We start from the raw sequence: 41,371 nt of genomic DNA on the forward strand, positions 1-41,371 counted from the left end.
CCAGGCCGAGGCGGCGCTGGTCGGCCAGGGCGAGCAGGGCGTCGAGTATCCGGAACCCGACCTGCAGGGCGACCAGGCCGCAGATGATCACCATGCAGGCGGCGGCGCCCCAGGCGCCGAAGCGATAGAGCGGGGCGAGCTTGAAGGTCATGGGCGTCTCCTCGAGACGCGACGCCGTGGCGCCGCGCCTTGCCGGTCACTCCGCGGTATCGACCTCCTCGCGGTAGCGGTCGAGCAGGTCGAGGGCCGTCTCGCTGGCGCGTGACTGCCAGTCGGCGAACAGCTGGTCGCCGGCCTCCTGCAGCGCCGCCGCCACCTCCTCGTTGGGTGTGGAGACGCTGATGCCGTTGTCGCGCAGGGCCTGCAGGCTCTCCTCGTTGTCTTCCCGGCTCATCTGCCAGCCGCGCTCCTCGGCGCGGGCGGCGGCCTCCAGCAGGGTCTCCTGGGTGGCCTCGTCGAGGGCGTCGAAGGCGCGCCGGTTGACGAAGACGATATTCTTGGGCAGCCAGAGGTTGGCGTCGGTGAAGTGGGAGACATAGTCCCAGGCGGTCATGGCATTGCCGGTGGCGCTGGAGGTGATCATGGCGTCCACCCGGCCGGTGCTGAAGGCGGTGGGGATATCGGACTCCTCGGTCTCGGTGGGGTTGCCGCCGAGGTTCTCCACGAAGCGCTGGGTGTTGATGTTCGGCGCGCGCACGCGCAGGCCCTCGAACTGGGCGGGGTCCTCCAGCGCCTCGCCGGTGTAGATGCCCTGGGCGGGCCAGGCCACCGCATACAGCGGCATCAGCCCCTCGTCCGCGAACAGCTCGGTGATCATCGGGCGCGTGGTCTCCCACAGCGTCATGGCGTCCTCGTAGCTGCCCGCCACGCCGGGCAGGGTGTCGATCTCGTAGATGGGGTCCTCGTTGGAGAGGGTCGAGAGGAAGATCTCGCCGGCCTCGACGGTGCCGCGACGCACCGAGGGCTTGATCTCGGCGTGGGAGACCAGGGAGCCGCCGCTGTGGACATTGATGCGCAGCTCGCCATCGGTGGCCTCGGCCACGTCCTCGGCGAACTGGCGGTTGTTCTGGGTATGGAAGCTGGCGTCCCCGTAGGGAGTGGCCAGGTTCCACTCGGCGGCCTGGGCGCCGGTGGCCAGGCCGGCCAGCAGGATGGGCAGGACGACGCGCTTGTGCATGGGAGGACTCCTCTGTCGGGAATTCGCCTTGCGGCTACAGGAGAGTGTAGCGACCCCGAGCGTTGACGGGGCGAGGGCGTCGCGACCGGCTTGGCGCCCCGGCGGCCCTTCCCTATAGTCGGATGGCCGCTACCCTTACCTTTACAGCACAGTCACGGGAGTCGCCATGACCATTCCACTGTTGAACGCCGACATGGGCGAGAGCTTCGGCCCCTGGGTGATGGGGCTGGATGACCAGGTGATGCCCCACGTGGACCTGGCCAACGTGGCTTGCGGCTTCCACGCCTCGGACCCGCACGTCATGCGCCGCACCGTGCGCCTGGCCGTGGCGCATGGGGTGAGGGTGGGGGCGCACCCGGCCTATCCCGACCTGATGGGCTTCGGGCGTCGCTCGATGGCCTGCTCGCCCGCCGAGGTGGAGGACCTGGTGCTCTACCAGTTGGGGGCGCTGGCGGGCATCTGCGAGGCCGAGGGCACCCGGCTGCACTACGTCAAGCCCCATGGCGCCCTCTACAACGATATGGCTCGCGACCCCGAACTGCTCGCCGCGGTGATGCGCGCGGTGCGTGCCTACGACCCCGGACTTCCGGTGATGACCATGGCCACCCGCGACGATGCGCCGGTGCGCCGGCTGGCCGGCGAGCTGGGCGTGACCCCGTGGTTCGAGGCCTTCGCCGATCGTGCCTACGACGGGGCGGGGCGACTGGTGTCGCGCCGCGAGCCGGGGGCCGTGCACCACGACCCCGAGGCGATCGTCGACCAGGCCCGGCGCATCGCCAGCGGGTTGCCCCTGACCGCCAGCGACGGCAGCGAGCTGCGGCTCGAGGCCGACACCCTCTGCGTGCACGGCGACAATCCGGAGTCCATCGCCGCGGTGAAGGCCATCCGCCAGGCGCTGGCGGAGATCGACGGGGCACCGTCATGAGCCGAGGCCAGGCATTGCCCCGCATCGAGTCGGCGGGCCTGGACGGCTGGATGGTGCGCCTCTTCGCCACCATCGACGAGGCCAACCTGCCCTGGTTGACGGCCCTGACGCGGCGCTGCGAGGCGGCGCTGGGCGAGGCGCTGGTGGACCTGGTGCCGTCCTACACCACCCTGCTGGTGGTCTTCGACCCCCTGCGATTGCCCCCGGAGGCGACGCGCCGCCGCCTGGTCGAGCTGCTGCACGACCTGACGCCCGATGAGGAGAGCGACCGCGGCGAGGTGCGCGAGTTGCCCACCTGGTACGACCCCGGCGTGGGGCCGGACCTCGAACGCCTGGCGGAACGCGCCGGCATGGACATCGAGGCGGTGATCGACTGCCACAGCACCCGCGAGTACCGGGTCTTCGCCCTGGGCTTCGCCCCGGGCTTCGCCTTCATGGGCCTGCTGGACGAGCGCCTGGAGTGTCCGCGCCTGGAGACGCCGCGCCAGCGGGTGCCGGCGGGCAGCGTGGCGGTGGCGGGGCGCCAGACGGCGGCCTATCCCGTCGTGACCCCGGGTGGCTGGCACCTGATCGGGCGCACCTCGGCACGGCTCTTCGATCGCGACCGCGAGGGCTTCAGCCTGCTGCGCGTGGGCGACCGGGTGCGCTTCGTGGCCGTGGACCGCGCTACCTTCGCGCGCCAGGGCGGCGATACCCGGCCCATGGAGGCAAATGCATGACGGAATATACCGTTATCGGTCTTCGCGTGGAGCATACAGGCCCGCTGGCGCTGCTGCAGGATGCCGGACGGTTCGGCGTGCGACGCCTGGGGGTGACCCAGGGCGGTCCCGCCGACCTGCACGGCTGGGGCTGGGCCAACTGGCTGGTGGGCAACCCCTGGGGTGCCGCCGCCCTGGAGGTGACCCTGGGCGGGCTCGGCCTGGTCGCCGAACGCGACCTCTGCCTGGCGCTGGGCGGCGCCGATCTGGGGGCCAGCCTGGACGGCGAGCCGGTCGCCCCCTGGACGGCGTTCCGAATGCGCGAGGGCCAGCGCCTGGCGTTCGCCACCCCGGTCGCCGGTCTGCGCGCCTACCTGGCGGTGGCGGGGGGCTTCGCGGCGGAGCCGGTGCTGGGCAGCGTGGCCACGGTGGTGCGCGAGGGCCTGGGCGGGCTGGATGGCCGGGGCGGCAAGCTGGCCGCCGGCGATCGCCTGGCCGTCGTGGCCGAGGCGTGCCATCGCGAGGCGGGACGGCGCCTGCCCGAGGAGGAGCGCCGCGACTACCGGGAGCCGGCGCGGCTCACTTTGCTGCCCGGAGCCCAGGTGGCGGCCTTCGACGGCCGCAGCCTCTTTCAGGCGTTCCACGCCGAGTGGCGGGTCGACGATCGCGCCGACCGCATGGGGGTGAGGCTGCTGGGGCCGAGGCTGCGTTGTCGCATCGAGACCCTGATCTCGGAGGGCATCGGCCTGGGGGCGGTGCAGGTGCCCGCCGACGGCCAGCCCATCGCCCTGCTCAACGACCGCCAGACCATCGGCGGCTATCCGCGGCTGGGGGCGCTGACGCCGCTTGCGGCCTCGCGACTCGCCCAGTGCCTGCCGGGACAGGCCGTACGCCTGGCGCCGACCACGGCGGAGCGGGCGCTGGACGCGTACCGTCGCTTGCGTATCGCCCTGGGTGCCTGACTCAGGCGCCCAGGCCGCTCTCCCGCAGCAGCTGGTCGATGCTGCGATCGGCGCGAGGCACTGGGGTCTCCTCCAGCATCAACCGTGTCTCCAGGGCCTCGGCGCCTTCTTCCAGGCAGCGTTCGATGAGCGCCGCCTTGCCCAGGCCGGTGGTCCTGGCCAGCCGGTCGAGGCGGGCGTCGAGGTCGCGGTTCATTCTCAGCAGGTGGGGCATGGCGCTGTCTCCTCGGGATGGGAACACCGGTGGTGTGGCGTCACGGTACAGCCTGGCAGGGGCGCGTGACGGGATGATGACGGCTTGACCGCGCCGGGCGGCGACGTAGAATGCCACCCTTCATCTCGCCATCGGGACGACCCGGTGCGCGTCTCGATCGCCGGGGACGACCCCGACCGACCCGGATGTCCTTTCCCCATGAGTATGGCCTGGATTCTGCTCGTCGTCGCCGGCCTGCTGGAGGTGGCCTGGGCCCTGGGGCTCAAGGCCTCCGAGGGCTTCACCCGGCCGTTGGCCAGCCTGTTGACCCTGGTCACCATGCTGGCCAGCTTCTATCTGCTCGGCCTGGCCATGCGGGCCCTGCCGGTGGGCACCGCCTATGCGGTCTGGGTGGGCATCGGCGCCGTGGGTACGGTGCTGTTCGGCATCCTGGTCTACGGCGATGGCGCCTCGCCGCTGCGGTTGGCGAGCCTGGCGCTGATCATGGCCGGGCTGGTGGGTCTCAAGCTGGCGGGCTGATCACGCCAGGCCCTGGCGCTTCATGGCCTCGGTGATGATCGGTACCGGCGTCATCAGGTGGTCGCGCATCATGCGGGTGGCGCGCGGGGCGTCGCGCGCCAGGATCACCTCCACCAGGGCGGCATGCTCCTGGCGCTTGCGCTCCAGGGCCTCCTCGGAGAGCACCGTCTCGCGCAGCCAGAGGTGGCGATAGCGCTCCACCTGGTCGAACAGCTTGTCGCGGACCTGCAGCAGGTGGGGAGAGCGGCAGCCGCCGACGATGGCGGTGTGGAAGGCCTTGTGGCGGGCGTCCCAGACGTCCAGCAACTCCTCGGGGGTGTTGACCTCCATGACCTTGGCCAGGGTGTGGGCGCGGGCCAGGATCTCGGCCTCCCAGGCGTCGTCGCCGCGCTCGATGGCCAGCCCCAGCAGCAGTCCCTCCAGCTGGGCCCGGGCGTCGTAGAGGTCGGCGAGCTCGGCCAGTGACATCGGCGCGACCCGGTAGCCGCGCTGGCTGATGGCCACCACCAGGCGCTCGGCCACCAGCTGGGAGAGCGCCTCGCGCAGCGGGCCCACGCCCAGGTCGTAGCGCTCCTTGAGGCGGCTCATCAGCAGCTTCTCGCCGGGCCTGAAGACGTTGCGGATGATGTCGCGCTTCAGCCAGTGGTAGGCGCTGATGCCGAGGTTCTGTCGAGGCGTGGTGTCCATAGTGACGTCATTCTTTCAATATATTCGTCATGGTAGCCGAATATCGTCACTCGATATATACATAGTCATTCTGATGGAGTCGGGTCATTCCCGGGGCTGGCTCAGCGCCTGCCAGGCGGCATAGGTGCTGAGGAACACCCGCCCGGTGAGGTCGTCGAGGAAGTCGCTGCGCTTGAGGCGATCCATCACCGGCCCCTTGACCTCGGCCAGGTGCAGGGTCACCCCGGCCTCCTTGAGGCGGGCGTTGATGGCGTCGAGGCTCTCCAGCGCCGAGGCATCGATCAGGTTCACCGCCGAGCAGATCAGCACCAGGTGCTCCAGCTCGGGGCGGCGGGCGACGAGATCGAGCACGGTATCCTCCAGGTAGCGGGCGTTGGCGAAGTAGAGGCTCTCGTCGATGCGCAGCAGGGCCAGGTGGCCGACGGTTTCGGTGTCGTGGCGTTCGCAGTTGCGGAAGTGCTCGGTGCCGGGAATGCGGCCCACCAGGGCGCTGTGGGGGCGGCTGGTGCGGTAGAGGAAGAGCATCACCGAGAGCAGCACGCCGCTGATGATGCCGGCTTCCACCCCCTCGAGCAGGGTGAGCGCGATGGTCACGGCCATGGCCGAGAAGTCGCTGCGGGAGTAGCGCCAGGTCTGGCGGATCAGCGGGATGTCCACCAGGGTGAGGATGGCCACGGTGATGGTGGCGGCCAGGGTGGCGATGGGCAGGTGGTGGAGCAGGGGCGTGAAGAGCAGGGTCGCCAGGCCGATGCCCAGGGCGGCGAACAGCCCGGCCAGCGGGGTCTGGGCGCCGGCCTGGTCGTTGATCACCGTGCGCGACAGGCCGCCGGTGACCGGCATCCCCGCCGAGAAGGCGGCCGCCAGGTTGGCGCCGCCCAGCCCCAGCAGCTCCTGGTTGGGCGAGATGCGCTGGCGCCGCCGTGCCGCCAGCATCTGCGCCATGGAGATCGACTCGACGAAGCCCACCACGCTGATCAACAGCGCCGGGACCAGCAGGGCGCGCCACAGCTCGAGGTCCAGCGCCGGCAGGGTGAGCGGCGGCAGGCCGGCCGGCACGGCGCCGACCACGGCGACGCCCCGGGCCGCCAGGTCGAAGTGCCAGCTGGCCAGGGTGGTGGCGACCACCGCCAGCACCGGCCCGGCCCGGGCGATCAGCCCGGCCGTGGCGTCGGCCAGCCCCAGGCGCATCAGCCATGCCTTGCCGCGGCGACGCAGGGTCACCAGGAACAGCAGGGTGCCGGCGCCCACGGCCAGCGTCGGCCAGTGGGTGGCGCCGAGGTTGCCCAGCAGGCTGGTCAGCAGACCGGTGGCGGCATAGCCGCTGGCGGTCACGCCCAGCAGGTGGGCGGCCTGGCTGATGGCGATCAGCAGGGCCGAGGCGGAGAGGAAGCCGGCGATCACCGGGTGGCTGAGGAAGTTGGCGAAGAAGCCCAGGCGCAGCAGCCCCATGGCGGTGAGCATCAGCCCCGAGAGCAGCGAGAGGGCCAGGGCGGCCTGGAGGTAGGCCGGGGAGCCCGGGACGGCCACCTCGGAGAGGGCGGCCCCGGTCATCAGCGCGATGATCGCCACCGGTCCCACGGCCAGGGTGCGGCTGGTGCCCAGCAGGACGTAGAGCACCGCCGGCAACAGGCTGGCATAGAGGCCCACCACCGCGGGCAGCCCGGCCAGCAGGGCATAGGCCAGGGACTGGGGAATCACCATCACGGTGACGATCAGCCCGGCCAGCAGGTCGGCGCCGAACAGCCGGCGATTGTAGTGGGGCAGCCAGGTGAGGATCGGCAGATAGCGCTTGAGCATCCCTTCGTCCCATTCCGGTGGGGCGTGCGTGCCTATATCACCACAGACTAAACCGGATCCCGGCTCAGGTCCCGGTCGCGACCCTGCGGCGGCGCGATTGCCAGGCCGACCAGGAGTAGAGGGCCAGCCCCGTCCAGATCAGGGCGAAGGTCGCCAGCTCCACGCCGGACAGGGGTTCGCCGAACACCAGCAGGGCGATGGCGAACTGGATGCTGGGGTTGAGATACATGAGGAAGCCCAGGGTGGCCAGCCGCAGGCGGCGTGCGGCGCCGGCGAAGGCCAGCAGCGGCAGGGCGGTGATCACCCCGCTGGCGACCAGCAGCAGGGTGGTGCCGGTGTCCGCCGCGAAGTGGGAGAGGCCCATCCGGGTCAGGGCGCCCAGGGCCAGGAGGGCCAGCGGCAGCAGCAGCAGGGTCTCCACGAAGAGCCCCGAGAGGCCATCCAGGGGCACCTGCTTGCGCAGCAGGCCATAGGTGCCGAAGGAAAAGGCCAGCGCCAGGCTGATCCAGGGCAGCTCGCCCAGCAGCACCAGTTGGATCAGGATCGCCAGGGTGGCCAGCCCGACGGCCACGGCCTGGAGGCGGTGCATGGTCTCGCGCAGCACCAGCAGGCCCAGCGCCACGTTGACCAGTGGGGTCATGAAGTAGCCCAGGCTGGCCTGCAGCACGTGGCGGGTCTCCACCGAGTAGATGTAGAGCCCCCAGTTGAAGGCGATCAGCACGGCGCAGCCCAGCACTCGCCCCAGCCGCCGCGGCCGGCACAGCGCCTCGCGCACCGGCGTCCAGCGCCCCAGCAGGGTGACCAGGCCGACCAGGAAGGCGCAGGACCAGAGGATCCGGTGGATCAGTACCTCGTGGGCCGGGACGCCCTCGAAGAGCGCGAAGAACAGCGGGAAGCAGCCCCACATACCGTAGGCGGCCAGGCCGAAGGCGACGCCCTTGGCCGGTTCGCGGTCGGGAGCGGTGAGATGGGAAACGGTCATCGTGGCCTCGGGCAGCGGCAAAGCCCTAACTTAGCAGGCTATCGGACGTCCCGCCATGGGCCCCGGCTGACGCGAGGGGCGCCCTGGGTTAGGCTTGGGGGAGTCTTCACCCAGTGGCAACGGAGCCCCGACATGAGCGAGCTGAGAACCACCCTGGTGCAGTGCGATCTGCGTTGGGAAGATCCCGAGGCCAACCGCCGGATGCTCGAGGAGACGCTCGGCGACCTCGACGCTCGGGAGACCGACCTGATCGTGCTGCCGGAGATGTTCGCCACCGGCTTCACCATGAACTCCCGGGAGATGGCCGAGCCGATGACGGAGAGCGGAAGCGTCGCCTGGCTGCGGGACCAGGCGCGAGGCCGCGGCTGCGTGGTGACCGGCAGCGTGGCCGTGGAGGAGGAGGGCGATTGCTTCAATCGCCTGGTGTGGGCGCGCCCCGACGGCAGCCTGGTGACCTACGACAAGCGCCACCTGTTCCGCATGGCCGGCGAGCACGAGCGCTACGCCATGGGCCACGAGCGGGTGATCGTCGAGCTCAAGGGCTTCCGCATCCTGCTCAGCGTCTGCTATGACCTGCGCTTCCCGGTGTGGCTGCGTCAGCAGCCGGCCCCCGACGAGCACTTCGAGTACGATGCCCTGCTGTGCGTGGCCAACTGGCCGGCACCGCGTCGCCATCCCTGGCGGGTCCTGCTCCAGGCCCGGGCCATCGAGAACCTCTGCCCGGTGATCGGCGTCAACCGGGTCGGCGAGGATGCCAAGGGGCTGGCCTACGCCGGCGACTCCATGCTGGTGGACTTCAAGGGCGAGGCGTTGATCGACGAGCCACGCGATACGCCCTTCGTGAAGACCGCCAGCCTGTCGCTGGAGGAACTGCGCGCCTTCCGTGAGAAGTTTCCCGCCTGGCGCGACGCCGACCACTTCACTCTCGCCGACGGTGTCGGTTACTGATGCGCCTCGATCGTTTCCTGGCCGAAACCACCGACCTGACCCGCAGCCTGGCCAAGAAGGCCCTGCATCGTGGTGAGGTGAGCGTGGACGGCGAGGTGGTCAAGAATCCCGCCATCCAGCTGGGCGAGGCGAACCGGGTGCGCTGGCGGGGGCAGCCGCTCGCCCTGGTGGGGCTGCGCTACGTGATGCTGCACAAGCCGGCGGGTGTCGAGTGCACGTCGCGGCGTACCCTCTATCCCCGGGCCGTCGACCTGATCGACCTCCCCAAGGCGGAGCGGCTGCAACCGGTGGGCCGCCTCGACGTGGAGACCACCGGCCTGGTGCTGCTCAGCGACGATGGCCAATGGTCACACCGGGTCACCGCGCCACGCCGGCGCTGCGGCAAGGTCTATCGGGTCACCCTGGCCGAGCCCCTCGAGGGTCCGGCGCTGGCGGCGGCGCAGGCGTGCTTCGCGGAGGGCCTGCTGCTCGACGGTGAGGCCAAGCCGACCCGCCCGGCGGAGTTGGCCATGCGCGAGCCGCGGGTGGCCGCAGTGACGCTCCACGAAGGCAAGTACCACCAGGTCAGGCGGATGTTCGCGGCCATCGGCAATCATGTGGTGGCGCTACACCGCGAGGCGGTGGGCCCGCTGACCCTGGGCGACCTGCCCGAGGGGGAGTGGCGGGCGCTCAGCGAGGCCGAGGTCGCGGCCTTCTGAGGTTCACGCCTCGGACCAGGTGATGCTGCGGTCGCGACCATGGTGCTTGGCGTGGTACAGCGCCTTGTCGGCCAGGCCGAGCAGCGCCAGGGGGTTCCGGGAGTGGCAGGGGTAGGTGGCCACGCCGCAGGAGAAGGTGATGGGGCCCAGCGCCCGCCTCGCATGCTCGAGCCTCAGGGCCCGGACCGCCTCCAGCAGGGCTGCCGCGCGGGCCTCGGCCTGCCCGGTGGTGGCCCCGGGCAGGATGGCGACGAACTCCTCGCCGCCCAGCCGGCAGACCACGTCCGAGCCGCGGAAGTGTTCGCGAAGCAGCGCAGCGACCTCGACCAGCACGCCGTCGCCCGCCTCGTGGCCAAAGCGGTCGTTGATCTGCTTGAAGTGGTCCAGGTCGATCATCACCATCGACAGCGGTATCCCCTGGCGTTTCGCCCGGGCCGCCTCGTGCTGTAACAGCTCGTCGAAGTAGCGGCGGTTCTTGAGGCCGGTCAGCGGATCCTCGTAGGAGAAGCCCTCCAGCTTGCGCACCAGGCGGTCCAGCTCGGCCGTGCGGTGGGCGACCTGCTGTTCGAGGGAACGGTTCAGCCGGGCGAGTTCGCGCTGGGTCTGGCGATAGTGCCACAGCGAGATGCCCACGATGGCCAGCGAGAAGGTCAGGGTGCCCAGGCTCACCGGGATGCGCCGCCATGCCAGCAGGCCGTGGGCCACCGCCATGTCGGCCAGCAGCAGGGCCGCCAGCAAGGCGTAGCTGGCGATGATCAGGCGCTGCTCCATCCCCAGGCGGTGCACCCGCCACAGCGCCAGCAGCAACATCAGCGGCAGGGTGATCGCCAGCAGAAGGTCGAAGGGCGGAAAGGTGCTGGCCAGGCTCACCCCCCCGGTCCCGGCCAGGCCGATGGCACCCACCAGGTAGGCCAGGTGCAGCTGCCACAGGCGGCGCATCCAGCGCCCGGGCCTGCCCGCGAGCCAGTGGGCCAGCAGCAGGCCCATGGCCACCGGCAGGCTGTAGTAGCCGGCGGCGGCCAGGGTGTCCCACAGCAGCGGGCGACCGAGCAGCAGCTGGCTGGCCTGGGTCTCGGCGAGGACCATGGCGCCCGAGGCCAGCGAGAAGAGCGCCATGGCGCCGAAGCTCCAGCGCCGCGGCCCCAGCAGGGCGAAGCTGCCGGCCAGCCCCGCCAGCAGCAACGAGAAGGCGCTGACCACCAGGTCGCGGGAGGAGCTGCGGATGACCCGCGTCAGCAGGTCCACTCGCTCCATCAACATCACCTCCCCCCACAGGCCGATATCGGTGTAGTCCGAGAACACCCGGAAGTGCAGGGTGCGGCCGGCGAAGTCCTCGGGCAGTTCGATCATGTGCCAGGGCCAGCCGGCGAAGTCGCCGCGTCCCTGGGCGTCGAAGCGGCCGTACTGGTAGATGAGCTCGTCGTCGAGATAGGCCTGGCCGATCAGGTCGATGCTGTAGATGTAGACGACCGGGTCGCGCCATTCGCCTGTCGGGAGGGTCGTGCGGAACCAGGCGTGTTGATGGCCCGCCCGTCCCGGCGGGTTGGACGGGAAGGCGATGTCTCGCCAGGCTTCATCCTCGGCGTCGTGCACCCAGAGTGGTGTGCCCCCGGGGCCCAGGGGCGAGTCTCCCCAGCGGTATTCCCAGTCGACGAGGTCCCGGGGTTCGGCGGCCAGGCCGGCAGGCGTCAGGACGGTGACCAGAAGCAGCCCCGTCAGCAGGCGGAGAAGGAGGCGATGCATGCCGGACCATCCGTGGGTGCGATAGGCGCCAGTATAGGTCACCCCTGTCGGGGTGTCGCAGGCTCCGGTGACGATCGGTCGACCAGCCCCGCCGCCTCCACCAGAGCGCGGGTGTAGTCGGTGTGCGGATTCGCCAGCAGTTCCCGACACTCGCCCTGTTCCACCACCTCGCCGTCCCGCAGCACCATCACCCGATGGGCGAGGGCGCGCACCACGGCCAGGTCGTGGCTGATGAACAGGTAGCTCAGCCCGCGCCGTGCCTGGAGGTCGCGCAGCAGTTCGACGAGCTGTTTCTGCACGGTGCGGTCCAGGGCCGAGGTGGGCTCGTCGAGCACCACCAGCTCGGGTTCCAGGATGATCGCCCGGGCCACGGCGATGCGCTGGCGCTGGCCGCCGGAGAACTCGTGGGGATAGCGATCGGCGCAGTCGCGGGGCAGTCCCACCTCCTCGAGGGTGGCGGCCACCCGGCGCGACACCTCGGCCGCGTCCAGTTCGGGGTGGTGGAAGCGCAGGCCCTCGCTGACGATCTCCGAAACCGGCAGGCGTGGCGACAGCGAGCCGTAGGGGTCCTGGAAGACGATCTGGAAGCGGCTGCGCATGCGGCGCAGGGCGCCGCCGGTCAGGGTGTCCAGGCGCGTCTCGGCGAAGCGGATCTCGCCGCGGCTCTCCATCAGGCGCAGCAGTGCCATGGCCAGCGTCGTCTTGCCGGAGCCGGATTCGCCGACGATGCCCAGGGTCTCCCCCGGCGCCAGCGTCAGTGCGAGCGGCCTCACCGCCTCGAAGGCCGGTGGCCGGGGCATGAACAGCCGCCTGGGGCGCTGGAAACTGACGGCGATCCCCGTGGCCTGGAGCAGTGGTTCCGAGTGACGGGGAGGCAGCGGCTGCCCCTCGGGCTCGGCGTCGAGCAGCGAGCGGGTGTAGGCGCTGCGCGGCGCGGCGAACACCTCGGCCACCGGGCCGGTCTCCTGCTCGCGGCCTTGGAAGAGCACGCACACCCGGTCGGCGTGGCGGCGTACCAGGTTGAGGTCGTGGGTGATGAACAGCATGCCCATGCCGTGGCGGTCGCGCAGCTCGGCGAGCAGGGCGAGGATCTCCTGCTGCACGGTGACGTCCAGCGCCGTGGTGGGCTCGTCGGCGATCAACAGTGCCGGGTCGTTGGCGATGGCCATGGCGATCATCACCCGCTGCCGCTGGCCGCCGGAGAGCTGGTGGGGCCAGGCGTCGAGCAGCTCGTCGGGACGCGGCAGTCGTACCTGGGTGAGCAGCTCCCGGGCCCGCGCCCGGGCGGCGCGACCGGCGAGGCCCTGGTGCAGGCGCAGGGCCTCGCCGATCTGCTTGCCCACGGTGTGCAAGGGGTTGAGCGAGGTCATGGGCTCCTGGAAGACGAAGCCCACGCGGCCGCCGCGCAGGCCCTGCCAGTCGCGGGAGCGCAGCCGGTCGAGGTCGGTGTCGCCCAGGTGGCGGCCGCCCTCGACCCGGGCGTTGGCCGGCAGCAGGTTCATGGCGCCGAGTGCCGAGACCGACTTGCCGGAACCGGATTCGCCCACCAGGGCCAGGGTCTCGCCGCGCCCGACGCTCAGCGAGAGGCGATCGACCACGTTGACGCCGTCGAAGGCGATGGACAGGTTCTCCAGGCGTAGCAGGTCAGGCATCGGTGGCGCTCCTCTCGGCGGAAGGGGCGGGGGCGGCATGCTGGATGTGGCGCGGGTCGAAGGCGTCGCGCAGCCCCTCGCCGATGAACACCAGCAGCGACAGCATCAGCGACAGGCTGACGAAGGCGGTGATGCCCAGCCAGGGGGCGTGGAGGTTGTTCTTGCCCTGGGCCACCAGCTCACCCAGCGATGGCGACCCGGGGGGCAGGCCGAAGCCCAGGAAGTCCAGGGCGGTCAGGGTGGTGATGGCGCCGGTGAACAGGAAGGGGATGAAGGTCAGGGTGGCCACCATGGCGTTGGGCAGCACGTGGCGCCACATGATCAGCCGTGGCGTCAGGCCCATGGCCTTGGCGGCGCGCACGTACTCCAGGTTGCGGGCGCGCAGGAACTCGGCACGCACCACGTCCACCAGCCCCAGCCAGGAGAACAGCAGCATGATGCCGAGCAGCCACCAGAAGCCGGGCTGCACGAAGCTGGCCAGGATGATCAGCAGGAAGAGCACCGGCAGCCCCGACCAGATCTCGGTGAGGCGCTGGCCGATCAGGTCGGTCTTGCCGCCGAAGTAGCCCTGGATGCCGCCGATGACCACCCCCATCACCAGCGACCCCGCGGTGAGCACCAGGGCGAAGGCCACCGACAGGCGGAAGCCGTAGATCACCCGGGCCAGGACGTCGCGGCCCTGGTCGTCGGTGCCCAGCCAGTGGCGAGCGTCCGGGGGCGCCGGCGAGGGGCGCATCATCTGGGTGTCCAGGGTCTGGTAGGAGAAGGGGATCGGCGGCCACAGGGCCCAGCCGTGCGCCTCGATCTGCTCGCGCACGAAGGGATCGTGGTAGTCGGTGGTGGTGGGCAGGAAACCGCCGAATTCGGTCTCCGGGTAGTCCACCAGCAGGGGGACGTACCACTGGCCGTCGTACTGCATGACCAGTGGCTTGTCGTTGGCGATCAGCTCGGCGACCAGGCTCACGGCGAACAGGGCCGCGAACAGCCACAGCGAGAGCCAGGCGCGACGGTTGCCGCGGAACACGCCGATGCGGCGTCGGGTGATGGGCGAGAGGCGGTCGGTGAAGGCCATCGGCTCAGGACTCCCGTGTCTCGAAGTCGATGCGGGGATCGACCCACACATAGGTGAGGTCGGAGATCAGCTTGAGGATCAGCCCGATCAGGGTGTAGAGGTAGAGCGTGCCGAAGATCACCGGGTAGTCGCGCTGCATCACCGCCTCGAAGCCCAGCAGGCCGAGCCCCTCCAGCGAGAAGATCACCTCGATCAGCAGCGAGCCGGTGAAGAAGATGGTGACCAGGGCGCCGGGCAGGCCGGCGATGATGATCAGCATGGCGTTGCGGAAGACGTGGCCGTAGAGTACCCGGCGGTCGCTGGCGCCCTTGGCCCGCGCGGTGAGCACGTACTGCTTGTGGATCTCGTCGAGGAAGCTGTTCTTGGTGAGCATGGTGAGGGTGGCGAAGCTGCCCACGGTCATGGCGATCACCGGCAGGGTGATGTGCCAGAAGTAGTCCTTGACCTTGCCCCAGGCGGAGAGCGACTCGAAGTCCGGCGAGGTCAGGCCGCGCAGCGGGAAGAGGTCCCAGTAGCTGCCGCCGGCGAACAGCACGATCAGCAGGATGGCGAACAGGAAGCCGGGGATGGCGTAGCCGAGGATCACCAGTCCCGAGGTCCAGACGTCGAAGCGCGTGCCGTGGTGGAGCGCCTTGCGGATGCCCAGCGGGATCGAGATCAGATAGACCAGCAGCGTCGTCCACAGACCCAGCGAGATCGACACCGGCAACCGCTCGACCATCAGCGCCACCACCGGGCGGTCGCGGAAGAAGCTGGTCCCGAAGTCGAAGGTGGCGAAGTCGGCGAGCATGCCCAGGAAACGCTCGTGGGCCGGCTGGTCGAAGCCGAACTGGGCCTCCAACTGCTCGATGAAACGCGGGTCTATCCCCCTTGCTCCGCGGGATTCATCCTGCACGACCACCTCGCCGCCGCCGGTATCCAGGCGGGTGCTGGCCATGCTGTCGATCCCCTCGAAGCGGGCCAGCATCTGGTCGATGGGCCCGCCCGGGGCGGCCTGCACGATGATGAAGTTGAGCAGCATGATGCCCAGCAGGGTGGGGATCATCAACAGCAGGCGTCGCAGGATGTAGCGGCTCACGGGGGCGGCGTCCTCGTCATCCGGAATGTCGTGGGTCAGCGGCCGTGCAGGCGCTGTTCGATCTCGGCCGCGCGCTCGCTATCCACCCACCAGGCCGCCAGGTCCATGCCGTATTCGGGGAAGGGCTCGGGCCAGGCGAACTTGTCCCACACGGCGATGCGCGTCTCGCCGGAATGGTAGTGGGGGATCACGATGAAGCTGTGCAGCAGCACCCGATCCAGGGCGCGGGTGAGGGTGTTGAGTTCCTCGCGACTCTCGGCGCGGATCAGCCGGTCGACCAGGTCGTCCACCGCCGGGTTGGCCAGCCCCATCAGGTTGCGGCTCTGGGGGGTGTCGGCGTAGTCGCTAGTCCAGAACTCGCGCTGCTCGTTGCCCGGGTTGTTGGACTGGGGAAACTGGCCGATCACCATGTCGAAGTCGAAGCTGCGCAGGCGGTTGAGGTACTGGTTGATGTCGACGATGCGGATGGTGCCCTGGATGCCGAGGCGCGCCATGTTGCGCAGCATGGGCTGGACGACGCGCTCGAGGCCGGTGTCGTAGAGCAGCACCTCCAGCTCCAGGGGGCGGCCGCTCTCGGCGTCCACCAGGCTGCCGTCGCGCACCTCGTAGCCCGCCTCGCGCAGCAGCTCCAGGGCCAGGCGCAGGCGTTCCCTGAGGTCGTCGGGATGCTCGATGGGCACCGGTTCGGTGAAGACGCGCTCCGGCAGGACGTCGCGCCAGGGCTCCAGCACCTCGAGTTCCGCCTCGCTGGGCAGCCCCTCGGCGGCCATCTCGGAGTTCTGGAAGAAGCTCTCGGTGCGCTGGTAGGCATCATAGAAGATATTGGCATTCAGCCAGGGGAAGTCGAAGGTCAGCGACAGGGCCTCGCGAACGCGCGGGTCGTCGAACTTGGCGCGACGCAGGTTGAACACGAAGGCCTGCATGCGCGCCGGCTGGCCGTCCGGGACGGTGAGCTTCTCGACCAGGCCGTCGTGGTAGGCGGGGAAGTCGTAGCCGATGGCCCAGGTGGCGGCGCGGGCGTCGATGCGATAGTCGAGCACCCCGGCCTTGAACGCTTCCCAGGCGATCTCGCGGTCGCGGTAGTAGTCGTAGACGAGCCGATCGATGTTGTGGCGACCGCGTTTCACCGGCAGGTCTCGCCCCCAGTAGTCCTCCACGCGTGCATAGACGATGCGCCGTCCCGGGTCCACCTCGGCGATGCGATAGGGGCCGGAGCCGGGGTGCTTCGCCAGGGTGGGCGACGTGAAGTCGCGCGACGCCCAGTAGTGCTCGGGCAGCACCGGCAACTGGCCGACGATCAGCGGCAGTTCACGGGAGTGGTTGGAGGCGAACTCGAAGCGCACGGTGTGGTCGTCGAGTGCGGTGGCGCTCTCCACCTCGGCGTAGTAGGCACCGTAGGAGGGATTGCCCTGCTCGGTCAGCAGCTCGAAGCTGAAGACCACGTCGTCGGCGGTGAGCGGTTCGCCGTCGTGGAAGCGCGCCTCGGGGCGCAGGTCGAACTCGATCCACAGGCGCTGCGGATCCAGGCGAATACCCGACGCCAGCAGGCCATAGGCCGAGAAGGGCTCGTCCGGGTTGCCCTCCAGCAGGGTGTCGTAGATCTGCGAGACGCCGGCCGCCGGGGTGCCGCGGATGATGAAGGGGTTGGTGGAGTCGAAGCTCGAGCCCACCGCGGCCTGGGTCAGGCTGCCGCCCTTGGGGGCCTCGGGCTCGACGTAGGGGAAGTGGGTGAAGTCCGCAGGCAGCTCGGGATCGCCGTAGAGCGCCAAGCCATGGACGGTGGGGACGCCTGCGTCGTCCCCGTCGGTAGCGGATGTCGCCACCGCGAACGGCGCAGCGAACAGGCAGAGCAGGGCGAGGAGACCACCGCCGGCACGGCGGCGCAGGGCGTTCGACATCGTGACATCCTGGGTCGGCTGGGATGCCGGCTGACGCCGGCGACTACCGACCCATAAGGTGTCAGGCCTGCGCGGTCTTGTAAACCTCTGATGCGCGGGCCGGTTTCAGCGCCGGCCCGGCGGGGTGGGAGCTCAGCGCGCCGCCAGGCTGCGCCGGGGCAGCTCGAGCCGCTGGCCGGGCTGGATGACGTTGCCGCTCAGCCCGTTGGCCTGGCGGATCTCGTCGACGCTGATCCCCTGGCCCGAGGCGATGGCCGAGAGGCTGTCGCCGCGCTGGACCACGTAATGATCGGCGGCTCCCGCCGGGGTGGTCGGTCCTGCCGGCGTATCGAGCCTCGCCACCAGGGTGTCGGCACTGTCGGCGGGCACCAGCAGGACCTCGGCCTGGCTGGGGTGGACACTGCCGCCGCTCAACGCCGGATTGAGTTCGGCCAGTTCGCCACGCGGGACGCCCGCCAGGCGCGCCGCCTCGGCCAACTGCAGGGGACGCTCCACGGGGACCTCGGCGAAGGCCGGGGCGTCCTCGATCTCGGGGAGGGCGACCTGGTACTCATCGGGGTTGTCGACGATGGCGGCGATGGCCTTCAGCTTGGGAACGTACTGCATGGTCTCCTGGGGCAGCTTCAGGCTCCAGTAGTCGCCGCTCTCGCCCCGCGAGATGGCGGCGTTGCGGGCCCGGTTCACCGTGCCGGCCCCGGCGTTGTAGGCCGCCAGCGAGAGCTGGATGTCCCCCTCGTACCACTGATCGGCCTGGTATTCGATGTAGTCCAGGGCGGCACGCGTCGAGGCCACCACGTCGAGTCGGCCATCGTAGCCACCCTGACGGTGCAGGCCCAGGGCGTCGCCGGTGCCGGGCATGAACTGCCACAGGCCGGCGGCGCCACGGTGGCTGCGGGCGGCGGGATCGAAGGAGCTCTCGATGAAGGGGATCAGGGCGATCTCGCCGGGCAGGCCACGTTCCTCCACTTGCTCGACGATCCAGGCCAGCCAGGGGCGTGCCCGCTCGGTGATCTCGACGATGTTGTGCGGGGCGCTGCGGTAATGGTCGATCCAGTGCTGGACCCGGGGATCCCGGAGGTCGTCCTGCCACTGGAAGCTGTCGCGGAGACGGCTCCAGGCGTCCCGAGGCTCGAGCGCCAGGGCGTCCCAGAAGTGACGCACCAGGCTGCTCGGTGACGGCTGGGCGACCTCACGGCTCGTGGCACCATCGTCGGGGGTTGCGGCTCGCGGTAGGGTGGCGGCCTGGCTCTGGGCGCCGGCGGCCATCAGGGAGCCGAACAGGGCGGCGGTGCTGGCAAGCGCATACAGCCTGCGGCGAGTCGTGTAGTAGGTCATCCGGTCGTGTTTCTCCTGGTCGCAGGCGAGCCGCCGCGTGGCGGCTCGCCGGGGCGTCCATCGGGTCGGGCTCAGAAGTTGTCTTTCCAGGCGCGCAGGGTGGTGAAGGTGGCCTCGTCGGTGTCGGTGTCGCCGTGGGCCGAGGCGGCCTCACGGACGCCGGCATCCGCCACGCGCAGGAAAGGATTGATGCGCTTCTCCCGGGCCAGGGTGCTGGGCAGCGTGGGGCGATCGAGCTCGCGGGCACGCTGGCACTCTTCCATGGCCTGAACCACGTCCGGATTGTGAGGGTCGGCGGCCAACGCGAAGCGCAGGTTGGCCAGGGTGTATTCGTGGGCGGCGAACACCAGGGTGTCCTCCGGCAGGGTCGCCAGCCGGGCCAGGGAGGCGTGCATCTGGGCCGGGGTGCCCTCGAAGAGCCGGCCGCAGCCGGCGCTGAAGATGGCATCGCCGCTGAACAGCAGCGGCGGTATGCCGGCGGTGAAGAAGGCGATATGGTCCAGGGTATGCCCCGGCACCTCGATCACCTCGAACAGCCGCCCCATGACCCGCAGCTCGTCGCCGTCGGCGACGCTCTCGTCGATGCCGGTGATATCGGGGTTGGCCGGCCCCACCACCCGCGGCGAGTAGCGCTCGATGAGCTCGCGCAGGCCGCCGGTATGATCCGGGTGGTGGTGCGTGATCAGCACCGTCGACAGCGTCAGGCCCTCACGCTCGAGGAGCTCGATCACCGGGGTGGCATCACCCGGGTCCACCACGCAGACTTCGGGGCTCGTGTCCTGGCGCAACAGCCATATATAGTTGTCGCTAAACGCAGGAATCGGTGTCACGCTCAACATGGGCAAGGCGTCCTGAATGGGCATGAACGGGTCGCAAAATCCGACCAATATGGAGGGGTTAGCGCACGATGTCAACATCGCCTGCCACCCATCGGCTCGCCGGCCTGGTGCGGGACGGCCGGCGTTTCTGGACCAGCCCCGCCGGCCGGGCCCTGTGGCAGGCCGAGCGTGCCTGCCTGGGGCCGGCCTGCGAGCGGCTGTGCGGCGCCCATAGCCTCGAGCTGGGCCTGGCCCGCCCGCTGGCCGACATGTGTCCGGTACGTCACCCGCTGTGCTGGGCGCCCAGTCGGGAGCTCGCCGAGCGGGCCTCCACGCTGGTCTGCCCCCCCGATGCACTGCCGCTGCCCGACGACTGCCTGAGCCTGGTGGTGATCCACCACCTGCTCGAGGTGGTGCCGGATCCCCACCACCTGCTCCAGGAGGCGGCGCGGGTGACCGCCGACGACGGCCGCCTGATCCTCTTCGGCTGGATGCCGCTCTCCGCGGGCGGGCTGCCGCGGCTGTGGCCCGCTCGGCGGCGGGCGTTGCCGTGGCGGGGGCAGTGGCGCACCCCGGCACGGCTGCGCGACTGGCTGGCATTTGTGGACTTCGAGACCGAGCGGGTAGACTACTGCGGTTTCCACCTGCCCGGCGGCCTGCCGCGCAACGCCCTGCTCGAGACCCTGGGGCGTCGCCACAACCTGCCGCTGGGCGACAGCTACATGATCCAGGCACGACGCCGGCCGCAGCTCGTGCAACCCCAGGGGACCCGGCTGAGCTTCTCCCGCCCGCTCGGCGGCTCCGCCCTCGGGGCCACCCGGCTGGGACAGCGCTTCGAGGCCGAACAGGAAAGGATGACCGAGGTTGAATGACACAGGCAGCGGCCCCAAGCCGGACGTGACCATCCATACCGACGGCGCTTGCCGCGGCAATCCCGGCCCCGGTGGCTGGGGGGCCGTGCTCGCCAGCGGCGAGCACGAGAAGACCCTCAAGGGCTTCGAGGCCCGGACCACCAACAATCGCATGGAGCTGATGGCCGCCATCATGGCCCTGCGCACCCTCAAGCGCCCCTGCCGGGTGGCGCTATGGACCGACTCCGAGTACCTGCGCCGCGGCATCACCGAGTGGATCCACGGCTGGATGAAACGGGGCTGGAAGACCGCCTCGCGCCAGCCGGTCAAGAATGCCGAACTCTGGCAGGAGCTGCTCGAGGAGACCCACCGCCACGACATCGAGTGGCACTGGGTCAAGGGGCACAGCGGCCACCCCGGCAACGAGCGCGCCGACCAGCTGGCCAACCAGGCCATCGACGAGCACCGCCAGCGGGCCTGACGGAAGAGCCATCAGCGGGCCTGACGGAGAAGAACCATGCGCCAGATCATCCTGGATACCGAGACCACCGGCATCGATCCCCGCGAGGGCCACCGCCTGATCGAGATCGGGGCGGTGGAGATGGTCAACCGTCGCCTCACCGGGCGTACCTACCACCAGTACATCAACCCCGAGCGGGACATCGAGGCCGAGGCCATGGCGGTCCACGGCATCACCAACGAGCGGGTCGCCGAGGAGCCGGTGTTCGCCCGGGTCGCCGACGACTTCTGGGCCTTCATCGCCGGGGCCGAGCTGGTGATCCACAACGCCCCCTTCGACGTGGGCTTCATGGATCACGAGTTCGAGATGCTCAATCGCCGGCGCGGCGAACCGCGGCTGGGCCCGGTGGCCGAGCATTGCCGCATCCTCGACACCCTGCAGCTGGCCCGCGACAAGCATCCCGGGCAGCGCAACAACCTCGATGCACTGTGCAAGCGCTACGAGATCGACAACGGCCACCGGGTGCTGCACGGGGCCCTGCTGGACGCCGAGATCCTCGCCGACGTCTACCTGGCCATGACCGGGGGCCAGACGGCGCTGTCGCTGGACCCTTCCGCGGCGAGCGAGGGCGACGGCCGGCAGCAGTCGGGCCTGGCGATCCGGCGCCTCGATCTCGAGCCCGGTCGGCTCAGGGTGGTGGCGCCGGACGAGCGGGAGCTGGCGGCCCATCGCGACAAGCTGTCCCGCATCCGCGAGGCGGCCGGTGAGTGTGCCTGGGATCGCCTCGACGAGGCGCCGTCCTGATGCTGCGGCGCGAGCTGCCCGTCGAGGCCGAGGCGGGGCGGGTGATCCGCCTCGCCCAGGGGCGCATCGCCCCGGGGCCGGACGGCGACCTGCTGCAGCCGGTCGTGACCTGGACGCCGGCCATGCAGCCGCTGTGCTACTGGGACGACGTGCCGGTGGCGCTCTCCGTGGAGGAGGCGCCGGGGGAAGGCTGGCCGGATGGCCGGGAATGGCTGACGCGCCTGCCCGAGTCGCGTTTCGCGCTGCTCTCCACGGCGCTGCAGGTGGGCGCCTGGTTGCGCAACCACCGCTTCTGCGGGCGCTGTGGCACGCCGGCCGAGCGCCTCGATGCCGAGTTCGCCATGCACTGCCGGGGGTGCGGCCATCGCAACTATCCGCGCATCTCGCCGTGCATCATCACCCTGGTGACCCACGGCGATGCCCTGCTGCTGGCGCGCAGCCCGCGCTTCCCGCCGGGGCGCTACTCGACGCTAGCCGGCTTCATCGAGCCCGGCGAGTCCGCCGAGGAGGCGGTGCGGCGCGAGATCTTCGAGGAGGTGGGCCTGCCGGTGGGGCGCATCCGCTACTATCGCAGCCAGGCCTGGCCCTTCCCCCACTCGCTGATGCTGGGTTTCTTCGCCGAGGCGGCCAGCCGGCGCATCCGCATCGACGGGGAGGAGATCGTCGATGCCGCCTGGTTCTCGCCGCGGCAACTGCCCCAGCTGCCGCCACCCTACTCGATCTCCCGGGCGTTGATCGAGACCCATCTGGGCGAGGTGGCGGCGCGCTGAAGGGGCCGCTCCGGGTCAGCCCGCGGGGAACAGGCTGGTCAGGCGGGTGGCCAGCATGACATCGCCGGTGGCCTTGACCTTGCCGGTCATGAAGGCGGTCATGCCGTTGACCTCGCCGTTCATCAGGCCCTTCAGGGTGGTGGTGCTCATGCTCAGGGTCACGGAGGGCGCGTCGTGCTCGCCCTCCTGGATGTCCAGGTCGCCGTCGCGGATCGCCAGGTAGTGGCTGCCGGCATCGTCGAAATGGAACTGGAAGATCTCATCCATGCCGCTGGCGGCCTGAGGATCGAAGCGGGAGTGCAGTTTGTCGAGGGTCGAGAGGCTCATGAGGGCTCCTGGGGCGTGGATGCGGGAAGACGCGATGCTATTTTAAACGATCGTTTTGATCAAGCGGCATCCGGTACGAGGAGGAGAGTGATGAGCGACTGGCTGGCGGATTTCGGCATGTTCCTGGCCCAACTGCTGAGCCTGGCGGTGATCGTCGGCCTGGTGGTGGCGATCATGGCGCGGCTGCGTGGCGAGGGCGGCGAGCGTTCGCGACTCAGGGTCGAGGAGCTCAACCGCACGCGCGATGAGCGGCGCCGTCGCCTGACCCTGGTGGCCAGCGAGCCGGGGGGACGCAAGCGGTTGCTCAAGGCCTTCCGTCGCGAGGACAAGGCGCGGGCCAGGGCCGGCAAGGGCGATGCCGGGGAGCGTCGCACGAGCGTCTGGGTCATCGATTTCCACGGCGACATCCGCGCCAGCGGTACCGGGCGGCTGGCCGAGGAGGTCTCGGCGGTGATCGACGCCGCCGAAGACGGCGACGAGGTGGTGATCCGCCTGGAGTCCGCCGGCGGCCTGGTGCACGCCTACGGACTGGCCGCGGCGGAGCTCGACCGCCTGCGCGAGGCGGGGCTGTCCACCACGGTGTGCATCGACAAGGTGGCGGCCAGCGGCGGCTACCTGATGGCCTGTGGCGCCGACCGGCTGCGTGCCGCCCCCCTGGCGGTGCTGGGGTCCATCGGCGTGGTGGCCCAGGTGCCCAACATCCATCGGCTGCTCAAGCGCCACGACATCGACGTGGAGGTGCTGACCGCCGGCCGCTACAAGCGCACCCTGACGGTGCTGGGCGAGAACACCGAGGAGGGCCGCGAGAAGTTTCTCGAGGAGCTCGACGCCACCCATGAGCTGTTCAAGCATCATGTGGCCGAGCGCCGGCCCGACCTCGACATCGAGACCCTGGCCACTGGCGAGACCTGGTACGGCCGCGAGGCACTGGAGAAGGGCCTGGTGGACGCCCTGGGCACCAGCGAGGCCTACCTGGTGGAGCGCATGCGTGAGGCGCGGGTGATCCGGGTCAAACTGGAGCCGCGTCGCCGGCTCGGCGAACGGCTGGGCACGGCGGTCGCCACCGGCGTCGAGCGCGCCCTGCTGCGCGGTGCCGCACTGCTGGAGAACAGCGGCTGGCAGCGCCGCTAGGCTCAGCCCCTGGCCAGGCCCAGGCCCACCAGCGTCTCGATGATGGCCCGTGCGCTGTCGCCGTGCAGCGAGTAGTAGATGGTCTGGGAGGAGCGTCGGGTGGTGACCAGGTTCTCGCGGCGCAGGATCGCCAGGTGCTGGGAGAGAGCCGACTGGCTGAGTGCCAGCTGGCGGTTGAGTTCGGTGACCGAGAGCTCCTGACCGTCCAGCAGGCAGAGGATGCGCAGCCGGTTGTCGTTGGCCATGGCCTTGAGGAGGGCGGTGGCCTGGTCGATGGCCGCATCGCCGCCACCGATGAGTCGAGATGCAACGCTGCTGGAGCTGCCCATGTCGATCCCCTGCGCTGGCCGATGATGACAGGCCGTCGCGCGTGGCGGAGCGTCCTGTCCCGGGCCATTCCCTGGTGAGCGTGCCTTTCCTGATTTAACTATTCCTCAAGTATAGTCCACCCGGGGCGTAGCGTGGCGCCGATTCGCCGGTGGCCCTGGTGCTCTCCGTTTCCGTTGTCGACAATTGTCGGGGGTTACGTGCGTCTTTCGTCGTAAATTAGCCTATCGTATGAGGGAGTCGGCGGCATTCTGGATTACAGTGTCAACAATCAATGCCGCCACACGACCGCATCAGGACGACCATGGACTCCTACGACGACGAATTCCGCCGCTCCGTCGAGCACCCCCAGGACTTCTGGGCCGAACAGGCCCGGCGCCTTCCCTGGTTCACCTTCCCCGACACCATTCTCGCCTACGACGAGGCCGGCCATGCCCGCTGGTACCCGGACGGCGAGCTCAACCTCTGCCACGCGGCCCTGGACCACCAGGTGGAGCAGGGCCGCGGCGACCAGCCGGCGATCCACTGGGATTCCCCGGTCACCCACAGCAAGCAGACCCTGAGCTATCGACAGCTGCGCGACCGGGTGGCGAGTTTCGCCGGTGCCCTGCGCGAGCTCGGCGTCGCGAAGGGTGACCGCGTGGTGATCTACATGCCCATGATCCCGGAGGCGCTGGTGGCCATGTACGCCTGCGCGCGCCTGGGCGCGGTGCATTCGGTGGTGTTCGGCGGCTTCGCCCCCCATGAGCTGGCGGTGCGCATCGAGGACGCCGCCCCCAGGGTGGTGGTGGCGGCCTCCTGCGGCGTCGAGGTCGACCGGGTACTGCCCTACCAGCCGATCGTCGACGCCGCCATCGAGCAGAGCGCCCACAAGCCCGACGCCTGCGTGATCTTCCAGCGCGAGCAGCAGCCCGCCGAGCTGGGCCCGCGGGATCACGACTGGGCCGCGCTGGTCGACAGGGCCGAGCCGGCCGAGTGCGTGCCGGTAAAGGCCACCGACCCGCTCTACGTGCTCTATACCTCCGGCACCACCGGCAAGCCCAAGGGCGTGGTGCGCGACACCGGCGGCTACGGCGTGGCGCTGCACTATTCCATGGAGGCCATCTACGATGTGGCCCCGGGCGACGTCTTCTTCTCCGCCTCCGACGTGGGCTGGGTGGTCGGCCACTCCTACATCGTCTATGCGCCGCTGCTGCGCGGTTGCACCAGCGTGGTCTACGAGGGCAAGCCGGTGAGGACCCCGGATGCCGGGGCCTTCTGGCGGCTGATCGAGGAGTACCGGGTCAAGAGCTTCTTCACCGCGCCCACCGCCTTCCGAGCCATCAAGAAGGAGGATCCGGATGGCGAGCGGCTGGCCGAGTACGATATCTCCAGCCTGAAGGCGCTGTTCCTGGCCGGCGAGCGCCTCGACCCACCCACCTTCCACTGGCTGGATGACCTGCTCGAGGTGCCGGTGATCGACCACTGGTGGCAGACCGAGACCGGCTGGCCCATTGCGGCGAACCTCCAGGGCCTGGAGCCAATGCCCACCAAGGCGGGCAGCGCCACCGTGCCGGTGCCGGGCTTCGACGTGCGGATCCTCGATCGCGACGGGGCGCCGGTGGGTCCCCTGGAGCAGGGCAGCGTGGTGATCAAGCAGCCCATGCCGCCCGGCTGCCTGATCGGGGTGTGGGGCGATCCGCAACGCTTCCACGCGGCCTACATGGCGGCCTTCCCGGGCTACTACCTGACCGGCGACGGCGGCTACTTCGACGAGGACGGCTACCTGTTCATCATGGGTCGCACCGACGACGTCATCAATGTGGCCGGCCATCGCCTCTCCACCGGCGAGATGGAGGAGGTCGTCGGCGCCCATCCGGCGGTGGCCGAGTGCGCGGTGATCGGCATCCACGACGCCCTCAAGGGGCAACTGCCGGTGGGCCTGGTGATCCCCAAGGACGGCTTCGACGGTCGCGAGGCGGAGCTCGAGGCGGAGTTGATCGCCCTGGTGCGCGAGAGGATCGGCCCGGTGGCCTGCTTCAAGCAGGTGCTGGTGGTCGACCGCCTGCCCAAGACCCGCTCCGGCAAGATCCTGCGCAAGCTGCTGCGCAACATTGCCGACGGCAAGGAGTACGGCATCCCCTCGACCATCGACGATCCGGCGAGCCTGGAGGAGATCCACGAGGCCATGAAGTCCCGCGACCTGGGCGCGGCCCAGGAGGCGCGGCAGGTCTAGGAGCCTGTCGGACTCGACGACACCCGCATCTCCCGCGACGATCGGTCGAATCCGACAGGCCACCAGGCGGCACTCCTTTGCCGACGTCGCGGCAGGGCGGGGACGAAGGCGAGACTGGCGGGCCATGGCCAGCATGGCCCGCGCCCCGTATAATGCGCCTCCGTCTTCATCCCCGAGGGTTCCCTCACCCCCTCACCAAAAAAAGGCTTCCCGCATGTTCGTACTGTCCGAGGCCCAGTACCGCCGTTGCCTCGTCCTGCTGGTGGGCTTCCACATCCTGGTGATCGCCGCCAGCAACTACCTGGTTCAGCTGCCCTTCACCCTGCTGGGCTACCACACCACCTGGGGCGCCTTCAGTTTCCCCTTCATCTTCCTGGCCACCGACCTGACCGTGCGGCTGTTCGGCAAGGAGCCTGCCAGGGCCATCGTCATGCGGGTGATGCTGCCGGCGCTGGTGATCTCCTATGTCGTCTCCGTGGTCTTCCCGCGCGGCGGCTTCGCCGGTTTCGCGGCGCTCGGCGAGTGGAACCTCTTCGTGGCGCGCATCGCCGTGGCCAGCTTCATGGCCTACGTGCTGGGCCAGCTGCTCGACGTGCACGTCTTCGACCGCCTGCGTCGGCTGCGCGCCTGGTGGGTGGCGCCGGCCATCTCCACCGTGCTGGGAAACCTGGCGGACACCTTCGCCTTCTTCTCCATCGCCTTCCACGCCAGTCCGGACGCCTTCATGGCCGCCCACTGGCTGGAGATCGCCTGGGTCGACTACGTGATCAAGCTCGGCATCAGCCTGCTGTTCTTCCTGCCCCTCTACGGGGTGCTGTTGGCCTGGCTGAGCCGTCGCCTGGTGGCCGTGACCGGCAGCGCCGACCTGCCGCCGGAGGCCGCCCGGGCCCGTTCCTGAATCCTGACCGAGGAGAGTGTCATGCCCATCGAGCTCAATTTCCTGGACAGTGGCGGCGAGGGCGTGCCGCTGGTGGTGATCCACGGCCTGTTCGGCAGCGCCGACAACTGGCGTTCCCACCTCAAGGCCTGGGAGTCCAGGCGCCGCGTGATCGCCTTGGACCTGCGCAACCATGGCCGTTCGCCCCACGTCGAGGGGATGGGGTACGACGCCATGGCCGCCGACGTCCTCGCCGTGCTGGATCGCCTCGATGTGTCCCAGGCCCACCTGCTGGGTCATTCCATGGGCGGCAAGGTGGCGATCAGCCTGGCACGCCTCGTCCCCCAGCGGGTGGCCTCGTTGATCGTGGCGGACATCGCCCCGGTGGCCTACGGTCACGACCACGACAGCGTCTTCGCCGCGCTGCGCCGGGTCGAGGCGGGGCAACCGGCCAATCGCCGCGAGGCCGATGCGCTGCTGGCCGAGCACGTCGCCGAGCGACCGGTCCGGCTCTTCCTGGCCACCAACCTGGTGCGCGGCGAGGCGGGCGGTCTCGTGCTGCGGCTGGGGCTGGACGAGATCCAGGGGGACTATCAATCGATCATGGGCGCACCGGCGGGGCAGGGGGCCTACCCGGGGCCTGCCCTGGTGGTGCGCGGCTCGCGCTCCCCCTATGTGGCCGACGAGCATCTGCCGGCGCTGCGCGATGTGCTGCCCGAGGCCGAGCTGGTCACCCTGGATGCCGGCCACTGGCTGCATGCGGAGCGGCCCGAGGCCTTCCGGGCGGAGGTCGACGCCTTTCTGGACGCCCGCTAGCGAGGCGTGGCCGCCCCCAGGTCCACGGCCAGCTTCTCGACGGGGGTCGCTTCCTCCACCAGGCCCCGCTCATGGAGGAAGGCCTCGAGGCGCACATAGCGGGCGGTATCCAGGGCGGCGGGTTGGGCGCTGAGACGCAGCAGGGTGGCCATCCAGCTGTCGCGGTTGGCGGGCGTGTCCAGGGTGGGCTCGAGCTCGGTGAGGCGCGACCAGGCCTCGTCCGGGTGTTCGAGGATCCAGGCGGTGGTCGCCTGAAGGGCGTCCAGCAACTCGCGGATGGGGTCCCGGAGCCGAGCCAGGCGATCCCGGTTGGCCACCAGGATCAGGCCGTCATGGAGGGGAATGCCGTGCTCCTCCACCCGTAGCAGGCGGGTGGGGACGCCCTGGTCGGCCAGTTGGCGTGGCAGGGTCAGGCGCAGCGGCGTGATCACTGCATCGAGCCGCTGTTCGACCAGGGTGGTGGCCAGGCCGAAGCCGGTATCGCTCAGCAACAGCTCCCGGGGCGCGATGCCGTGGGGCGCGGTCAGCGCCGGCAGCAGCAGGTCGCGGCCGTCCTCCTCGGCATAGCCGATCCTCAGGCCCGCCAGGCCGGCGGGGGAGTCGATGTCCAGGTCCTCGCGCAGCACCAGGCCGGCCATGGGCAGGTCGATCAGGGTGGCGACCCGTACCAGCGATTGGCCGCGATCCACCTGCAGGTGCAACTGCGGCTGGCGCGTCACCGCCAGGTCGATGCGCCCGGCGGCCAGCAGCCGGGTGGGGACCGTGGGATCGGCGGGCGTGCTCAGGGTCACGTCCAGGCCCTCGTGCTCCAGCAGGCCATTGGCCGTGGCCAGGATCAGGGCGGCGTGGTGCGGCCCCGGATACCAGTCGAGCATGATCTCCAGGGTTTCCAGCGGTGGCGGCGCCAGCGGTTCCGGCGGTGCCGAGGTGACACTGGGACCGGGCCGCGTGCCGGCGGCCGGCTCCGGGCCGGGGGTGTCGGCCATCGCGGGCGTTTCCCGGCGCGGCCGGTCGATGTCAGGCGGGGCGGTGAACGTCGGCACCCGGACCTCGGTATTCAGCGGCGGATAACGCACGGGCGCCGGCGGGGCCTCGAGAGCGTCCTCGGCCAGGGCGGCCGCCCCCGGCAGGAACAGCGTCACCAGTAGCAGCAGGCACGGCGCGAGTGGCGTGCGGGGTGGCGATCCGGCGAGGTTGGGCATGCAGGGGCTCCACGGCTAGGGCGTCGGCGCTGGGCCGACGGGCAAGTGTATCCGCCCCCGGGAAGGGCTGGCCAGTCGAGGCGGTTGCGTCGCGATGTCGCCGACCCCATGCGATAATGCCGGCTTGCAGTCGAGAGGATGCCATGGACGCCATCAACACGCTTTTCCTGCTCAGCGGTTTCCTGATCGCCCTGAGCGTGCTGGGTAGCCGCCTGTCCACCCTGGTCGGGGTGCCGCTGTTGCTGATCTTCCTGGCCCTGGGGATGCTGGCCGGGGAGGAGGGCGTGCTGGGGATCCAGTTCGACAACTATCCCCTGGCCTTCATCATCGGCCATTTGGCGCTGGCCTTGATCCTCCTCGACGGCGGCCTGCGCACCCGGCTCAAGACCTTCCGGGTGGGCTTCAAGCCGGCGCTGTCGCTGGCCACCCTGGGCGTGTTCATCACCAGTGGCCTGGTGGGGCTGTTCGCCATGTGGGTCTTCGGCCTGACGCCAGTGCAGGGGCTGCTGGTGGGGGCGATCGTCGGTTCCACCGACGCCGCGGCGGTGTTCTCGATGCTCAGCGGCCGCGGGGTGAACCTCAACGAGCGCGTCGGGGCGACGCTGGAGATCGAGTCCGGCACCAACGATCCCATGGCGATCTTCCTGACCCTGGTGCTGGTGGAGGTGCTGGTCGGCGAGATCGGCGGTCCGCTGGATACCGCCCTGTTCCTGGTCAAGCAGTTCGGGCTGGGCCTGGCGATCGGCCTGGGGGCGGGCTGGCTGAGTGCCAAGCTGCTGCGCTGGGTGGACCTGGCGCCGGGGCTCTACGCCATGCTGACGCTGTCGCTGGGACTGTGCGTCTTCGGCTTGACCAGCACCCTGGGGGGCAGCGGTTTCCTGGCCATCTACCTGGCGGGCCTGATGATCGGCAACCAGCCGGGACGCCACCTCAATTTCATCCTGCCGGTGCACGACGGCCTGGCCTGGCTCAGTCAGATCGGCCTGTTCCTGGTGCTGGGGCTGCTCGTCACCCCCAGCGAGATGCTTCACTACGCGGTGCCGGCGGCCCTGGTGGCGTTGATGCTGATCTTCGTCGCCCGCCCGCTGGCGGTGCTGATCGCCATCAAGCCGTTCTTCAAGTTCCGCTGGCGGGAGACCGGCTTCATCGCCTGGGTGGGGCTGCGTGGGGCGGTGCCCATCGTGCTGGCGATCTTCCCCGTGATCGGCGGCGTCGAGAATGCCTCGCTCTACTTCAACGTGGCCTTCGCGGTGGTGCTGCTGTCGCTGCTCATCCAGGGCGGGACCCTGTCGTGGATGGCTCGCTGGATGCGAGTGGAGGTGCCGGTCACCGTCACCCCCAATCATCGCGGTCCCCTGGGCATCCTGCCGGAGAACGACTACGAACTGTTCGTCTACCGGGTCGACAACGAGGACCTGGAGGACGTGCCGATCCGCCTGCTGCGCTTCCCCTCCGGGGCGCTGATCTCGGCGCTGTTCCGCGAGCACGCCATGCTGCACCCCAAGGGCAGCACCCGCCTGCAACTGGGCGACGTGTTGTGCGTGATCGGCCGCAGCGATGACCTGCCGGCGCTCAATCGGCTGTTCAACGGCGAGGCCAAGCTCAAGCGGGAGCGTGCCTTCTTCGGCACCTTCACCTTCGACGGCGAGGCGCGCATGCAGGACATCGCCGACGCCTACGGCCTGACCCTGAGCCCCGGCGAGCGCGACATGACGCTGGCCGAATTCGTCTCGCTGCGGGTGGGGGGGCATCCGGTGGTCGGCGACGACGTGGACTGGCACGGTATCCACTGGGTGGTCAGCGAGATGGACGGCAACACCGTCACCAAGGTGGGCCTGAGGCTGTATTGAGCGTCGTGGCTAACGTCTTGATCGGCCTTGGCTCTTGACCCCGACGGGAAAGCTGGTAATATCTGCCGCCGTGAGCCGGAGGGATGGCAGAGCGGTTGAATGCACCGGTCTTGAAAACCGGCGAAGGTGAGAGCCTTCCCAGGGTTCGAATCCCTGTCCCTCCGCCACTCGAATACTAGGCCCTGAGGAATCAGTAACATACTGTCCTCGGGGCTTTTTCTTGCTTGGCTGTCCCATTGAAGTGTTACATTGGGAGGCCATGAAGACCGTGAAAGTGACCGGACATCCTCGCCTGTATCGCCGTGGCGCTCGCTATTACCACCGGGCCGCCATCCCTCAGGACATCCAGGCCAGCTACCCCAAGGCTGAAGAGACCTTCTCCCTCAAGACCTCCGACTATCAGGAGGCGCTACGCTGTGTCCGCAAGGCAGCCGTCGAGGTGGATCGGAAGTTCGACCAGCACCGCCGCTGGATGGCAGCCCAAGCCCAGCCCCTCGACGCCCTCACCGATGAACAGATCGAGCACCTTGCGTCCCTCTATCATGCGTCCCTGTTGGATGCCGATGAGGAAATAAGGATGGAAGGCATCTTCGAGGAGGAACCCGGCGAGCCCGGTACGGACTGGGAACGCTGGGACTTCGATGAGTACGCCGAGGAGCTTGAAGATAGCGTAGGCCACACCCGTCACCTCTATGCCCGTGGTCGGGTGGATACCTTCTTCAGGGACGAGGCCGAGGATGTCCTGTCTTGGGATGGGGTAGAGCTTGCCCTGTCGCCAGACTCCCCAAGCTGGCGTCCGCTGGCTCGGGCACTACAAGCCGCCTACATCCGCGCTGGGAAGGACATGCAGTCGCGCAATGAGGGCGAGATTGTCCCGACACCCGCAGTGGACAAGCTGCCATCACAGGCCATCGCCTCAGCGTCTGACGATGGACAAGGCCCGCTGCTCTCTGCCGTGGCCAAGGAGTGGATAGCAGAGAAGTCCCTGAGCTGGGCACAGAAGACCTCCAACGATCACCGAACCACCCTCGACAACTTCATCACGGTCGTGGGAGACAAGCCGCTGGACGCCTACGCGAAGGCCGATGGGCGTGCCTTCAAGTCGGTCCTGATGAAGCTCCCCAGCAACTGGACGAAGCAGAAGCCGCTCCAGGGACTGGCCATCGACAAGGCTGCCGAGCGAGCCGATAAGCTGGGCATTGCGCCGATGTCGGGCAAGAACATGAACAAGCTAATCGGTTACGCCGCTGCCTTCTGGAACTGGGCAGCCAAGCACTATGACGAGTGTCCGCCCAACCCAATGAACGGCTTGAAGGTGGCCATCAAGAAGCGTGCTCGTGATGAGCGCGATCCCTTCACGCTGGAGGAGTTGCGGGCCATCTTCCGAGCCCCAGTCTTCACGGGCTGCAAGTCGCTCCACCACTGGCGTCAACCCGGCACACTGATTCCTCGGGACTCAGGCATGTACTGGGTTCCGCTGATCGCTCTGTTCACCGGGGCCAGGATGGGGGAAGTCTTACAGCTCTATGTCTCAGATGTGAAGCGCGAGCACGGTATCGACTTCATCGACATCAACAGTGACGGCGATGACAAGAGACTGAAGAACCCCAATAGCGAGCGTCTGACGCCCATCCACCCCGAGCTGAGGCGGCTGGGATTCATCGATCACGTCCAGAAGATGCGCCAGCGGGGGAGCCAACGGCTGTTCCCTGACATGCCCATGGGGAATGATGGCTACTACTCGTCCGTCTACTCCAAGCGGTTCAGGGCGCTCCTCGACTCTCTCAAGATCAAACACGATAAGAACGCCTTCCACTCCCTACGCCACAACTTCGAGGATGCCTGTCGGAACTCAGGTATCGACAAGGAAGTCATGGATGCTCTTCAGGGCCATACCGAGTCAGGCATGTCAGGACGGTATGGGAACGGGTACGAGCTGAGAACCTTGAACGATGCCATCTGTCGCCTTGAGCACCGGGGCCTCGTCCTGAACCACCTGTATCCCGATGCACATTAGCAACACGTGTTGAAATACCGACTAGCTGTGAGCTACGTTGAGGGTGAACGCACAGGGCAATGAGGTAGTAGCACAATGGGGATCATCTCTGAATTGAAGCTAGGAAGGACTCTTACGAAACTTACCAGCTTATTCGTCGAGGTTAATCGGTCTTCGAATATCACCCATGAAGAAGTCAGGTCGACAAGAAGTTACCACGATTTAACAGACAAGTTGAAATCCTACAATCCAGACAAAGTCGCACTTGAGCTAACAAACAATATGATGATCACTGTGAAAACTGGAAATCATGAAAGGCTTAAAGCACAAGAAGACCTACTAGATGCCCTATCCCAAGATGGCTTGGCTGTAAAAGGGATATAATGCTGTGGGCTTTTTCACTCGCAAAACAATAAGTCTTAAAGAAACATTAGCCGCCGTGGCAGTTTGGAATACGATAAAAAAACGAGGGTAAAATGACTCAAATATTGAAACTAGCGGCAATCATAGCAAATGTTGCTCTCGTGGGGACAGCTTTACACCTTATCCAACGCTATGGCACCAGCGACCCCCGAGACTTTTGGATATTTATGCTCATGACAGTTTCCCCTGCTCTCAACTTGCTCTATATATTCTTACCAATAGCTCGGTCCAGTGGCAGCGGAGACAACCTAATGGCCTTATATATAAAGAGAAAAACCCTAGAAGAAAAAAACAAGATAAAAAGGATGAAGGGGGACGGAGAGGATTAACCGTCGCAGACATGACCGTTCGCCAGGACGACGTCGGTCGCTACAACCTCAACGACCTCCACAAGGCAGCCGGTGGACGGAAAGCCGATCAGCCCGCCGACTTCTTCAAGCGGGATGAGGCCAAGGCACTCGTCTCCGAGTTGGCTAAATCTGCGAAAGCGCAGAATTACCCGGTCAATGCCAAGCGTGGTCGCTATGGCGGAACCTTCGTCGTCAAGGAACTGGTCTACGTATACGCCCTGTGCGGCTCTCTAAGGGCTTCCATTCTCCACCTGGGCAACCCTACTGCTTCACCCTGTAGCGTGGCGCCAGAAAGCACACTGTGAGCTTCAGCGAACGCCTCAGAGAAGCTCTAACGCTCTCTCCCTTACTCCCACCATCAGTTGTCCGTCAAGCCCCTGCCGAGCCTCAGCGAGGTCTAGCAAGCCTCTGATAGCCCAGCCCTATCACTCCTCAATCTACCGATAGGCCACATACTATGGTGCACCTCAGGGAGGAGGAGTGCTTCAAGCCCCTCCAAGTAATTTTCCCTCACTTCAGGGAGAGCTACTGCCTTCCTCAAGATCGAGCCGCTTCCCACCTCCCAGAGAGTTCACAGGTGGTAATGACCCTGACCTATGGGAGAGAGCCTTCGGCGGTATCAGGTAATTAGTATGCACCTCAGGGAGGAATGGGACTCCTCCACCAGGCGATTACCCTGCACCCAAGGGGGGGCCTCGCCATTTCGGGTAAATACCAGACACCCAAGGAAGAGGCCATCCCCTGATCGGGTAGAGGCATTTGTGCCCACCTCGGGGGGAGAAGTGTTTCCTCCGTCCTCTCACCACAGCATAGCGAGGACAAGCCTCGTACCATCCATCCAACCTCTCATCAGTAGAGCCGCTCACTAGCCAAGCACAGGACTGGGCCTTTCGTACGCCCGGTTGGATAGTTCTGTGCCTACGGGCTTGTGGTGGGCTCGGCTGGTGCGTGGTTCTACTCATGAGGAAAGTACGATATGAGCAACACCACCATTAATCTGGCATCCGCCTTGATGGGCTCCGGCAAGACACGGTCCATGGTCAAGGGCATTGACGACGAAGCGCTGTATCTTGTGGCAGCACCGAAGCGAGACCTATGCCGGGACATCTTCTCGGCATTCAAGTCGCTCCGGCCTGATGTTGAGGTCGAGATCATCAACGCTGACTCGGTAAGTCCAGACGGGACTGTCCTGAGCGAAGCCGTCGAGACCATCGAGACGGCCAACGAAGAGTATGAGTTCTCCGAGAGTTTCAGTACGAAAGGCAGTGCTGGACGAGTGCTGATCCTGACACAGACCACCTTGGCCAACCTGCCGCCGCATCTCCTTGAGAACTGGACGGTGATCCTTGACGAGGTGCCGGACATCCAGAGTAACCTCTACAAGAACATCTACAGCGACCAGTTCGACAGGATGTTCGATGAGACCGTGAAGATGGACACCAAGACAGGCGAGCTGTCTCTTGAAGATGGCATGGAGTTCAAGGCTGCCGAGCGTTTACACAAGGCACGGTCTGCTGAGTTGCACCATGAGGCGTTGGTCTACGATGGATTACTCCACCCAACGTCCGAAGTCACGGCTGAACCTCGGACAGGCGACAAGTACATCTTGAAGTCGACTGGGTATGTGGACTATGCGCCGATCTTCAAGGCGGCCAAGGAAGTCCATGTAATGGGCAATGCGATCAGGAAGACCCTCTTCTACCTATACCTTGAAGCGCAAGGCTTCTCCTTCGATGTGTCCGAGTTCACCCCGGAGTTCCGAGGCTACAAGGTTCCTCCCAAGATGGTCCCGCTGATCTCCGGGGACAGGTTCTCCAAGCGGATGATGTTGACCCGACCAGATGGGACGGAATCGGATGCTTTCGACTCAAGCACGGTCGGTTGGAAGCTGCTGAAGGATGGTCTGGATTACCACGCGGGGGAACCTCTGCTGGTCCACATCTATGACTGGATGAAGCCATTCTTCAACGAGCACACCTATCCGAACGTCGTTGTGATCAAGCTGGACAGCCGGGGACTGAATCGGTATCGGGACTATCATCGAACTACACACCTGATCCATGGGAACGCTGCTCCGGTGAACTCCCAAATGAACCAGCGAATGCTAGAGATGATGGGAGTGGATCGCAAGGCAGGACTCAAGGCCATCCGACATGAACGTCTGATTGAGACGATCTCACAGGCGATGTTGAGGACTGGCATGAGGGACGTCCAAGGTCAGACCCACCAGACAGTCACGGTGGTCCCAACCATGGGGCTGATCGATGACATCCGAGAGAACCTTGAGATAGATGTGGAGGTTGACACCAGTCTCCTGAGAGAGCCTCCGAAGTCTATCGAGAAGACTTCTCACAGTCCCGCCAAGGAGGCCCGGAGGGAGTCCAAGCGATCTGCCAAACAGGAGAAGAAGGAGAAGGCCCTGGAGCTTCTATCCCGAGGATGGACCGTTACGGCTGCAGCTCAGGAAATCGGGAAGAGCCGAAAGACAGTCCAACGGTGGGCCACAGCTTGTGGTAGATAGAGTGGGACATTTTTGCCCTTAAAGAGATAATACTGTGGGCGGTTTTGTCCCGCCTTCTACCTTCGGTTAGATTCATCTGTAGATAGTAATCAACCGTGGTGGAAACCACGATACAGCACCATCAGTAAGACGGGCCTTCAGGATGACTGTCAGACGAGCCGTTGATGTCCATGGATGGACTGACAGTTGGTCCTGAAGTTGAACCCGATAACTCGCTTCGCTCGGGCTGACATCACTACTTCCTTGGCTTCGCCGTAGACGCTACCGAGAACTTCCGGTCACTCTCATCGATGAACTTCCCGTTCATCTTCCAGCACGCCCAACGAATCCGATAGACCTGCTACAGGCTATCCAGAAGGCTCGTCCCTTGAGCCATCCTTTTCGATCATCACCAGCACATTCTCGAAGGCAGTCGGTCAGATTGGCGGTTTCGTCCGTCTGCTGGTCCGTCTGTCTGAAGGGAACCGACTGTCTCCGACAATGAGGACGAATCACTATGCCTACACCGAACCCGACGATTCCCCTGACCCACACGCCCACCGATGCTGCTGATAGTCTACGCGAGAGTTCCCGTCTAGGAACGAGCCATGAGACTCCCTCGCTGGATCATCCAGTAGAGTCACCCATCGTCCACATCTGGACAGACGGGGCCTGTAGCAGCAACGGACAGAGTAATCCTCAGGGAGGCTGGGGGGCTGTCCTGTTGAGCCCATCGGCTGGGAAACGCCTGAAGATCGCCGGTAAGCTCCAGGGTAAGCCGGTGACCAACAATCGAGCCGAGTTGACCGCTGTCATTGAAGCTCTGTCCGCACTGAAGAAGGCTTCATCTGTGGACCTGACCACCGACAGTGAATATGTCATGAACGGCGCCACGAAGTGGCTCAACGGATGGAAGCGCAAGGGCTGGAAGACGGCCAGCAAGAAGCCCGTCAAGAATGCCGACCTTTGGCAGCAACTCAATGGGCTACTGGCGGTCCATTCCATCCGCTTTTACTGGGTGAGAGGCCACAGCGGTCACCCGGAGAATGAACTGGCGGATGCCCTGGCAGTAGCTGGTGCTGAAGGCCAGTCAGTGAGGGAGTACGACCAAGCGCCTTGAGGGACAGAGGCTGCCAGAAAGAGCACCACCATGGCGCGTACAGGAGACACGCCAGGATGTGGTCTACCTGTGTTCCCCTGACTTCCGTGTGACCATCCATGAGGAGGAATGGGACTTGACCACCCCCCGGCTATTTTGTGGCACAAATCTGAGCCGGTATTGATGTATATAGAGCAGCGCGTTTACCCCACGGTGCCCCTGGAGCTAGACGCATGGCTGGCCAAGAGATCGACTTTTGGATGGTCACGGGGGGATGAACGACACGGACGTACACCCATCCCCCAAGACTGAGCATCAAGGGTTACAGTACCGGGTCATACTTGGCGTCCGCCCACCGATCCATGAACAGGCCACACTGATTCCAAGCCAGTAGTCCGACCATCGGCACCCGCAGGAAGACATCGCCAGCGACCAGCCGGACGACCAGTCCCATGATGGTCAGTTCCATGCCACGGCGTGTGAACTCGATCCGCATTGTTTCGACTCCTTGCTGTCTGGTAGTAGTCCTTCGGCACCCTCTTCTGAGCGCCAGCAATAGACACGCTACAGGCCATACCGATAACGCGTAAAGCATTGATTATAAAGTATTTAACCCCTTGTTTTATGTGATTCGGCACGGGATAGCTGGAATCGCCTGTGCCTCCTCGCATCTGGTGGAAACCAATGCACCAGGGGATGAGTCGGACCGATGAGTAATCGGTACAGATGGCGTACTTTATGAAGCGCCCGGCCCCTTCTGCCTGTCTGGTAGGTAATAACCTCGTCTCAACAATCATCCGTCTGATGATCCTAGTGACTGGCCGACTGGGCTGGTATCAACAATTCAGGGTTGACTACTGATACCACCTCTCCTATCCTGATGCCACGTTAAACGATACCAGCGTTAAGAGGGAAACCAGCATGAGCCGCACCTTCGCCTATTGCCGAGTGAGCACCGTCGAGCAGTCCACCGACAACCAAGTGACTGCCATAGAGACAGCCATCGGCCATCCTGTAGAGCCGCACAGGATCGTCTCTGAAACCATCAGTGGGTCAGTTCAGGCAATGGAGAGGCCAGCCTTCAAGGCCATGGTGGAGCACAAGCTAGAGCCTGGAGACACCTTGGTCGTCTTGAAGTTGGACCGGCTGGGCAGGGATAACATCGACGTACAGCAGACCATCACGAAACTCTCCGAAGCTGGCGTCAAGGTGGTCTCTTTGGACCTACCAGCACAGGACTTGGCTAGCAGTGAGGGTAAGCTGTTGCTACAGATGTTCGCTGCGTTCGCCGAGTTCGAGCGGAACAGGATTAGGGAAAGGACACAGGAAGGATTGGAGAGAGCCAAGAGACAAGGTAAGAAGCTCGGTCGGCCTGTCGCCAAGGACACCACTGAGAAGGTCCAACGGCTCAAGGCTCAGGGACTCAGCCAGTCACAGGCGGCGGCTCAGACTGGTCTTGGGATTGCCACCATTAAGAGGCATTGGAATAAACTCTAATATGTGAAAGTTCGATAGCTTTTATTATGGCATATGTTCACGATGGGGTGACTTTTTTCGTCTGCCGCTGAATAAGACTTTGAGACACTGTATGTTTTCTACATTAGCAGCATTTAAACTCTATCAAAATAGCTGATATGCACTTCTTCTGCAAGCAGGAAAAATCTTTATCTAAATTATCACGCCACAAAGAACTTCCACCATTTCGGCATCCAAGTGGAACATCATTTGGTTGCCCAACCTTGCTGTATTTGTCATAATAGACAAATTATTTCATGCTCTCAACGGACTGGATTGGACTAACTGATGACAAACAATGTCACGGAAATCACAAGTCATTCTCTGCTTTTTCTAACCTCCAACACGGCAAGCAATGAAGGCTTTATTTCTGGAGATGCAGTTGCAGGGCTAGCTGGGGCCGTAATTGGAGCGCTCTTAGCAACAATCATTCCATATAAGCTAGAGAAAATAAAAGAAAGAAAAGATCAGAACCAAGCAAAAAGCTTCTTGTATGACGAGATACTAGGAATACAGAATTTAGCTCAAGATACAATGAAGGACTGTCATCAAAACGCCAAACTCAATAGCGTAAAGAAAACGACCCCTTTTCGCGTTGGGGAAAGACAACCTATCCTACCCAAATTACTCGATACTCGATATATTGAAGACAAGAACCTTGTATTAAAGTCAGGTGTGCCTAGAAAATTCAGGCGTGACCTCGGACACTTAATAGAAGGAGCTTATTTATATAATGGGAAAATCAATTTTTTCCGCAATGAACAATCAGTTAGTCTACACGAACAAAGGCCTAGATTTAACACCACAAACAACTTCGAAATTTATATGAGCGCTATTAATACATACTATTTATGTAGCATATTGCTCGGAGAAATTGACGATCATAACGAAGAACCCGATACAGATATGGGGTTGCTAAAAGAATTGAAAAAAGCTAAAGATTATGCTGAAAACAAGGTTGGAGTTAAGATAGATGATCCTCTAAAAGATGCACGGTAGTAGTTAACATTACAAGCTTTGATGACTAGTCGCACTTTGCGACCGCTAGTGGCTGCATGAACTTCCACTAACCTTTCGGATGGTAGCCGCAACGGGCACATGACGCCTCCCTTCCAGTTACGCAATTTGAGGGGTGTTTTCGTCAAAACCGATAAGCACCTTGTACCTACACTTAGTCACTCTGAGAACATCCCTGAAGCTGCTCTTTACCGAAGAGGCTGTGAAGAGGAGTATGGAAGCCACCATCATCGGTGCCTAATATCTGATTGAAAACCACACGAGCCAGGACAGACTGAGGTAGATTAAAATTTCTTCGGAATGGTGAAACCTCCCACTCATTTGCTCTCGCACGCTCCATGTAACCATCAATACTGCGAGGAATAGTATTGGCAGCTTGCTGCTTGGGTACTCTGTTCCGTACTAAGTAGTCACTGGCATTACGGGCTGCTTGCCATATCATTCGATAAACTTGTGCGAGAGAGTATTCTTCAAGAGCCTTGCGCAATACATGATGTGTCATTTCACCAAATCGTTGAGGGAGGCCGCGCTCTTTCAGTACATATTCAAGAAATGCGACAGCTTCTTGTTCCACAACCTCCCAAGCAATCTCTTGAATGTCATCAATGTTGTCTTTCAGGAACTGATCACTGCTGAGGTGTTTGTCCAAGACGGCGTATAATGCGGGACCGTCTATGCCTTGCTCGCCCAGCTCTGCATTATCTTGGTTGAAAAATGTAGTGATTAGCCAGGCACATCGTTCTAAGTATAGGCGAAACTCAACGTCATCGTTAACAAAGTATGCCCCCTCCGGAGAGTTGGGGTCGACTGAGATAAGATCGTTATGCAATAACTGCCTAACAACCTCAAAGGTCATTTCAGTTGTAGGGGCTAATAGATCCAGTCTGTTATTACCTAACGGCAGAATGCGAGACAAGCTCTCATCACCAGAGTGCTTGAGGAAAGCAAGGAGATAAACCTGATGTCGAACATCAGCTTCCCAGCATATTACCCTCTGCGCCAGAGAGTGAGACTTCGACTTCTCAGCATTATATCGCTCAAAGTCACGCTGTACTTGAACCTCTTCCTCTAAACAATCTTCACAAGTCCAATCCTCATGCCGAGGCACCAACCGGTAAAAGGGCTGAGTAGCATCTGTCCGCTTAGTTAGAAGATAACACTCATCGCAGCTACTGCAGGTAATATCTGTACGATAAGCAGAAGCATTTTCTTTGACGACCTTGGTGACTTGATGTGACTTAATGCCGAACTCACTAGCCAGCTCGGCCACTGAGTATACGAACGTACCCTCATCTGTGAGTTCCCAATACCGACGCGCCAGCTCTCCAATTCGCTCATCATCAGTATTGATTGTGACATCAATGTACATAAGAAACCTCAGTCGTCCCCACACTGCCAGTTCCAGCAAGAGTATCATAAAGGGGCTAGTTTCGTGCGATGACAGGCCGCCAGTTCGGGATATGGCTTGATTCTGTTACAGGAAGGCGCTACATTGGAGACAGATCATCACAGCCAAGCTACTGATTTATAAAGGGTTTACGAGTGGTTGAGCGCGATCCCTGTCCCTCCGCCACTCACCTCATTATAAGAGTCCCGCAGGCCTGGCCTGCGGGACTCTTATAATGAGGTGAGTGCCTG

General features: G+C 65.6%; 39 protein-coding genes and 1 tRNA gene (1 of these 40 cut by a window edge). 22 read left to right on the top strand and 18 right to left on the bottom strand.

Annotated features, from left to right (window positions below):
- Nucleotides 1-151 carry the 5' portion of a TRAP transporter small permease gene (locus QWY80_RS04655; RefSeq protein WP_290229539.1) on the bottom strand. It extends 407 nt beyond the left edge of the window, so the window shows 151 of its 558 coding nt (coding positions 1-151); the start codon lies at nucleotides 149-151; its stop codon lies beyond the left edge, outside the window.
- 45 nt (nucleotides 152-196) lie between these two features.
- On the bottom strand, nucleotides 197-1,177 hold the full coding sequence (locus QWY80_RS04660; RefSeq protein WP_290229540.1) for a TRAP transporter substrate-binding protein: 981 nt from the start codon (nucleotides 1,175-1,177) through the stop codon (nucleotides 197-199).
- A gap of 166 nt (nucleotides 1,178-1,343) precedes the next feature.
- Between QWY80_RS04660 and QWY80_RS04665 the strand changes: the two genes are divergently transcribed.
- The 3 genes from QWY80_RS04665 to QWY80_RS04675 are packed head-to-tail and all read left to right on the top strand — an operon-like array spanning nucleotide 1,344 to nucleotide 3,762.
- The gene (locus QWY80_RS04665; protein WP_290229541.1) at nucleotides 1,344-2,102 is read left to right on the top strand and encodes a 5-oxoprolinase subunit PxpA; all 759 of its coding nucleotides are present in this window, start codon (nucleotides 1,344-1,346) and stop codon (nucleotides 2,100-2,102) included.
- Complete coding sequence (gene pxpB, locus QWY80_RS04670) at nucleotides 2,099-2,821, top strand: 5-oxoprolinase subunit PxpB (RefSeq protein WP_290229542.1); 723 nt, start codon at nucleotides 2,099-2,101, stop codon at nucleotides 2,819-2,821. Before QWY80_RS04665 ends, pxpB begins: the two co-directional genes overlap by 4 nt.
- Nucleotides 2,818-3,762 (top strand): 5-oxoprolinase subunit C family protein, encoded by a 945-nt coding sequence (locus tag QWY80_RS04675; protein WP_290229543.1) that lies wholly within the window; start codon nucleotides 2,818-2,820, stop codon nucleotides 3,760-3,762. Before pxpB ends, QWY80_RS04675 begins: the two co-directional genes overlap by 4 nt.
- A gap of 1 nt (nucleotide 3,763) precedes the next feature.
- Here QWY80_RS04675 and QWY80_RS04680 read toward each other — a convergent pair whose 3' ends face one another.
- A complete protein-coding gene (locus QWY80_RS04680) occupies nucleotides 3,764-3,976 on the bottom strand; it encodes a ribbon-helix-helix protein, CopG family (RefSeq protein WP_290229544.1) in 213 nt (70 codons plus the stop codon).
- A gap of 198 nt (nucleotides 3,977-4,174) precedes the next feature.
- Here QWY80_RS04680 and sugE point away from each other — a divergent pair, with 198 nt between their 5' ends.
- Nucleotides 4,175-4,495 carry a quaternary ammonium compound efflux SMR transporter SugE gene (sugE, locus tag QWY80_RS04685; RefSeq protein ID WP_435389269.1) on the top strand — a complete coding sequence of 107 codons (321 nt, stop codon included), beginning with the start codon at nucleotides 4,175-4,177 and terminating at the stop codon, nucleotides 4,493-4,495.
- Here sugE and csiR read toward each other — a convergent pair whose 3' ends face one another.
- The 3 genes from csiR to rarD all read right to left on the bottom strand — a co-directional run bounded on the left by csiR (nucleotide 4,496) and on the right by rarD (nucleotide 7,961).
- Entirely contained in the window at nucleotides 4,496-5,182 is a 687-nt protein-coding gene (gene csiR, locus QWY80_RS04690; RefSeq protein ID WP_290229545.1) for a DNA-binding transcriptional regulator CsiR, read from the bottom strand.
- 84 nt (nucleotides 5,183-5,266) lie between these two features.
- Nucleotides 5,267-6,979, bottom strand: a complete 1,713-nt coding sequence (locus QWY80_RS04695) for a SulP family inorganic anion transporter (protein WP_290229546.1) — start codon at nucleotides 6,977-6,979, stop codon at nucleotides 5,267-5,269.
- A 64-nt stretch (nucleotides 6,980-7,043) separates the two neighbouring features.
- A complete protein-coding gene (rarD, locus tag QWY80_RS04700) occupies nucleotides 7,044-7,961 on the bottom strand; it encodes an EamA family transporter RarD (protein ID WP_290229547.1) in 918 nt (305 codons plus the stop codon).
- Nucleotides 7,962-8,093: 132 nt separating this feature from the next.
- Here rarD and QWY80_RS04705 point away from each other — a divergent pair, with 132 nt between their 5' ends.
- Nucleotides 8,094-8,909, top strand: a complete 816-nt coding sequence (locus tag QWY80_RS04705) for an amidohydrolase (RefSeq protein ID WP_290229548.1) — start codon at nucleotides 8,094-8,096, stop codon at nucleotides 8,907-8,909.
- A complete protein-coding gene (locus QWY80_RS04710; RefSeq protein ID WP_290229549.1) occupies nucleotides 8,909-9,607 on the top strand; it encodes a pseudouridine synthase in 699 nt (232 codons plus the stop codon). The genes QWY80_RS04705 and QWY80_RS04710 overlap by 1 nt, the downstream gene beginning before the upstream one ends.
- A 3-nt stretch (nucleotides 9,608-9,610) precedes the next feature.
- On the opposite strand, the gene QWY80_RS04715 is transcribed toward QWY80_RS04710, so the two are convergent.
- The 7 genes from QWY80_RS04715 to gloB form a co-directional block, all read right to left on the bottom strand.
- Complete coding sequence (locus QWY80_RS04715; RefSeq protein ID WP_290229550.1) at nucleotides 9,611-11,350, bottom strand: GGDEF domain-containing protein; 1,740 nt, start codon at nucleotides 11,348-11,350, stop codon at nucleotides 9,611-9,613.
- Nucleotides 11,351-11,388: 38 nt separating this feature from the next.
- A complete protein-coding gene (locus QWY80_RS04720) occupies nucleotides 11,389-13,002 on the bottom strand; it encodes an ABC transporter ATP-binding protein (protein WP_290229551.1) in 1,614 nt (537 codons plus the stop codon).
- Nucleotides 12,995-14,074: an ABC transporter permease gene (locus QWY80_RS04725; RefSeq protein WP_290229552.1), complete on the bottom strand. Its 1,080-nt coding sequence runs from the start codon at nucleotides 14,072-14,074 to the stop codon at nucleotides 12,995-12,997. Before QWY80_RS04725 ends, QWY80_RS04720 begins: the two co-directional genes overlap by 8 nt.
- Before the next feature lie 4 nt (nucleotides 14,075-14,078).
- Nucleotides 14,079-15,152: a microcin C ABC transporter permease YejB gene (locus tag QWY80_RS04730; RefSeq protein ID WP_290229553.1), complete on the bottom strand. Its 1,074-nt coding sequence runs from the start codon at nucleotides 15,150-15,152 to the stop codon at nucleotides 14,079-14,081.
- Between the two features lie 35 nt (nucleotides 15,153-15,187).
- Nucleotides 15,188-17,050, bottom strand: coding sequence for an extracellular solute-binding protein (locus QWY80_RS04735; RefSeq protein ID WP_290229554.1), 1,863 nt, complete (start codon nucleotides 17,048-17,050; stop codon nucleotides 15,188-15,190).
- Between the two features lie 132 nt (nucleotides 17,051-17,182).
- Entirely contained in the window at nucleotides 17,183-18,385 is a 1,203-nt protein-coding gene (locus QWY80_RS04740; RefSeq protein WP_290229555.1) for a transglycosylase SLT domain-containing protein, read from the bottom strand.
- Between the two features lie 71 nt (nucleotides 18,386-18,456).
- The gene (gloB, locus tag QWY80_RS04745) at nucleotides 18,457-19,224 is read right to left on the bottom strand and encodes a hydroxyacylglutathione hydrolase (protein WP_290229556.1); all 768 of its coding nucleotides are present in this window, start codon (nucleotides 19,222-19,224) and stop codon (nucleotides 18,457-18,459) included.
- A 68-nt stretch (nucleotides 19,225-19,292) separates the two neighbouring features.
- Here gloB and QWY80_RS04750 point away from each other — a divergent pair, with 68 nt between their 5' ends.
- Genes QWY80_RS04750 through nudC form a run of 4 tightly spaced genes read left to right on the top strand, consistent with a single transcriptional unit; the run spans nucleotide 19,293 to nucleotide 22,088 of the window.
- A complete protein-coding gene (locus QWY80_RS04750) occupies nucleotides 19,293-20,075 on the top strand; it encodes a class I SAM-dependent methyltransferase (RefSeq protein ID WP_290229557.1) in 783 nt (260 codons plus the stop codon).
- Nucleotides 20,068-20,535: a ribonuclease HI gene (rnhA, locus tag QWY80_RS04755; protein WP_290229558.1), complete on the top strand. Its 468-nt coding sequence runs from the start codon at nucleotides 20,068-20,070 to the stop codon at nucleotides 20,533-20,535. The genes QWY80_RS04750 and rnhA (QWY80_RS04755) overlap by 8 nt, the downstream gene beginning before the upstream one ends.
- A 36-nt stretch (nucleotides 20,536-20,571) precedes the next feature.
- On the top strand, nucleotides 20,572-21,318 hold the full coding sequence (dnaQ, locus tag QWY80_RS04760; RefSeq protein ID WP_290229559.1) for a DNA polymerase III subunit epsilon: 747 nt from the start codon (nucleotides 20,572-20,574) through the stop codon (nucleotides 21,316-21,318).
- On the top strand, nucleotides 21,318-22,088 hold the full coding sequence (gene nudC, locus QWY80_RS04765) for an NAD(+) diphosphatase (RefSeq protein ID WP_290229560.1): 771 nt from the start codon (nucleotides 21,318-21,320) through the stop codon (nucleotides 22,086-22,088). Before dnaQ ends, nudC begins: the two co-directional genes overlap by 1 nt.
- A gap of 15 nt (nucleotides 22,089-22,103) precedes the next feature.
- On the opposite strand, the gene QWY80_RS04770 is transcribed toward nudC, so the two are convergent.
- Nucleotides 22,104-22,415, bottom strand: a complete 312-nt coding sequence (locus tag QWY80_RS04770) for an SCP2 sterol-binding domain-containing protein (protein ID WP_290229561.1) — start codon at nucleotides 22,413-22,415, stop codon at nucleotides 22,104-22,106.
- A gap of 90 nt (nucleotides 22,416-22,505) precedes the next feature.
- Between QWY80_RS04770 and sohB the strand changes: the two genes are divergently transcribed.
- Entirely contained in the window at nucleotides 22,506-23,546 is a 1,041-nt protein-coding gene (sohB, locus tag QWY80_RS04775; RefSeq protein WP_290229562.1) for a protease SohB, read from the top strand.
- Between the two features lie 2 nt (nucleotides 23,547-23,548).
- Here the strand turns inward: sohB and QWY80_RS04780 are convergent, their stop codons facing one another.
- On the bottom strand, nucleotides 23,549-23,875 hold the full coding sequence (locus QWY80_RS04780; RefSeq protein WP_290229563.1) for an ArsR/SmtB family transcription factor: 327 nt from the start codon (nucleotides 23,873-23,875) through the stop codon (nucleotides 23,549-23,551).
- Nucleotides 23,876-24,147: 272 nt separating this feature from the next.
- Here QWY80_RS04780 and QWY80_RS04785 point away from each other — a divergent pair, with 272 nt between their 5' ends.
- From QWY80_RS04785 to QWY80_RS04795, 3 genes are all read left to right on the top strand, one after another.
- A complete protein-coding gene (locus QWY80_RS04785) occupies nucleotides 24,148-26,088 on the top strand; it encodes a propionyl-CoA synthetase (RefSeq protein WP_290229564.1) in 1,941 nt (646 codons plus the stop codon).
- A gap of 214 nt (nucleotides 26,089-26,302) precedes the next feature.
- Nucleotides 26,303-26,986, top strand: coding sequence for a 7-cyano-7-deazaguanine/7-aminomethyl-7-deazaguanine transporter (locus QWY80_RS04790; RefSeq protein WP_290229565.1), 684 nt, complete (start codon nucleotides 26,303-26,305; stop codon nucleotides 26,984-26,986).
- Nucleotides 26,987-27,007: 21 nt separating this feature from the next.
- Nucleotides 27,008-27,781, top strand: a complete 774-nt coding sequence (locus tag QWY80_RS04795; RefSeq protein ID WP_290229566.1) for an alpha/beta fold hydrolase — start codon at nucleotides 27,008-27,010, stop codon at nucleotides 27,779-27,781.
- On the opposite strand, the gene QWY80_RS04800 is transcribed toward QWY80_RS04795, so the two are convergent.
- Nucleotides 27,778-28,983, bottom strand: coding sequence for an ABC transporter substrate-binding protein (locus QWY80_RS04800; RefSeq protein WP_290229567.1), 1,206 nt, complete (start codon nucleotides 28,981-28,983; stop codon nucleotides 27,778-27,780). The two genes, QWY80_RS04795 and QWY80_RS04800, sit on opposite strands and share 4 nt — an antisense overlap.
- A gap of 143 nt (nucleotides 28,984-29,126) precedes the next feature.
- On the opposite strand from QWY80_RS04800, the gene QWY80_RS04805 reads away from it, so the two are divergent.
- The 6 genes from QWY80_RS04805 to rnhA (QWY80_RS04830) all read left to right on the top strand — a co-directional run bounded on the left by QWY80_RS04805 (nucleotide 29,127) and on the right by rnhA (QWY80_RS04830) (nucleotide 37,222).
- Entirely contained in the window at nucleotides 29,127-30,833 is a 1,707-nt protein-coding gene (locus tag QWY80_RS04805; protein ID WP_290229568.1) for a potassium/proton antiporter, read from the top strand.
- Nucleotides 30,834-30,910: 77 nt separating this feature from the next.
- Nucleotides 30,911-31,000: transfer RNA gene (locus QWY80_RS04810), tRNA-Ser, on the top strand.
- Nucleotides 31,001-31,092: 92 nt separating this feature from the next.
- A complete protein-coding gene (locus QWY80_RS04815; RefSeq protein ID WP_290229569.1) occupies nucleotides 31,093-32,850 on the top strand; it encodes a site-specific integrase in 1,758 nt (585 codons plus the stop codon).
- Between the two features lie 742 nt (nucleotides 32,851-33,592).
- The gene (locus tag QWY80_RS04820) at nucleotides 33,593-33,907 is read left to right on the top strand and encodes a KilA-N domain-containing protein (RefSeq protein WP_290229570.1); all 315 of its coding nucleotides are present in this window, start codon (nucleotides 33,593-33,595) and stop codon (nucleotides 33,905-33,907) included.
- 671 nt (nucleotides 33,908-34,578) lie between these two features.
- The gene (locus QWY80_RS04825) at nucleotides 34,579-36,123 is read left to right on the top strand and encodes a helix-turn-helix domain-containing protein (RefSeq protein ID WP_290229571.1); all 1,545 of its coding nucleotides are present in this window, start codon (nucleotides 34,579-34,581) and stop codon (nucleotides 36,121-36,123) included.
- A gap of 496 nt (nucleotides 36,124-36,619) precedes the next feature.
- A complete protein-coding gene (gene rnhA, locus QWY80_RS04830) occupies nucleotides 36,620-37,222 on the top strand; it encodes a ribonuclease HI (RefSeq protein WP_435389272.1) in 603 nt (200 codons plus the stop codon).
- Nucleotides 37,223-37,523: 301 nt separating this feature from the next.
- On the opposite strand, the gene QWY80_RS04835 is transcribed toward rnhA (QWY80_RS04830), so the two are convergent.
- Nucleotides 37,524-37,697, bottom strand: a complete 174-nt coding sequence (locus QWY80_RS04835) for a hypothetical protein (protein WP_290229572.1) — start codon at nucleotides 37,695-37,697, stop codon at nucleotides 37,524-37,526.
- Nucleotides 37,698-38,122: 425 nt separating this feature from the next.
- Here QWY80_RS04835 and QWY80_RS04840 point away from each other — a divergent pair, with 425 nt between their 5' ends.
- Both QWY80_RS04840 and QWY80_RS04845 read left to right on the top strand, forming a co-directional pair.
- Nucleotides 38,123-38,698: a recombinase family protein gene (locus tag QWY80_RS04840; protein WP_290229573.1), complete on the top strand. Its 576-nt coding sequence runs from the start codon at nucleotides 38,123-38,125 to the stop codon at nucleotides 38,696-38,698.
- A 306-nt stretch (nucleotides 38,699-39,004) separates the two neighbouring features.
- Nucleotides 39,005-39,715 carry a hypothetical protein gene (locus QWY80_RS04845; RefSeq protein ID WP_290229574.1) on the top strand — a complete coding sequence of 237 codons (711 nt, stop codon included), beginning with the start codon at nucleotides 39,005-39,007 and terminating at the stop codon, nucleotides 39,713-39,715.
- Nucleotides 39,716-39,887: 172 nt separating this feature from the next.
- On the opposite strand, the gene QWY80_RS04850 is transcribed toward QWY80_RS04845, so the two are convergent.
- Nucleotides 39,888-41,102: a hypothetical protein gene (locus QWY80_RS04850; protein ID WP_290229575.1), complete on the bottom strand. Its 1,215-nt coding sequence runs from the start codon at nucleotides 41,100-41,102 to the stop codon at nucleotides 39,888-39,890.
- Between the last annotated feature and the right edge of the window lie 269 nt (nucleotides 41,103-41,371).

The sequence above is a fragment of the Halomonas ramblicola genome, assembly GCF_030409215.1.
Lineage (GTDB): Bacteria > Pseudomonadota > Gammaproteobacteria > Pseudomonadales > Halomonadaceae > Halomonas > Halomonas ramblicola.

What these genes read in the sequence shown, in the direction of transcription:
- QWY80_RS04660 (WP_290229540.1), bottom strand. Translation starts at nt 1,177, where the DNA reads ATGCACAAGCGCGTCGTCCTGCCCATCCTGCTGGCCGGCCTGGCCACC.
- QWY80_RS04665 (WP_290229541.1), top strand. Translation starts at nt 1,344, where the DNA reads ATGACCATTCCACTGTTGAACGCCGACATGGGCGAGAGCTTCGGCCCC.
- pxpB (WP_290229542.1), top strand. Translation starts at nt 2,099, where the DNA reads ATGAGCCGAGGCCAGGCATTGCCCCGCATCGAGTCGGCGGGCCTGGAC.
- QWY80_RS04675 (WP_290229543.1), top strand. Translation starts at nt 2,818, where the DNA reads ATGACGGAATATACCGTTATCGGTCTTCGCGTGGAGCATACAGGCCCG.
- QWY80_RS04680 (WP_290229544.1), bottom strand. Translation starts at nt 3,976, where the DNA reads ATGCCCCACCTGCTGAGAATGAACCGCGACCTCGACGCCCGCCTCGAC.
- sugE (WP_435389269.1), top strand. Translation starts at nt 4,175, where the DNA reads ATGAGTATGGCCTGGATTCTGCTCGTCGTCGCCGGCCTGCTGGAGGTG.
- csiR (WP_290229545.1), bottom strand. Translation starts at nt 5,182, where the DNA reads ATGGACACCACGCCTCGACAGAACCTCGGCATCAGCGCCTACCACTGG.
- QWY80_RS04695 (WP_290229546.1), bottom strand. Translation starts at nt 6,979, where the DNA reads ATGCTCAAGCGCTATCTGCCGATCCTCACCTGGCTGCCCCACTACAAT.
- rarD (WP_290229547.1), bottom strand. Translation starts at nt 7,961, where the DNA reads ATGACCGTTTCCCATCTCACCGCTCCCGACCGCGAACCGGCCAAGGGC.
- QWY80_RS04705 (WP_290229548.1), top strand. Translation starts at nt 8,094, where the DNA reads ATGAGCGAGCTGAGAACCACCCTGGTGCAGTGCGATCTGCGTTGGGAA.
- QWY80_RS04710 (WP_290229549.1), top strand. Translation starts at nt 8,909, where the DNA reads ATGCGCCTCGATCGTTTCCTGGCCGAAACCACCGACCTGACCCGCAGC.
- QWY80_RS04715 (WP_290229550.1), bottom strand. Translation starts at nt 11,350, where the DNA reads ATGCATCGCCTCCTTCTCCGCCTGCTGACGGGGCTGCTTCTGGTCACC.
- QWY80_RS04720 (WP_290229551.1), bottom strand. Translation starts at nt 13,002, where the DNA reads ATGCCTGACCTGCTACGCCTGGAGAACCTGTCCATCGCCTTCGACGGC.
- QWY80_RS04725 (WP_290229552.1), bottom strand. Translation starts at nt 14,074, where the DNA reads ATGGCCTTCACCGACCGCCTCTCGCCCATCACCCGACGCCGCATCGGC.
- QWY80_RS04735 (WP_290229554.1), bottom strand. Translation starts at nt 17,050, where the DNA reads ATGTCGAACGCCCTGCGCCGCCGTGCCGGCGGTGGTCTCCTCGCCCTG.
- QWY80_RS04740 (WP_290229555.1), bottom strand. Translation starts at nt 18,385, where the DNA reads ATGACCTACTACACGACTCGCCGCAGGCTGTATGCGCTTGCCAGCACC.
- gloB (WP_290229556.1), bottom strand. Translation starts at nt 19,224, where the DNA reads ATGTTGAGCGTGACACCGATTCCTGCGTTTAGCGACAACTATATATGG.
- QWY80_RS04750 (WP_290229557.1), top strand. Translation starts at nt 19,293, where the DNA reads ATGTCAACATCGCCTGCCACCCATCGGCTCGCCGGCCTGGTGCGGGAC.
- dnaQ (WP_290229559.1), top strand. Translation starts at nt 20,572, where the DNA reads ATGCGCCAGATCATCCTGGATACCGAGACCACCGGCATCGATCCCCGC.
- nudC (WP_290229560.1), top strand. Translation starts at nt 21,318, where the DNA reads ATGCTGCGGCGCGAGCTGCCCGTCGAGGCCGAGGCGGGGCGGGTGATC.
- QWY80_RS04770 (WP_290229561.1), bottom strand. Translation starts at nt 22,415, where the DNA reads ATGAGCCTCTCGACCCTCGACAAACTGCACTCCCGCTTCGATCCTCAG.
- sohB (WP_290229562.1), top strand. Translation starts at nt 22,506, where the DNA reads ATGAGCGACTGGCTGGCGGATTTCGGCATGTTCCTGGCCCAACTGCTG.
- QWY80_RS04780 (WP_290229563.1), bottom strand. Translation starts at nt 23,875, where the DNA reads ATGGGCAGCTCCAGCAGCGTTGCATCTCGACTCATCGGTGGCGGCGAT.
- QWY80_RS04785 (WP_290229564.1), top strand. Translation starts at nt 24,148, where the DNA reads ATGCCGCCACACGACCGCATCAGGACGACCATGGACTCCTACGACGAC.
- QWY80_RS04790 (WP_290229565.1), top strand. Translation starts at nt 26,303, where the DNA reads ATGTTCGTACTGTCCGAGGCCCAGTACCGCCGTTGCCTCGTCCTGCTG.
- QWY80_RS04795 (WP_290229566.1), top strand. Translation starts at nt 27,008, where the DNA reads ATGCCCATCGAGCTCAATTTCCTGGACAGTGGCGGCGAGGGCGTGCCG.
- QWY80_RS04800 (WP_290229567.1), bottom strand. Translation starts at nt 28,983, where the DNA reads ATGCCCAACCTCGCCGGATCGCCACCCCGCACGCCACTCGCGCCGTGC.
- QWY80_RS04805 (WP_290229568.1), top strand. Translation starts at nt 29,127, where the DNA reads ATGGACGCCATCAACACGCTTTTCCTGCTCAGCGGTTTCCTGATCGCC.
- QWY80_RS04815 (WP_290229569.1), top strand. Translation starts at nt 31,093, where the DNA reads ATGAAGACCGTGAAAGTGACCGGACATCCTCGCCTGTATCGCCGTGGC.
- QWY80_RS04820 (WP_290229570.1), top strand. Translation starts at nt 33,593, where the DNA reads ATGACCGTTCGCCAGGACGACGTCGGTCGCTACAACCTCAACGACCTC.
- QWY80_RS04825 (WP_290229571.1), top strand. Translation starts at nt 34,579, where the DNA reads ATGAGCAACACCACCATTAATCTGGCATCCGCCTTGATGGGCTCCGGC.
- rnhA (WP_435389272.1), top strand. Translation starts at nt 36,620, where the DNA reads ATGCCTACACCGAACCCGACGATTCCCCTGACCCACACGCCCACCGAT.
- QWY80_RS04835 (WP_290229572.1), bottom strand. Translation starts at nt 37,697, where the DNA reads ATGCGGATCGAGTTCACACGCCGTGGCATGGAACTGACCATCATGGGA.
- QWY80_RS04840 (WP_290229573.1), top strand. Translation starts at nt 38,123, where the DNA reads ATGAGCCGCACCTTCGCCTATTGCCGAGTGAGCACCGTCGAGCAGTCC.
- QWY80_RS04845 (WP_290229574.1), top strand. Translation starts at nt 39,005, where the DNA reads ATGACAAACAATGTCACGGAAATCACAAGTCATTCTCTGCTTTTTCTA.
- QWY80_RS04850 (WP_290229575.1), bottom strand. Translation starts at nt 41,102, where the DNA reads ATGTACATTGATGTCACAATCAATACTGATGATGAGCGAATTGGAGAG.